Source organism: Streptomyces pallidus (ex Mingjun et al. 2026), from assembly GCF_051550185.1.
In the GTDB taxonomy this organism is placed as follows: Bacteria; Actinomycetota; Actinomycetes; order Streptomycetales; family Streptomycetaceae; genus Streptomyces.
In genome coordinates this window covers 2034816-2091582 of record NZ_CP196181.1, presented here as the reverse complement: position 1 = coordinate 2091582, position 56767 = coordinate 2034816, and the positions used below count along the sequence as shown (strand labels likewise).

Here is a 56767-nt window from a genome sequence, read left to right as displayed (position 1 = left end):
CTCGGCGAGATCGAGAACCGGCTGCTCGGCGTCCCCGGGATCCGGGACACCGCCGTGGTCGTCGTCGGCGAGAGCCTGGTGGCCTTCTACGCCGCCGCCGCCGACGTGCCCGTCGACGAGCTGCGGACGCGGCTGGCGGCCGCGCTGCCGGAGTACATGGTGCCGAGCCGCTTCCACCGCCTCGACGCCCTGCCGCTCACCGCCAACAGCAAGATCGACAAGAAGCGGCTGGCGGAGCTCGCGGAGGCGGACGACGACGGCCCGGAACCGCCGGTCACCCCGACGGAGCGGCGGATCGCCGCCGCCTGGGCGGCCGTGCTCGGCATGGACCCCGAACGGGTCGGCCGCAGCAGCCACTTCTTCGACTCCGGCGGCACCTCCCTGTCCGCCGTACGCCTCGTCGTCAAGCTCGAGCGGGCCGTGTCGCTGAAGGACCTCACCCGCCACCCGCGCCTGAGCGACCTGGCCGCATTCGTCGACGGAACCGGCGGGCCCGAAGGGGCGGACACCGGGACCGGTCTCCTGAACCCCCTCCTCACGCCGCCCTCCCCGGCCGCCACCCTCGTCTGCTTCCCGTACGCGGGCGGCAACGCCGTCAACTTCCGGCCCCTTGCGGCCGAGCTGGCGGACAGCGGGCTCGCCGTCCAGGGAGTGGAGCTGCCCGGCCATGACCTCACGGCCGAGAACGAGCCGTTCGCCTCCCCCGAAACGGTCGCGAAGACCGTGGCGGACGAGATCGCCCGGCGCGTCACCGGACCGGTCCTGCTCTGGGGGCACTCCTCCGGCGCCGCCCTGGCCGTCCTGACCGCGCGGCTGCTGGAGGAACAGGGCCACGACCTGCGGGCCGTCCTGATCGGCGGCCAACTGGTCGGCACCCCGGCCGCACGGCGCGCGTTCAGCGCCGAGCTCACGGCCATGACCCCCCTGGAGATCGCCGCCCGTATCGGCGGCGACAACGGCTACACCGAGCTCTCCGGGACGGACACGGACCGGGCGGCGCTCGTCGGGGCGGCCTACCGGCACGACGTCCTGGCGGCGAACGCGTTCTTCGCCGACGCCGTGGAGAACCCGCCGACCACCCTGATCGCGGCGCCGCTGACCCTCGTGGCCGCCGCCGACGACCCCGCCACCCGCGGCCACGAGGACGGCCTCGACGCCTGGCGCCTCCTCGCCCGCACCGTCCGGGTCAGTGAACTGCCCGACGGAGGCCACCACTTCTTCCGCACCAGGCCGGCGCAGACCGCCGGCGTGGTGCGGGCTGTCCACGCCATGCACGAACGAGAGCGAGTGTAAAAGTGCCGTCGAACGACACGGACCCCTTCGCCGGATTCGACGGGCGGCGTGACGAGGGCCGCCCGGCCGTCGTCACCGTCGCCGACGCTGCGGACCCGGCGGCCTGGGCCGCCGAGCACCGCGAGGCGCTGTACCGGATCGTCGCCTCACAGGGCGCCGTACTGGTACGGGGCCTGGGGCTGAACGACGCCGCCGCAGCGGCCGCCGTCCTCAAGACCCTCGGGGGCGACCTGATGCCCGAGCGCGAGGCGTTCGCGCCCCGCTGGACGTACGACGACCGCATCTACTCGTCCTCCAAGTGGCCGCCGAACCAGCCGATGTGCATGCACCACGAGCTGAGCTACGCCCTGGAGTTCCCGGCCACCATGGCCTTCGCCTGCCTGAGCGCGCCCAGCAGCGGCGGAGCCACCGCCCTGGCCGATGCCGGCCGCGTCCTGCAGGGCCTGCCCACCGACCTCGTGGAGCGCTTCGAGCGCGAGGGATGGCTGCTCACCCGCAGCTACACCGAGGACATCGGCGTTCCGTGGACGGAGGCGTTCGGCACCACCGACCGCGCCGAGGTCGAACGCTACTGCGCGGCCAACGACATCACCTTCGAGTGGACCGGCGACGGGCTGCGCACCAGCCAGCGCCGTCCCGCGGTGCTGCGCCACCCCGCCGACGGCGAGCGGCTCTGGTTCAACCAGATCGCCTTCCTCAACGAGTGGACGATGGCGCCCGAGGTCCGTGAGTACCTGGTCGACGTCTACGGCCCGCAGGGCCTGCCGTTCAACACGAGCTTCGGCGACGGCGGCGAGATCACCGAGGACATCGTCACGCTGATCAACAAGGTGTACGACTCCGTCACCGTCGCCGAGCCGTGGCGCCCGGGTGACCTGATGCTCGTCGACAACCTCCGCACGGCGCACAGCCGGCTGCCGTACGACGGGGCCCGCGAGGTGCTCGTCGCGATGGCGAACCCCACCACCCGATCCGTCTAGAGGTTCGAGAAACCAGATGACGAAGCACAGCCCAACTTTCGCAGTGATCTCCGGCCAGCAGGTGCAGCGTGCGCTGAGCGGGCAGGAGAAGCTGGTCACGGAGATCGTCGAGGCGGCGTACCTCGCGCACGGCACGGGGAAGACGGTCAACCCGCCCTCGTACTTCCTCCAGTTCCCCGACCGTCCCACCGCCCGCATCATCGCCCTGCCCGCCTCGCTCGGCGGGGACGACGGGGTGGACGGCATCAAGTGGATCTCCAGCTTCCCGGAGAACGTGAGCTCCGGGCTGCCGCGCGCCTCCGCGGTCCTGATCCTCAACGATCCGCGCACCGGCTACCCGTACGCCTGCCTGGAGAGCTCGATCATCAGCGCGAGCAGGACGGCCGCGTCGGCCGCGCTGGCCGCCGACCGACTCACCCGCGGCCGGACCCGCCCGACCAGGGTGGGCTTCGTCGGCACCGGTCTGATCGCCCGCTACCTGCACACCTACCTGGCGGGCACCGGCTGGACCTTCGACGAGGTCGGCGTGCACGACCTGTCCGGCGCGCACGCGGCCGGCTTCGCCGACTACCTGGACCGCTCGGGCGAGAGCGGCCGGGTCACCGTCCACGACTCCGTGGACGACCTGATCCGCAGCAGCGACCTGGTGGTCTTCGCCACCGTCGCGGGCACGCCGCACGTCACCGACCCGGCCCTGTTCGCCCACCACCCGCTGGTGCTCCACGTCTCCCTGCGGGACCTGGCACCCGAGATCATCCTCGACTCCGTCAACTACGTCGACGACGTCGAGCACTGCCTGAAGGCCAACACCTCGCCGCACCTGGCCGAACAACTCACGGGCAACCGGGACTTCCTCGACGGAACCCTCTACGACGTCATGACGGGCCGTGCCACGGTGCCGACCGACCGCACGGTGGTGTTCTCCCCGTTCGGCCTCGGCGTGCTCGACCTGGCGGTCAGCGCCCACGTGTACGACCAGGTGTCGCGCGGCGGCGACCTGCACGTGGTCGAGGACTTCTTCCACGAGATGAACCGGTACGGCGGCTAGGGGCAACTGCCCCAGAACGGGAGGTAGCTGTGCCGATCATCTCAGAGGCGCAGGAGTACCACGAGGAGGACTTGTTCGTCGACCTCCGCCGCACCTTCGGGCGCAGGCTCTACCTGAAGTGCGAAGGATTCAACTTCGCCGGTTCGATCAAGCTCAAGGCCGCACGGGCGATGGTCGAGGCCGCGGAGTCCAGCGGGGCGCTGCGCCCCGGCTCCATCCTGGTGGAGTCGTCGTCGGGCAACCTCGGCGTCGCACTGAGCATCCTTGCCGCCAGCAAGGGCTACGACTTCGTCTGCGTCACCGACAACCGGTGCAACCTGGCGACGAAGCAGCTCATCGAGGCCATGGGCGGCACGGTCTACACCGTTACCGAACCCGCGACCGAGGGCGGCTTCCTCGGCGCGCGGCTGCGCCTGGTGCGGGAACTGTGCGAGTTGGACGACCGCTACGTCTGGCTCAACCAGTACGCGAACCCGAACAACGCGCTGGCGCACTACAGGTCGACGGCCCCGGCGATCGCCAGGCGGTTCCCCGATCTGAAGGTGGCCTTCGTCGGCGCCGGTACGACCGGCACGCTCATGGGCTGCGCCCGCTACTTCAAGGAGAACCGGCCCGAGGTCACCGTCGTCGCCGTCGACGCCGTCGGCTCGGTGACCTTCGGCGGCCCGTCCCTGCCGCGGATGATCCCCGGCCTGGGCACCGGAGTGCGGCCGCCGCTGCTCGACCGGTCCTACGTGGACGACGTGGTCATGGTCAGCGAGGTGGAGACCGTCCGCGCCTGCCACCGGCTGGCCGGGCGCGGTTTCCTCCTCGGCGGCTCGACCGGGACGGTGATCAGCGGCGCCATGCGCTGGCTCGACGAACACGCTCCGGGCGAGGACCTCACCGCGGTGGCGATCGCCCCCGACATGGGCGAGCGCTACCTGGACTCGGTCTACCACAGGGGCTGGGTCGAGGAGATATACGGCAGTTCCGCGCTCGTCGACGAACTCGAGAAAGCCGAGGAAGTACCGATGATGTCCAGTACGGGTGTAGTGCGATGAGCGATCTGCTGCAGACGGACGTCGCCGAGGAGACGGCCTTCGCGCTCGGCGGTGAGGCCGCCCTGGTGGAAGCCGTCGCGCGGGAGATACTCGACGTCGCCGGCGGCCGGGTGGACTCGCCCGAGTTCGTGGCGGCGGCCCGGGACGCCTGGGAGAACCTGCCCGGCCCGCTGCGGCAGGCGATCCGCCGGTTCCGCCGGCACTCCGGCCCCCGCGGCCGGCTGCTGCTGCGGGGCCTGCCGGTGGGCGACGTCGCGCAGGAGGACACCCCCTCGGTCGCCGACTCGGTCCAGCGGGAGGCCTCCGTGGCCGCCGCGGTCCTCCTGATGGTGGCATGCGGGCTGGGCGACCCCGCCGCGTTCCGGCGGGAGAAGTCCGGCGCCCTGGTGCAGGACGTCGTACCGGTGCCGGGCCGCGAGGAGTTCCAGGGCAACGCCGGCTCCGTGCTGCTCTCGTTCCACACGGAGAACGCGTTCCACGAGTACCGCCCGGACTACGTGATGCTGCTCTGCCTGCGCGCCGACCACGAGGGGGTCGCGGGCACCCGTACCGCCTGCGTCCGCGAGGTCCTGGACCTGCTGAGCCAGTCCTCCCGCGAGGCGCTGGCCCGACCCGAGTTCGTCACCGAGGCGCCGCCCTCCTTCGGTCCCGGCGCGGGGGGCGCTTGCGGCCATCCGGTGCTGGGCGGCGCGTGGGAGGACCCGGACCTGCGGGTGGACTTCTCCGCCACCCGGGCGACCACGACGGACGGCGCCGAGGCCCTCGCCGAGCTGGGGACGCTGTTCGAGCAGGTCTCGGCGACGTCCCAACTGCTCCCGGGCGACCTGGTCGTCGTCGACAACCACGTCACCGTGCACGGCCGCACCGCGTTCACCCCGCGCTACGACGGCAGGGACCGCTGGCTGCAGCGCACCTTCGCCCTGACCAGCCTGCGCCGTTCGCGAGGGTGGCGCCCGGACGACGGCTACGTTCTGGTTGAATGAAAGCCCAGTTGACGGCGACCAGGGGAGCGTGCTGTGCGAGTGGTCATCGCCGAGGACTCGGTGATTCTCCGTGAAGGCATGGTGGAACTGCTGACCGCCCGCGGTTGTGAGGTCGTTGCCACCGCGGGCGATGCGGACGAGCTGCTGGCGGCGGTGGCCGAGCACGTCCCCGACGTCGCCGTCGTCGACATCCGGATGCCCCCGACCCACACCGACGAGGGCATCCGTGCCGCCGTCCGGCTGCGGGCGGACCACCCGGGCGTGGGCATCCTCGTCTTCTCCCAGCACGCCGAGCCGTCCTGGGCGGCCCGCCTGCTGGCCGGCGAGGCGTCCGGCATCGGCTACCTGCTCAAGGAGCGGGTCTCCGCCACCGCCGACTTCATCGAAGCGCTGCGCCGGGTCGCGGCCGGCGGCGTCGCCCTCGACCCGGAGATCGTCAGCCGCATGCTGAACAGCGGCACGCGCCGACTCGACCGGCTGACCGAACGGGAGCGGGAGGTCCTGGACCTCATGGCGCAGGGCCACTCGAACCGTTCCATCGCCGGACTGCTCGTCATCTCCGAGCGTGCGGTGGAGAAGCACGCCGCCTCCGTGTTCGGGAAGTTCGACCTGCAGCCGACCGACGCCGACAACCGCCGCGTCAAGGCCGTCGTCGCCTACCTGCAAGAGGTCAGGACGTAAGGGGGGCGGATATCCGAACCCCGAAGACGGGAGGTAGCACGGTGTTCCGCACAGGCCGTGCGACCAAGAATGGAAACATGTCACTGAGCACCGGGAGTCCTGTCCGGCCCACCGTGGGTTCGGAATCGGGGCTGGAAGTCCGCACCGAGAACCTGCACCGCACGTACGGCCGCGGCCGCGACGCGGTCAAGGCGCTGCGCGGCGTGGACGTCAGCTTCGCGGCCGGCACCTTCACCGCGGTGATGGGACCTTCCGGGTCGGGCAAGTCGACCCTGCTGCACTGCATGGCCGGGATGGACCGGCAGACGGCCGGCACCGTCCACTGGGGCGCGACGGAGATCACCGCTCTGCCCGAGCGGCGTCTCGCGCAGCTCAGGCGCGTCGAGGCCGGGTTCATCTTCCAGTCGTACAACCTGATGCCGTCCATGACGGTGGAACAGAACGTCGCCCTTCCGGCCCGGCTCGCGGGCACCCGGGTGGACTGGGACGCGGTGACCGAGTCCCTCGCGCAGGTGGGCCTGGCGGACCGCAGGAAGGAACGGCCCGGCCGCCTCTCCGGCGGTCAGCAGCAGAGGGTGGCCGTGGCCCGTGCGCTGTTCAGCCGGCCCCGGATCCTCTTCGCCGACGAACCCACCGGCGCGCTCGACCGCTCCACCAGCCGGGAAGTGCTGTGGCTGCTGCGCGAGCGGGTGGACACCGAGGGCCGTACCTGCGTGATGGTGACGCACGATCCGGTCGCGGCGAGCTTCGCGGACCGGGTCGTCGTCCTCGCCGACGGCGTGCTCGTCGACGACCTCGTACGCCCGTCGGCCGCGGTGATCGCCGAGAAGCTGAGCGGGCTGGCATGCTGAGGCTCGCTCTGGGGGCCCTGCGGGCCCGGCCCGCCACCTTTGCGGGGCTCGCCGCGGCGCTCCTGCTGGCCGTCGCCGTGATCACGCTGTTCGGCTCCCTCATCGCCACGGCGATCGCGGGCGGCGGAGGCTCGCGGCTCGGGATGATCGGCGGGGCGTTCGGCGAGATCGCGATGGTCATGGCCCTGTTCGTGGTCGCGAACACCCTCGGCTTCTCCGTGCGCCAGCAGGCCCGCGACATGGCGCTGCTGCGCACGACCGGCGCGACGCCGGTCCAGGTCAAGCGGCTCATCAGGTGCCAGCTCCTGCTGGTGGCCCTGCTCGTGTCACCGCCGGCGTGGGTGCTCGGCTCCTGGGGTGCCAGGGAGTTCCTGGCCGAGCTCGTCGCGCGCGGCCTGTCCCCGGCCGCCGCCGAGGTCCCCTCCTCGCCGCTGCCCATGCTGATCGGCACCGCGGCGACCCTGCTGGTCGGCCTCGGCGCGACGAAGCTCGCCGCGCGCCGCACGGTCCGCGGCAGGCCCTCCGCGGCGATGGAGCAGACGGCTGCCGAACAGGGCCGGCTCGGCTGGGTGCGGGGCATCGCGGGTCTGCTCGTCCTCACGGGCGCCGGCTTCTGGTGCGGCTTCACGGCACGGCAGCCGATGGACAAGGCCGCTCAGGCCGCCCTCCTCGGCTCGCTGTTCCTCATGATCGCGGTCGGCCTGCTCGGACCCCTGCTCGCGCGGCTCGCGATGGTGCTGCTCGGCCTGCCGTTCCGGCTGGCCGGCGTCCGGCACCTCGGTGACGCCGGTGGCTGGCTCGCCGCCGACAACCTCCGGGGGCACGCCCACCGGCTGGCTTCCGCGGTCGTGCCGATCGCGCTGCTGGTCGGGCTCTCCACGACGTTCGCCGCGGTCACCGGCACGTTCCGGGAGGTCGCCCCGCCCGGCGCGTACGCCGAGAGCGACGTCTGGCTGCGCGGAGTGGAACTCGCCATGCTGGCCGGCTTCGGCGCGGTGGCCACCGTCAACACGCTCGTGTCGCTGACCGCGTCGAGGCGGCGCGAGTACGCGCTGCTCACCCTGATCGGTGCGACCCGGCGCCAGCTGCTGCGGATGCTGGGCGTGGAGGCGGTGCTGACCGCCGCGGCGGGAGTACTGCTCGGACTGCTGGTCGCGGCGCCCACGACCATCGCGTTCGCGGTGGCCGCCACGGACGGTGTGCTCCCCTCGGTCCCGCTGGAGACGCACGGCCCCCTGGTGCTGGGCGTGGTGGCGCTGACCGTCACGACGATCCTGTGCACCGGCGCGAAGGCCACGTCGGCACCAGCCGTGGAGGCCGCGGCATGACGGCGACCACGGCCGTGGAAACGGCCCGCACACACGGACGGAGGATACGGCCGGCGGCGATCGGCTACGCCTGCGCCGGACTGCCGCTCTCGCTGGTCGGCATCGTCTACGTCCTGGCCGTCCTCTACGTCGGCGGTCTGCTGTCCCTGACCCTGCTCGGACTGCCGTTGCTCGCCGCCGGCCTGAGGGGCGCCCGGTTCCTCGGCCGGGCCCACGCCCGGATGGTCCGGGCGCTGCTCGGCGAGCCGGTCGAAGCGCCCGCGCCGCCGCAGCCCGTCCCCGGCGTGATGCGCTGGATCCGCAGCGGCCTGTCCGACGCGACGGCCTGGCGCTGCATGCTGTACCTGATGCTCCGGCTCCCGGTCGACGTCCTCGGCTTCGCCGCGACGGTCGGCGTCCCGGTGCTCGGTGTGTGGTCCGTCGTGTGGGCGCTGATCAGCCGGCCGGGACTGCTGCCGGGCGGCGCCGCAGTGCTCGGCGGTCTGCTCGTCCTGGCGGTCGTCCCGGCGGCGGTCCGCGGGCTGCTGAACGTGCACCGGCTGCTCGCCCGGACCCTGCTCGGCCCCAGCGCCGCCCAGCAGCGGGTCCGGACCCTCGAATGGGCGCGCAGCACGGCCCTCACCGAGGGCGCCCGCACCCTGCGACAGGTCGAGCGGGACCTGCACGACGGGACGCAGGCACAGCTCGTCGCGATCGCCATCACGCTGTCGCTGACCGCGGACGCCCTGGACGACGAGGACCGCTCCGCCGACCGGACGCGCACGCTGGTCGCACGGGCCCGTACCCAGACCGACGCGGCCATCGCGGAACTGCGACGCCTCATCGACGGCATCAGCCCCGCCGCGCTCGACCTGGGACTCGTCGACGCCCTGCCGCAGTTGACGGCACAGGCCGGCGTGCCGGTCACCCTGAGGACGAACGTGCCCGAGCGGCCCGACCCGGTGATCGAGAGAGTGGCGTACTTCTGCGTCGCCGAGCTGCTGACGAACATCGCCAAGCACAGCGGGGCGAACCGGGCCTCGCTCGACGCGGACCTCGTCGGGGACCTGCTGCGGATCCGGGTCCGCGACGACGGCAAGGGCGGTGCCCGGATCGGAGCGGGCAGCGGCCTGCTGGGTCTGCGCGAACGGCTGGCCGCGGTCGACGGCACCCTCGCACTCGACAGCCCCCCGTCGGGCCCGACCACCGCTGTGATCGAACTGCCCGTCCGGATCTGACGGACCACGGCCCGACGCGGCCGGACCACCCACGCCCACGGACATGGCCGCGCTGGCGCTGCCCGGCCTGCCCCGACAGGCCCCGGGCGGCCCTCGACGCCCCCCACCATCGGAAGGAAAGCTCTCCATGCGCGCTGCGCGGACCAGACACGCGTTATTGACCGTGGCCCTTGCCGGATGCATCGTCGCGTCCGTCGCGGCCGCCGCTGCGTCGGCCGTGCCCGGCCTGCCGGCCGCTCCCCGGCCCGCCCCGGTGACCGCGGAGAACCTGCCCGACCGCTACGCGGTGAACCACCGGTACCTCACCGAAGCCGCGGACGCGGCGCGGCGGATGGGCGACGAGAGCCGCGCAGAGGCGCTGGACCACCTCGCCGACGGCGACCGGACCTTCCTGGAGGTCAGCGCCGAAGGCGACGGCCAGGCCGTGGAGGTGATCGGAGACCTGGTGCACGCGCAGCGGATCGCCCTCCTGGTGCCGGGCTCGGACACCACCGTCGACACCTTCGACCACCTCGGTTCCCCCCACAGCTCGATGGGCGGCGGAGCCCGTGCGCTGTACGGCGAGATGCGCGCCCTCGCCCCGGACTCACGGGTCGCCGTCATCGCCTGGTACGGCTACCGGGCTCCCCGGACGAAGAGCCGCGACACCGTGACCCGTACCCGGGCGGTGGAGGGCGGCAGCCTGCTCCGTGAGCAGCTCCGTCAGCTGCGGGGGCTCAACCCCGCGGCCCCCACCGCCCTGTTGTGCCACTCGTACGGCAGTGTGGTGTGCGCGGAAGCGCTGCGCGGGACCGACCAGCAGGCCCAGTCGGGCCTGACCGGGGTCGTCGTCTTCGGCAGCCCCGGCACGGGCGCCCGATCCGCCTCCGAGCTCGGCATACGCGTCCCGCTATGGGCCGGCCGGGGCAGCCGGGACTGGATCGCGAACGTACCGCACACGCAACTCCCGCTCCCCAGCGGGAACGTGGGCTTCGGCGCCGACCCGACCTCCGCGGACTTCGGTGCGCGGACCCTCCCCACCGGCGACAGCCGGCACGGCGACTACCTGCAACCCGGCAGTCTCGCCCTGCGGAACATCGCCCTGATCAGCCTCGGGCGGGATGCGGCGGTGGCCCGTGGCTGACCTCCGCGTCCGACCCGAAACCAGGCCCGCACCCGCCGCCCCCGCACCACGCCCCTCCCGGGAACGGCCCGCCCGGCCGACCGCGGTGGACCGGCTGCACCGGGCGGTGCTGCGGATCCACGCGGCCACCCCGTCCTCCAGGGACCGCGCGGTCGACACCCTGCGCGCCCTGTCCATCCTCGGGGTGGTGCTCGGCCACTGGCTGGTGACCGCCGTGGCGCTGCGGGCGGGCGGCCACCTCGGGGGCGACAGCCCGCTGCGCCACATGCCGGGCCTCACCCCGGTGACCTGGCTGCTCCAGCCGCTCGCGGTGTTCTTCTTCGTCGGCGGCCGCGTCGGATCCCAGAGCTATGCCTCCGCGATGGCGCGTCACATCGGCTACCGCGCCTGGCTGGCCCAGCGCCTGCGGCAGTTGTTCCGCCCGGCGACGGCCCTGCTGGCCGTGTGGGCGCTGGTCCTGCTGGGACTGGCCGCCGCGGGTGTCGCGTACGAGACGATCCGCACCCTCGTCCAGCTCGCCCTGTCCCCGCTGTGGTTCCTCTGCGTGTACGTGGTGATCACAGCGGCCACTCCGCTGATCCGGCGGTGCGCGGGCCGGCTGGCGGTGTCGGCCTTCCTGGTGGTCGCCGCTCTGGACCTGGTCCGCGCACTGGCGGATGACGCGGGATGGGTCGCCGCGATCCGGTCGCTGAACGTGCCGGCGGGCTGGCTGGTGCCGTACGCGCTGGGCGTGCTCTGGGCGGCGGGCGGTCTCACCCGTCGCAGGTACGCCGTCGCCATGCTGGTCGGCGGCGTGGCCGCGGTGGCGGTGCTGGTGTTGTGGTGCGACTACCCGGCGAGCATGGTCGGCGTTCCCGGGGCCGCGCTGTCCAATCTCAGCCCGCCGAGTCTGGCAGCAGTCTGTTTCGGGGTGGCCCAGTGCGGCCTGGGGCTGCTGCTGTGCGGTCCGATCCGGCGGGTCACCGGGCAGACGGCGGAGCCGATTCCCGTTCTGCCGCCCGGCCGGGTGGGGGAGCCGGCCCGAGCCACCGCCGGACTCTTCCTCTGGGCGGCCGTGGCGCTGCTGAACCTCTCGGCCATGACGGTCTTCCTCTGGCACCAGACGGCCCTGCTCGTCACCACCGTGGTGTCGGTCGGCTCCGGACAGCACTTCCCCGGCCTCCACACCGTGCCGGACAGCCCGCACTGGGTGCTGTGCCGCCTCGCCTGGCTACCCGTGTTCGCGGGCGTACTCGCCGTCTGCTGGCTGGCGTTCCGCGATCTGGAGAGGACCTCCCGACGGCCCCGCCGATAGGAGGAATATCCGGACGATTTCGGAACGATATCGGGCCGGTGTACGGTGTTCGCCATTTGACCTTCCCGTGGACCTGACAAAAAAAGGGAGAAGCTTCGTGACCGTTTCAAAGGGTGTCGAGAATTCGATGTCGCACGGTGCCGGGAATTCCGCACCCAAGGGCGCCGACAACGCACTTCGGAATCTCACCGTGGAAGTCGTGGGAGCGCTGTACGCGAAGTACCAGGACGATCTGCGCGCCGTCAGGGACCAGCAGCGCACCTTCCTGGAGCAGCGCGGCAAGTCGATGAAAGCGCAGCTCGACGACTACGAAGCCGAGATCACCTATCTGCTGCTGCGCGAACACCGCCCCGAGACCGTGGTCGAAATAGGAACGTTCTACGGCTGGTCCACGATGTGGATCCTGAGCGCGCTGCGGGACAACGGCGTGGGCCACCTCTATTCGTACGACATCGTCGACCACGTGGTGAGCAACGTGCCGGCAGAGCTTTCTGCGGACCGCTGGACGTTCACCAAGGGAGACGTCCGCGAGCAGCTCGGAGAGAACATCACCCTGACCGATTACCTGTTCATCGACGCCGACCACGGTGCCCGGTTCGCCCACTGGTACATCGACAACGTGTTTCCGAAGGTCCCCTCCGGGACTCCGACCAGCGTGCACGACGTCTTCCACGGACGCCGGCCGAAGCCGCTGAGCGAGGGATCGGTCCTCATGAAGTGGCTCAACGAGCGGCGCATCCCGTACTTCACCCCGTCGGCCGCCCACGCTCCGGAGGTCATCGAGCAGCTCCGCCAGGTGAAGGGCGACCTGGGGCTCGACGTGCCGGTTCGCAACAGCCGACACAACCCGATGGTCTTCTTCACCCTCGCCTGACGCCGCCGCCTTGCGGCGCCCCCACCCGCTCGTCGGTCCACGGCCACCCTTGACGAGGGCCGCCGCGCCCCGGCCGCGCGGCTCCGTCAACCCGGCCGGGCCGGCGGCCGGGCCGGCTGCTTTCGGGGGTTCCGCTCAGCGGCACGGATCACCGGCCGAAGACCGCGAGGGGGGTGCCGATCTCGGGCGGCACGCCGAGCACGTACTTGCGCAGGTCGCGGCGGATCTCCGCGGAGGTCCACAGCGGTTCGAACCAGGCGTTCATCACCTCGTGCGGGACCGGCCGCTTGCTCATCCAGCCCCAGGTCACGGGCAGTCGGCGTATCGGCTTCCACTTCAGCAGCCTGAAGGCGAAGTTGATGCCGCCCGGCAGCCTCGCCGAGGTGAAGAGGTTCCTTCCGGGTGCGCCCGGCGGGAAATTGTCGAAGGCCTCGCACGAGGTGATGACGAGGCGCCCGATCCGCTCGTCCCTGCCTTCGGAGACCAGGGCCTGCGCGCCGCCCCAGTCGTTCATCACCAGCGTGACGTCCCGCAGGTCGAGCCGGTCGAGGAACTCCGCGACGAGCCGGGCCACCCCCACGATCGACAGGTCCGCGTCCGGTTCCATCGGCCGACGGTGCCCACCCAGCGGCAACGTCGGCACCACGCAGCGGAACCGTGGGCGCAGCGACGCCACCACGTTCCGCCACAGGGAGCCGTCCATCGCGACACCGTGCAGCAGGACCACGACCGGGCCCTCGCCGCCGGTGTCCTGGTACTCCACGGTGCCAGCCGAAAGGTCCACCTCAGCCATTCACATCTCCTGGGAGCCGTACGGGTTCGGGCCGTCGCGAAGGGTCGTCCGCCCGGACGCGGCGCTCCAAGCGCGGTCGGGGCGGCACGGCAGCCGCCGGGCGGATGAGCCGGGGCAAGCGAAGCACCTCGGACTCGTTTTCCGCCAGCAACAACCAGGCCGGGAAGGATCACTGTGCGCACGGGCGGCGCCGGGGCGGGCGGGTGTGCGGCGTTGACAAGATCTTGAGGCGGTCGTTCTAATGGGCGGCGTGGCGCGTGGCGCCGGCCAAAGAGAACTGGGCCGGCCGGCGATCGGGCGACCACCTGTCACGCCGGGAGCCTTCCCATGCGTTCTCTCTTCACAGGCACCGCCTGATCCGGGCGCTTCCGCGCGCCCTCCCCGGCTTCCTCCGGGCTGTTCCCCGCCGTCCCGTCGTACGGGCCGGGCCGGGCCGCGCGCGCAAGCGTCCTTCCTTCCCCTTCCGCACCGCCGTGCGCACGCCTGCATGCCCGCCCGCCATCAAGGGAGACCCAGCCCGTATGTCCTCGCACTTCAACCAGTCCGTCATCGACGAGTTCCGCGCCAACGGAGGGAAAGTCGGCGGCTACTTCGAGGGCGGCAACCTGTTGCTGCTCACCACCACCGGCGCCCGGTCGGGCCGGCAGCGGACCGTTCCGCTCGGCTACGTGCCCCACGAGGGCCGGCTGCTGGTCATCGGCTCGAACATGGGCGGCCCCCGGCACCCGGACTGGTACCACAACCTCATGGCACACCCCCTGGTCCGGGTGGAGGTCGGCGCCGAGAGCTTCGAGGCGGTCGCCGTGCCGGCCGAGGGCGAGCGCCGGGACCGTCTGTTCGCGCACGTGGTGGGCGTGGAGCCCGGCTACGGCACGTACCAGGAGAACACCCCGCGGATCCTGCCCGTGGTGGTGCTGGAGCGCAACGACCCCGCACCCGGCGAGGGTCCGGCCGAGGTGCGCAGCCTCGCGGACAAGCTCGTCGAGGTGCACGTGTGGCTGCGCGGGCAGCTGCGGCACGTCGCCGCCGAGGTGGAGGCGTACTTCGAGGCCCTGCCCGCCCGCGCGAACGGGGGCGGGGCCGCCCCGCCGGCTCCCGGTCTGGGACTGCAGATCCGCCAGCACTGCCTGGCGTTCTGCCAGGCGCTGGAGTTCCACCACGTCGGGGAGGAGTCCCATCTGTTCCCGGCGGTGGAGGCCGCGAACCCGCACCTGGAGGACGTCTTCGCGCGGCTGCGCGCCGAACACGTCGCGGTAGCGCGGCTGCAGCAGCAGATCGGCGGGCTGCTCGCCGACATCTCTGGCGCGGACCCGGAGCGCTTCCGCCGGGAACTGGCCCGGATGGCGCAGGAACTGAACGCCCACCTCGACCACGAGGAGGAGGCGCTGCTGCCGCTGCTCGCCGGGATCCCGTTCCCGCCCGGTCCGCCGGCCGCCTGACCCGCCCGACCGCCTGACAGCCTGCCCCGCAGCCGACCCGGCCGTGGGTCGGTCAGCCGTTGCTGTTGAGGAAGCCGATCACGACGGCTCCCCACCAGCACACCTGGGAGACGAGCGCGGTCACCCCGCCCCACACCAGCGCGCGGCGGCGGACCGAGCCGCCCGCGGCCTCCAGGCGTCGGCCGAGCAGTCCGGCCTGGAGGCCGTTGAGGGTGAGGACGAGGACGAGGCCCAGCTTGGCCAGGGTCAGCGGGGAGCCGAGGTCGGGCCGGAGCATCATGCCGCTCAGGACGAGCCCGGCCAGGCCGGCCCAGATCGGGACGTGCAGCCGAGCCGTGGCGCCGATGGCCTCCGCGAAGGAGCAGCGCCGGGTCGCCCAGAGCAGGCCGTGGTAGTCCGCGGACAGCGTGGAGGGGGCTGCGTTCCCACGCCACGCTCCCGGGCCGCGGGGGGTACGGATCGCTCCCCGCCCCGGGAGGCAAGGCCCGCACCGCCCTGGAACGGCTGCCCGGGCGACCACCCGGGGAAGCGGGACCGGCCACCGGCCCGGCACGGGCGCGGGACCGGGCCGGGCACCGTCGGGAGTGTGTCATCCGGCGGGTTCCCGGCGCGGCGTGCGGCCGGTCGACAACCCGTCGACGAGGCCCTCCCCTAGCGTCATCGCAGACGAGAAAACCGCCGAGTTGTGGAGTCCGCGATGTCACGTACGGTCGGCGCGCCTTCTTTCGCCGTCATCCCCGGCGCCCAGGTGCACGAAGTCCTCGACGGCCGTGCGCCCGAAGTGGTGGGGTTGATCGAATCCGCGTACCGGGTGCACGGAGAGGGCGACACCGTCAATCCGCCCTCCTATTTCCTGCGCTTCCCCGACCGGCCGAGAGCGCGCATCATCGCGCTGCCCGCTTCCCTCGGGGGAGCGGCCCCCGTCGACGGGCTGAAGTGGATTTCCAGCTTCCCGGACAACGTGGCCGCGGGGATCCCGCGTGCCTCCGCGGTGCTGATCCTCAACGACCCCGCGACCGGATATCCGCTCGCCTGCCTGGAGTCCTCGATCATCAGCGCGGCCCGCACCGCCGCCTCCGCCGCGCTCGCCGCCGACCGGCTCAGCCCGGCCGGCCGCCGCCCCCGCCGGATCGGCTTCGTCGGCGTCGGCCTGATCGCCCGCTACATCCACCAGTACCTGGCCGGCACCGGCTGGGAGTTCGACGGGATCGGCGTGCACGACCTGTCCGCCGAGCACGCCGCGGGCTTCGCCGGCTACCTGGACCGGACGGGCGAGCCGGCCCAGGTCACCGTCCACGACAGCGCCGAGAAGCTGATCCGCTCCAGCGACCTCGTCGTCTTCGCGACCGTCGCGGCCACCCCGCACGTCACCGACCCCGGCTGGTTCACCCACAACCCGCTGGTCCTCCACGTCTCCCTGCGCGACCTGTCCCCGGAGGTGATCCTCACCGGCTTCAACGTCGTCGACGACATCGAGCACTGCCTCAAGGCCGACACCTCGCCCCACCTCGCCGAGCAGCTCACCGGCGGCCGCGACTTCCTCGCCGGGACCCTGTACGACGTCCTCGACGGCAGCCTCGCCGTGCCCACGGACCGGCCGGTGTTCTTCTCCCCGTTCGGCCTGGGCGTCCTCGACCTCGCCGTCGGCCGGCACGTCTACGACACCCTCCGCGCCCAGGGCCGGCTGCCCGTCGTCGAGGACTTCTTCCACGACATGCGCCGCTACGGCTGACCCCGCACCCGCCCCCGGTACGTCTCCGCCCGGCCCGCGCCACCCACGGTCCGGCAGCGCTACCGCGAACCGGCCCCGCTGCGGGCCGTCGCCGCCACCCCCCCGGCAGGTGCGGCAGCTCATCGGCCGCGAGGCGCTGATCGCCGGCCTCCTCGCCGGGGTGCTCGGCTCGGTCACCGGTCTGCCCGTCGCCTACTGGCCGCACGGCGAGTTCGCCGGCTTCGAGGCCATCCGGACACCCCGGAGGTGACGTTCAGCGTCTTCCCGTTCTTCGCTGCCCTCGGCTCCCGCCAGTAACCGGCCCTCCGTGCGTGCGGCCACCGGAGCGGGAGGTGAAGGAGGCCCGGCCGTGCACCGCCGGCCGGTTGTCGACCACCGTGAGGTCGCCGGCGCGCAAGGCCACCGCGGACATCGTCCGCAGGAACCGCGGCGCGGCGAGCACCGAGACCGTCCTCCCGGACAGCAGCGGAGGGGCCCGGCGTGTCGAGGAGGTGCACGGTTTCGCCCGGCCCGCCGCGTCCTCGCGGACGCAGAGCAGGCCCACGTGCCCGGCACGCGTTCCACGGAGCCGGGCACGGTCGGCGGCATCGGAAGCGGCTCGTCCCCACCACCGGCATGTTGCGCAGCAGCAGCAGCAGCACCGCGCCGGGCCCGGCGTCGTGCCGGAACCGCACGACGGGGTGGGCACCGGGCGCGGCAGCAGCGCTGAGGCGTCCCGGGCCTGCGGGGAAAAGGGGCAGGGCCTTCGGGCCCCGTCGACGGGTATAGCGGAACGATAGGTGCCCCGACCATTCTCATGGGGCGGCTTTGTCTCCGGATCGTCCCGCCGAGGACGGGGGGCCGTAGGTCCGCACCGCGTCCGACGGGGGAGAAGGGAGGGGGATCCCATGGCATCACGCGAGGAAGGCGCCGCCGGCCCGGCGATGTCCGTGGCCGGCGCGACGGCCGCCCGGGGCGAGGCGCATGTCTGGTGCTGGCGCCCGCCGGAGCGCACCGACCCGGCCGGCCTGCCGCCGCTGGACACCGAGGAGTTACGGCGCGCACTGTCCCTGCCCGCCGAAGGGGACGCCGCCGCCTTCGTCCCCCACCGCGCCGGCGCCCGCCGGGCCCTGGCCGGCCCGTTCCGCCTCGAACCAACTCCGCCCCAGCGAAAGGCCGTCCAGCCATGACCATCGAGTCCTACTTCCCCGTGGAGCAGTTGACCGCCGAACGGGCCGCCGGCGCCGCCCCCGCGGCGCAGGCAGCCGCCGGCCCCGTGACGCCCGGCGCATCCGGTGCGCCCGCACGGCTGCTCGGCCTGACCCCCGAGGACATCACCGCGTACTTCGCCCGGATCGCCGAGGCCGTCGAGCGCGACGACCCCGGTCCGGCGGCCCGCGGCGGCTGGGAGGAGCGGGAGCGGCTGCGCGTCTCCACCTGGGTCCGGCAGGTGTACGCCCACCCGCTCTCGCCGGCCGTGTTCGCGCTGCCCGCGGACCGGGTCATCCGTGGGGTCCAGCTGCGCGAGGCCGCCGAACTGGCCTTCCGGATCGACGCGGGCCGGGCCCGGGCGAAGGCCGCCAAGCCGTCCGCCGAGGTGCGGGCGACGGCCGCCGTCGCGTCGGCCTGGGCGATCACCGCCGACGCGCTGTCCCGGTCCCCGCGGCCGCCGCGCGAGCGGGTCGTCGGCGACGTGTGGACCATCGTCCGGGAGACCATCGAGCCCGCCCTGCGGCCGACGGGCGCGGCGTTCTCCCGCTCGCACGGCTCCTGGTGAGCCCGCCGGAGCCGGTCACCGCACCGCGGACGGCAGGACCGGCAGGACCGGCAGGACCGGCAGGACCGGTAGGGCAGGCACAGCCCGGCCGGCGTCCAGCTCACGGGTCGTCAGCGTGGCGGCCAGGAGCCTGACCAGGTCGTGACAGCGGTACGGCGGCCGGCCCTGGGCGTCCCTCCCGGACAGCTCCGGCAGGGCGCCGTCGACCAGGGCGTCCAGCGCTGCCCCGGCGTCCTCCTGCGCGGTGCCGAGGACGAGGCCGCGAACTGCGCGGAGCACGGCTCGCGGTCCCCGCCGGAGGGTCCCGTCAGCGCGGCCAGCTCCGGCCCGCCGAGCCGGCGCACCGAGTCCGCGAGGGCCTCCCGCACGCCCACGTCACCGAACGCCGGCTCGCCAGCCGGGTGTCCGGTCGGCGAGCCGGGCCACCAGCCGCGACACCGGCCAGTGCGCCCGGGCGGCGAGCCGGGCGCCGGCGACCGTCAGCGCCAGCGGCAGCCCGGCGCAGTACGCCTCCACGCGTCGGCTGCGTCCGGCTCGGCCTCCGGCCGGTCCCGGCCGGCGAGCGAGGCCGGCAGTTCCAGCGCCTCGTCGTCCTCGACGGCGGCGCGCGCCGTGGTGTCCGCCCCGGCCACCCGGGGCTCAGCGCGCGCAGCGGCCGGGCCAGCACCTCGGCGGGCTCCTTCGGGGGGCGGTCGGGGTGGCGGAGCTCCGCGTACAGCTGCCCGTCGGGCAACCGCGCGGCGCCGCAGCCGTCCGCACAGCTCGACCGGGCCCGCAGGGCGGCTCGGCGCCCGGTGAACTCCCCGTACAGCGAGGGCGTCAGACGGGCAGACCGGTGGGCCCCTTGATCCTCTTCATGATGATCTGCGAGTTGACCTCGGTGACCCCGGACAGCGCGGTCAGCTTCTCGATCCACAGGCGCTCGTACGCCCGCAGGTCCGCGACCGCGATGCGCAGCAGGCAGCCCGGGCTGCCGAACAGCCGGTACGCCTCGATGACGTCGGGGATGTCCTGCAGGGCCGCCTCGAAGGCCTCCACGGCCTCGCGGTCCCGGCGCACCTCCACCGAGACGAGCACCTCGAAGCCCCGGCCGACCGCTTCCGGATCGATCACGGCCCGGTAGCCGCGGATCACCCCGTCCTGCTCCAGCTGGCGCACGCGGCGCATGCAGGGGGAGGGGGTCAGGCCCACGCGCAGGGCCAGCTCCTGGTTGCTGAGCCGGCCGTCGGCCTGGAGCTCGCGCAAGATTTCGCGGTCGATCGCATCCATCACGCAATTATCACCCGCGTGGTATCCCGGGCCGGGCGAAACCGGCAATCGAATTGCGGGCCGGAGTCACTATCATTGCTCTCTACAGCACATCTGTACGAGATGTCACCCGTACGTGAGGAAGGGCGGCCATGGGGCGGATCGTCGTCATCAGCACCGGCGGCACGATAGCCAGCCGCTGGCAGGGCTCCGGCTTCGCCGCGGACGCCGACGGACGCGAGGTCATGGCCACCGCGCCGCTGCCCGAGGACGTCACCGTCGAGGTCGTGGACCTGTTCAGCGTGAACAGCCCCCGGCTGACCACCGCCCACCAGCTGACCCTGCTGCGCACCGTGCACGAGGTCCTCGCCGACCCCGGCGTCGACGGCATCGTCGTCACCCACGGCACCGACACCCTCGAAGAGTCGGCCTTCCTCGTCGACCTGCACCACCACGACCCGCGCAGCGTCGTCTTCACCGGCGCCCAGCTGCCGATGGGCACCGCGGAGGGCGACGGCCCGGGCAACCTGTACGACGCCCTGCTCACCGCCGCCACGACCCGTGGCCTCGGCGTCCTGATCGGCTTCGCGGGCCGTGTGCACGCCGCCCGCGGCACGGTCAAGACCCAGGCCGTCGCACTGGACGCCTTCGCCGACCCCTCGCGCGCCCTGCTCGGGAAGATCGGCTTCGGCAAGGTCACCGTGCTGCGCGAACCCGTACGGCCGCAGGCGCTGCCGCTGCCCGCCATGCCGGAGCTGCCCCCGCGGGTGGACATGGTGATGCACCACGCGGACGGCGACCGGGCGCTCTTCGACGCCGCCGTCGCGGCCGGGGCGCGGGGCATCGTCCTCATCGGCACGGGCGCGGGCAACGCCACCCCGGAGATCGTGGAGGCCGTCGAGGCCGCCGTCGCGCGCGGCATCCTCGTCGCCCTGACCACGCGCGTCGCGGCCGGCCCGGTCACCGAGATCTACACCCACGGCGGAGCGGTCGACCTGGTCGCCGCGGGCGCCGTCCCGACGGGCACGCTGCGCGCCGGACAGGCCCGCATCGCGGTCCTCTCGGCGCTCCTCGCCTCCGAGGACCCGGCGTCCCGCACCCGCATCCTCCGCGAGGCCCTCTCCCCGTCGGGCCCGGTCCTCGTCGACGCCTAGCGCTGTGGCCGGAACGGTTCCGGTCACCGCACCGGGCCGTCCCTTTCGGATCTCGTCCAACGGCGCCGGCCGGAATCCGACCTGCCGCACCCTGGCCGCGGAACTGGTCCGCCAGGCCCTGCGCACGGGCGGCGAGCGGCCCGTCGCCGCCGACGAGCAGCAGGCGGTCGCCGACGCCCTCGCCACCACCCTCCACGCCCTCGGCGACCCGACGCTGACCGACCTGGACGCGGTACGGCTGGGCGCCGCGGACTTCGCCAGGGAGCCGCGACGCGCGGCCGGCCGGCCCGAGAGGCACCTCGGCGCCGACGCCACCCACTTCTACGAGCGCCTGCTCGACGCCGCGTGCCCGCACGTCCTGCACTTCTCCACTCAGCGCTCCGCGTTCGTCGCGGGCGCGCTGGTCCGGCAGACGCGCGGCGTCGCGGAACTGACGGCCAAGGCCTGACGGCAGGGAAGGGGGAGAAGGGGCTCCAGGCGGTCGCGCGGCGGCTGCCCGCGGCCTTCCCCGGCCTCGAGGACGTCCGCCTCGCCGGGGACGACGGCGCGGAAGGGGAGCTCGACGTCGGCCCGCTCGCCGCGCTGCCCGGCCTCCGGGTGGTCCGTGTGGAGACGGGCTCCGACCGCATCCGCGGCGCCGACGTCCTGCCGCCGCACGTGCACCTGGACTGCGACCCGCCCGGCACCCGGTCCGGTCCCGCCCGAGGGGGGACCGGACGGGAGGAGGGGGAGGTCAGGCCGGCCCGAACGCCGACAGGATGCGGTCCGCCGCCAGGGTCGGGGTCAGGGAGCCCTCCCTGACGCGGGCCTCCAGGGCCGGGGCGAGTTCCCGTACGGCCGGGTCGGCCTGGAGGCGTCGCAGCAGCTCCTCACGGACCATCGACCAGGTCCACTCCACCTGCTGCGCAGCCCGCTTCGCCGCCAGCCGCCCCCCGGCGTCCAGCAGCCGCCGGTGCTGTTCGAGCCGGTTCCACACCTCGTCCAGCCCGCTGGACTCCCGCGCGCTGCACGTCAGCACCGGCGGCGTCCACGCCGCATCGGCGGGGTGCATCAGCCGCAGCGCGCCGGACAGTTCGCGGGCGGCGGCCCGCGCGTCCCGCTCGTGCGGGCCGTCGGCCTTGTTCACGGCCAGGACGTCGGCGAGTTCGAGGACGCCCTTCTTGATGCCCTGAAGCTGGTCGCCCGTACGGGCCAGGGACAGCAGGAGGAAGGAGTCGACCATGCCCGCCACCGTCGTCTCCGACTGGCCGACCCCGACGGTCTCGACGAGGACGACGTCGTAGCCCGCCGCCTCCATCACGATCATCGACTCGCGGGTGGCCTTGGCGACCCCGCCGAGCGTTCCGGCCGAGGGGGAGGGGCGGACGAAGGCGGCCGGGTCCACCGACAGCCGTTCCATCCGCGTCTTGTCGCCGAGGATGGACCCGCCCGTACGGGTGGAGGAGGGGTCCACGGCGAGGACGGCCACCCGGTGGCCCAGCCCCGTCAGCATCGTGCCGAACGCGTCGATGAACGTGGACTTGCCGACGCCCGGCACGCCGCTGATGCCGATGCGCCGGGCCCGCCCCGCGTGCGGCAGGAGCTGCGTCAGCAGCGTCTGCGCCAGCACGCGGTGCGCGGGCAGGGTGGACTCGACGAGCGTGATCGCGCGTGCGATGAACGCGCGCCTGCCGTCGAGCACCCCCTTCGCGTAGGCCTCGATGTCGATCTTCGGCACCGGCCGCCGCCTACAGCTCGTGGCCCAGATCCGCGGCGAGCCGCGTCACCAGGTCGTGGGCCGCGTCCGGGATGACCGTGCCGGGCGGGAAGACCGCCGCGGCGCCCATCTCCAGCAGGGTCGGCACGTCGGCCGGCGGGATGACCCCGCCCACCACGATCATGATGTCCTCGCGCCCCTCCTCCGCGAGCTGCTCGCGCAGCGCCGGGACGAGGGTCAGGTGGCCGGCCGCCAGCGACGACACGCCCACCACGTGGACGTCCGCCTCGACGGCCTGGCGGGCCACCTCCGCCGGGGTCTGGAACAGGGGGCCGACGTCGACGTCGAAGCCCAGGTCGGCGAAGGCGGTCGCGATCACCTTCTGGCCGCGGTCGTGCCCGTCCTGGCCCATCTTGGCGACCAGCACGCGCGGACGACGGCCTTCCGCCTCCTCGAACCGGTCGACGAGGGCCCGGGTGCGCTCCACGTTCGGGGACTCCCCTGCTTCGCTGCGGTACACCCCGGAGATCGTACGGATCTGGCTGGCGTGCCGTCCGTACACCTTCTCCAGGGCGTCCGAGATCTCGCCCACGGTGGCCTTGGCCCGGGCCGCGTCGACGGCCAGGGCGAGCAGGTTGCCCTCCAGGCCCTGCCCGGCGCCCCGCTCGGCGGCGTTGGTCAGGGCCCGCAGCGCGTCCTGGGTGCGGGCCTCGTCGCGCTCCTCGCGCAGTCGCCGCAGCTTGTCGATCTGCTGGGCGCGCACCGACGAGTTGTCGACCTTGAGGACGTCGATCTGCTCGTCGTTCTCGACGCGGTACTTGTTGACGCCGATCACCGGCTGCCGGCCGGAGTCGATGCGCGCCTGGGTGCGGGCCGCGGCCTCCTCCACGCGCAGCTTCGGGATGCCCGCGTCGATGGCCTGGGCCATGCCGCCGGCCGCCTCGACCTCCTGGATGTGCTGCCAGGCCCGGCGCGCCAGGTCGTACGTGAGCTTCTCGACGTACGCGCTGCCGCCCCACGGGTCGATGGACCGGCAGGTCCCGGACTCCTGCTGGAGCAGCAGCTGGGTGTTGCGGGCGATGCGCGCGGAGAAGTCCGTCGGCAGGGCGAGCGCCTCGTCGAGGGCGTTGGTGTGCAGCGACTGGGTGTGCCCCTGGGTCGCGGCCATCGCCTCGATGCAGGTCCGCGTCACGTTGTTGAAGACGTCCTGCGCGGTCAGCGACCAGCCGGAGGTCTGCGAATGCGTGCGCAGGGACAGCGACTTGGAGTTCTTCGGGTCGAACTGCTTGACCAGCTTCGCCCACAGCAGGCGGGCGGCCCGCAGCTTGGCGACCTCCATGAAGAAGTTCATGCCGATCGCCCAGAAGAAGGACAGGCGCGGCGCGAACGCGTCCACGTCCAGGCCCGCCTCCCGGCCGGCCCGCAGGTACTCCACACCGTCCGCGAGCGTGTACGCCAGCTCCAGGTCCGCCGTCGCCCCGGCCTCCTGGATGTGGTACCCGGAGATCGAGATCGAGTTGTACCGCGGCATCTTCTGCGAGGTGAACGAGAAGATGTCCGAGATGATCCGCATCGACGGCTTCGGCGGATAGATGTAGGTGTTGCGGACCATGAACTCCTTGAGGATGTCGTTCTGGATGGTCCCGGCGAGCTTGTCGGGGGAGACGCCCTGCTCCTCGGCCGCCACGATGTAGAGGGCGAGGACGGGCAGCACCGCGCCGTTCATCGTCATCGACACCGACATCCGGTCCAGCGGGATCCCGTCGAACAGCTGCCGCATGTCGTAGATCGAGTCGATCGCCACGCCCGCCATGCCGACGTCGCCCGTCACGCGCGGGTGGTCGCTGTCGTAACCGCGGTGCGTCGGCAGGTCGAAGGCCACCGACAGGCCCTTCTGGCCGGCCGCGAGGTTGCGGCGGTAGAAGGCGTTCGACTCCTCGGCCGTGGAGAAGCCCGCGTACTGGCGGATCGTCCAGGGCTGGTTGACGTACATGGTCGGGTACGGGCCGCGCAGGTACGGGGCCACGCCCGGGTAGGTCCGGAGGAAGTCCACGCCCTCCAGGTCCCGCCCGGTGTACAGCGGTTGCACGCCGATGCCCTCGGGCGTCTCCCACACCAGGTCGCCCGGGGCGGTGCCGGTGGACTCCTTGACGGCGCTGCGCCACTGGTCCTCGGAGGCCGGGGCGGCCCCGGCGCCGCCCGTGCCGCGCAGCGGGAGGTCGGAGAAGTCGGGGATGCCGCTGCCGGTCGTGATGCCGCTCACGGGGCCACTCCCATCCGGTCGAGAACGGAGGACAGCACCGCGACGGCGTCGCAGCCGGCGTAGACGTACTCGTCGACGGCGCCGGCCGCCGTGCCGGGCCTGCCCGCGAGGAAGACGGTCGTCGCGCCCGCCGAGCGCAGGGCCGCGGCCACGGCCTCGGCCTGCTCCTCGTACAGCGCGTCGCTGGAGCACAGTACGGCCATGCCGTCGGCGCCGCTCGCCGCGTACGCCCCGGCGGCCGTCGCCGCGTCCACCGACACCGGGTCGTGGACCGGCTGGATGCCGCCCGCCTGGAACAGGTTCGAGGCGAACGTGGCGCGCGCGGTGTGCGCGGCCGCCGTGCCGAGCGCCGCGAGGAAGATCCGCGGCCGGGCGCCGGTCGCCGCCAGGTGGGCGTCGCTGCGGGCGCGCAGCGCCTCGTACGCCTCGTCGCGCCGGACCCGGGGCAGCCCGCCGGACGGGGCCTCGGGGGCGCTCTCGCGCTCGGGCAGCTGCTCGGTCAGCAGCGGGAACTCGCTGACGCCGGTGACGGGCTCGCGGCGCTTGGCCAGGCGTGCGGAGCGCTGCGCCCAGGTCGCGGCCAGGCGGTCGGCGACCAGGCCCGAGCGCAGGGCGGCGGGCAGGCCGCCGGCCTTCTCGACGGTCTGGAAGAACTCCCAGGCCGCCTCGGCGAGTTCGTCGGTGAGCCGCTCGACGTAGTAGGAGCCGCCGGCCGGGTCTATGACACGGGCCAGGTGCGACTCCTCCAGCAGGATGGAGGAGGTGTTGCGGGCGATGCGGCGCGCGAACGCGTCCGGCAGGCCCAGCTCGTGGTCGAAGGGGAGGACGGTGACCGCGTCCGCGCCGCCCACGCCCGCCGCCATGCAGGCGACGGTGGTGCGCAGCATGTTCACCCACGGGTCGCGGCGGGTCATCATCACCGGCGACGTCACGGCGTGCTGGCGCTGGGCGCCCGCCTGCGGGGCCCCGCAGGCCTCGGCGACGCGGGCCCACAGCCGGCGCGCGGCCCGGAACTTGGCGATGGTCAGGAACTGGTCGGCGGTCGCCGCGTAGCGGAACTCCAGCTGGCCGAGAGCGTCCTCGACGCCGAGTCCGGCGCCGTCGAGGGCGCGCAGGTAGGCGACACCGGTGGCCAGCGACAGGCCCAGCTCCTCGGCGGCCGAGCCGCCGGCCTCGTGGTACGGCAGGGCGTCCACGGACAGGGCGCGCACGCCCGGCCAGTGCGCGGCCGCCTCCTGGGCGAGGGCGACGGCCGGGGCGAGGTCGGACTCCTCGCCGGTACGGGCCTCGTGGCCCAGCGGGTCGGCGCCCAGGACGGCGCGGGCGGCCCCGGGGGCCACCCCGCGCTCGGCGTACAGGGCGAACAGGGCGCGGGCGGCCGCGGCGTACGCGGCGCCGGCGTCGAGGGAGACGGGCGCCAGGTCCAGGTACACCCCGTCCAGGGCCCGCCCCAGGGACTCCACGGGCAGGCCGTTTCGGCCCAGGCTCAGCCAGAGGGAGGTGACGCCGTTCTCCAGGTCCGCGAGGACGGCCTCGTTGACCCGGGCGGGGTCGGTGCCGAGGTGCCGCTGCCGCACGTCCCAGCCGGAGGCGGACGTACCGGCGGGGCGGCCGCCGCGCACGAAGGGGGCGAATCCGGGAAAGCCGGTGTCGTGGGGCGTCTCGGGCGTTCGGGGCGCGGTGTACAGCGGGCGGGTGGTGAGCCCGTCCTCGAGCTTGGTGGACAACGCGTCTTCCGCGGCCTCGCCGGATACGTCCTTGCCGGACTTGCGCAGTACGCCTTCTACCAGGCGCTGCCACTGCTCATGTGTCGCGTCAGGGAACTCGGCGGCCAGGGAGAGCCCGTCGTCAGGCAGGACCGTCATGGCCCGAATGCTAGGGGGGTCACCTAGAGAACGACCATAACCACCGGATGTGATCTCCCCCTCTCAGGTGAGGGGGAGGGGGCACGGGCGAGCGACTGCGCCCGTGCGGGGAGGCGGGGGCCGCCGACCCGGCTGCCCGGCATCGCACCGGTCGTCGGTTCCACCGAAGCCGAAGCCGAAGCCGAAGCCGAAGCCGAGGCCAAGGCGCTCGAGCGCCGGCTCGCCGAGCTCCAGGTCCCGGAGTGCGGACTCGCTCAGCTCTCCGGGATGCTCGGTACCGACCTCACCGGGCTGCCGCTGGACGGCCCGTTGCCCGAACCGCCCGACGAGCGGGACGTCAACGGCAACAAGAGCCGCTTCGCCGTCGTCTCCGAACTCGCCCACCGCGAAGGCCTGACGCTACGCGGGCCGATCGCCCGGCTGGAGGCCGGGCGCGGCCACCGCGTGTACGCCGGGACGCCCGAGCAGGTCGCCGACCAGTTGGAGGAATGGTTCGTCGGCGGTGCCGCCGACGGGTTCACCGTCATGCCCCCGGTCCTGACGGCCGGGCTCACCGACTTCGTCGACCAGGTCGTCCCCGTCCTCCAGCGGCGCGGGCTGTTCCGGACCGAGTGCACCGGTGGCACGCTGCGCGAGCACTACGGCCTGCCGCGGCCGGTCGACCGCCACCGGGCCTTCCGCGGGTAGGGGCCGGTGGCCGCGGGGGCCCTCAGGCGGGGAGGGTGTTGCGGTGGGAGCGGCGGCGGGCCGCGCTGAACAGGGCCTGCAGTTGTACGCCGGACTGTTCCACGTCGTCGAGCGGCGAGGGGAAGGGCAGGGCGACGTCGCGGTGGCCGCGGACCTCCTCCAGGCGCAGGGTGATGCCGTAGCGGTCCATGGCGAGCGGCAGCGCGCGGACGAGGGCGGCGGTCGGCGCCGGTCGGACCAGGCGGAGCAGGAGGGTGACGAGTTCGGCGTGGTCGTCGAGGAGGTGCGTGAGCATGCCGGCTTCGTAGGTCGCGAGCGGGTCGGGGGAGGCGGCCTCCAACTCGTGCAGGCCGACGTGGGCGCGGTGGCCGTCGGCGGTTTCGAGTACGGCCCGGTCGAACTCGATGCAGCTGGAGGCGTCGGGGGAGGTGCTCGCGTCCGCGTACGGGGTGAGGAGGCGGCCCAGGAGGGTGACGCGGGCGCGCACCCGGTCCCGTACGGGGGTGGGTGCGACGTCGGTGAACTCCAGCCGGACGGACGGCCGGTGCCCGGCGTGGCCGCCGGGCTCGGCGGGGTGGAGGTGGAGCCGGCCGAGGGGGTCCGTGCCGTCGAGGTGGCGGACCTCGGTGGCCAGCCCGTCGACGGTCACGGTCATGGAATGGGCGGCGGCCAGGATCGACCGGACCCGCTCGGCGTCGGTGGACATGCGCATCTCTCCCTCGGTTACTTAGGTATGCCTAACCTAATTCACCCCCGGGGTGGGTGAACCCCGGACCGCACCACTCCGTGTCGCTGTTGGGCTGAACGGGTGAAAGGCGAGAGGATGGGGGGATGCACATGAAGCGCACGGTCGAGGCGGCCCGGTGAGCAGGTACGACGTCACGGACGAACAGTGGGAGGGGCTCGCGCAGGTGGTCCCCCTGCGCAGCCGCAACGAGTGGCCCTCCCGGGTGGACCACCGCACGATCCCCGCGACCCCCAAGGCGTCCGCGGCGGAGCAGCGCCGCTTCGTCGTGATCCGGGTCCAGATCTTCGCCGACGCCCGCGAGGTGGCCGAGTACCTGATCGCGCAGATCCCGGTGCTGCTCGACCTCACCGGCGCGGACACCGAGGTCGCCAAGCGCATCCTGGACTTCAGCAGCGGCGTCGTCTTCGGGCTCGGCAGCGGGATGCACCGCGTCGACCGGAACGTCTTCCTGCTGGCCCCCGTCGGCACCGAGGTCGAGGGGATCGCGGCCGCGGCCGTCCCCCGATCGTAGGAACGTCACCACGGCGGAACGGTTCGCCGGACCCGCAGGGGGTCCGGCGGCCCGTACCGTCCGGCGCATGGACGCCACCCCGGACACCGCCCGGGCGGCCCCGCCGCACCCCCGGCCCGCGGCGGAGGACCTGCCCGGCGCCGTGCCGCACCAGCGGCCGGCCGTCACCGAGCTGCGGCTCTCCGCCTTCGGCGCGCACCGCGCCGCCGTCTTCCCGCTCGGCCCCGTCGTCCTCTTCGCCGGACCGAGCGGCAGCGGCAAGTCCCAGGCCCTGGCCGCCCTGGAGGCGCTGGCCCGCCTCGGCTCCGGAGCCCCCCTGGACCGGGCCTTCCCCGACCCGCGGTCCCGGATCCCCGACCGGGCCCGCGCCGACGGGCAGGGCCGGCGCGGCTTCCGCATCGGCTGCACCGTGGACGGGCCCCTCGGCCCGGTCCGCCTCGACCTCGCCGTGCAGGCCGAGCCCGAGCTGCGGATCGCCGGCGAGCGGCTCTCCGCCGGCGGCCGGATCCTGCTCGGCACCGCACTGCGCGACCCGGGCCGGCGCACCGTCCAGGCCGCCTGGCTGACCGGCGGCAGCACCGGGTTCACCCGCGCCCCGCTCCCCGACGACCGGCTCGGTACCGCCCTGCTCCCCCTCCGGGTCGCCGGTGCCACCGCCGGCCAGCGGCAGGTCCTCGCCGCCGCCGAGCAGGTCGTGGTGGCGCTGCGCTCGGTGTTCCCGTGCGATCCGCAGCCCGAGCGGATGCGGGCCCCCGTCCCGCAGGGCGAGGGGCGGCTGCTGGAGGACTGCGCCAACCTGGCCGACGTACTGCGCCGGACCCGCCTGGAGTGCGGCACCCGGCACGCGCTGCTGACCGGGGCGGCGCGGACCGCGTGCGCGGGGCCGGTGGAGGGCCTCGGCGTCCGGGCCGCCGCGGACGGCCTCGTGTCCGCGCTGCTGGAACGCGGGCCCGGGCGGCCGGCCACCGAGCTGGGGCGGCTCGGCTCGGGCGAACTCCGGTTCCTCGCCATGGCCCTGGTCCTGCTCACCGGGCCCGGGGTGCTCGCCATGGACCCGGCCGCCGAACTGCTCTCCGCCCGACAGGCGCTGACCGTCCTCGCCGACGGCCTCGACCGCTGCCTCGACCCGCGGCAGAGCGCCGAGCTGCTGCGGCTGGCCCTGTTGTCCTGCGCGCGCGGCCACGTCCGCCTCGTCGCGGCGGTGGGCCCGCAGACCGCGGCGGCCGCCCGCCGGGTCCCGGGGGTCGCGGTGGTAGATCTGGAGGTATGAGCGAGACGAACGAACGGCGGCCGGACGAGGGTCGCCCCGAGGAGCGGCTGCACCGACTCCAGCGGCGGCTGGCCGACTTCGCCGCCGCACGCGGCTGGGAGCCGTACCACACCCCCAAGAACCTGGCCGTCGCGCTGAGTGTCGAGGCGGCGGAACTGGTCGAAATCTTCCAGTGGCTGACGCCGGAACAGTCGGCGAAGGTCATGGAGAAGCCCGAAACCGCACACCGTGTGACCGACGAGGTGGCCGATGTGCTCGCGTATCTGCTGCAATTCTGCGAGGTTCTCGGGGTGGATGTGCTGGATGCGCTCGCCGCGAAGATCGAGAGGAACGAACTCCGCTTCCCTGTGGAGGGCACCTCGACACCGAATCGTCACTCTTCGGAGTGATGGTGTTGTTCACAACCATGTTTGTGTCCTTAGATTTCCTAATACCCCTGGCTTTACTGGCTCATTGCCCTCACTCTGGGTAGTGGTGAGAACGGCGGATGTCGTGCGGACGGGGGACGGCATATGGATGCGGTACGGCTCATCGCGGCCGGCCGGCACGCGCTGACGCGGAGCGGGGCGGCCCTGGACATCGTGGGAGAGGCCTGGCAGGCCCAGGCACTGGCCCAGGGCATGGGTAACTGGCTCGCGGTCAGCGGACCGCGCGAGCTGAGATCGGAGGCGCGCGGGCTGGGGGAAGCGGGAGGCAGAGGCTGCGGGGTGTTCGACAGAGCCGCCCTGCGCGGTGAGGGCAGAGTGCCCGACCACCCGCCGAGAGCGGCGCAGCTGAGCGGGGTGGCCGATGTCCGGCAGGCCCTGCTCGGACTCCAGGAGCTGCTGGGCGAGGTGGGGATAGCCCTGGTCGGCGTGGCCTGCGCGACGGACGACGAGGGCCTGTACTGGCAGTGCATAGAGTCCATCGACGCGGCCGACGAGTCGAGCGACCGGGTACGGGCGATCCTGCGCCTGCTGCTGGTCCGCGGGCCGGGCTCGGCCACGGCCTGACCGGGGAACGTCCCGGAGGCCGGGCGGCCCGGCGGCGGGACCGCCCGGGCCGGGCCGCCGTAGCGGCCGCCCGGGTCAGGACATGCGGTACGAGGGGCGGTCGCCCTCCGCGGTGTGCGGGTCCCCGGGGGACGGCGTGCCCGGGGCCCGGTCCGCGGAGGTCTGCAGCTCGGCGTCGAGCTGCGACAGGTCGGCGTTCAGGGCCGCCACCAGCTCCTCCATCTGCTGCAGCAGGCCCTTCGGCGCGTCGTCCGAAGCGGCCCCGCCGGGCTCCCGGCGCGCGTCGTCGTGCCCGGACTCGTGGGACATGGCGGCCTCCTCGGCCCTGGCCCTTCCAGGGGGAAGGGGCGGTGTGCGCACCGGCGGGCGCCGCCGGGGCGGGCCGGGCGGTCCGGCTCCGTCCGAGCCAACGATCCCCGTCCGGGCCGGTCACTGGCCGGGCCCGGCGCGGACCTGCCGCTCGGCGAGATTCACCCGGCAGGGGTGGGATGGGGGCAGGATGGAGGTCATGGATCTCCGTATCTTCACCGAGCCCCAGCAGGGCGCGAGCTACGACACCCTCCTGACCGTGGCGAAGGCCACCGAGGACCTCGGCTTCGACGCGTTCTTCCGCTCCGACCACTACCTGAGGATGGGGTCGGCCGACGGGCTGCCCGGACCCACCGACGCCTGGATCACCCTCGCCGGCCTGGCACGGGAGACCCGCCGGATCCGGCTGGGCACGCTGATGACCGCCGGCACCTTCCGGCTGCCCGGCGTGCTCGCCATCCAGGTCGCGCAGGTCGACCAGATGTCCGGCGGCCGGATCGAACTCGGTCTGGGAGCCGGCTGGTTCGAGGAGGAGCACAAGGCGTACGGGATCCCCTTCCCCGCCGAGCGGATGTCCCGGCTGGAGGAGCAGCTGGCCATCGTCACCGGCCTGTGGGCCACCGAGCCCGGGGCCGCGTTCGACTTCGCCGGCACCCACTACCGGGTGGAGAACTCCCCGGCGCTGCTCAAGCCGGCCCAGGCCAAGGTGCCCGTCCTCATCGGCGGCCACGGTGCCAAGCGCACCCCGCGCCTCGCCGCCCGCTACGCCGACGAGTTCAACATGCCCTTCGCCTCGATCGCGGACAGCGAGCGGCAGTTCGACCGGGTGCGCAGCGCCGCGGAGGCCGCCGGGCGCAAGCCCGACGACCTCGTCTACTCCAACGCCCTGGTGGTCTGCGTGGGCCGGGACGACGCCGAGGTCGCCCGCCGGGCCGCCGCCATCGGCCGGGAGGTCGACGAGCTCAAGGCGAACGGCCTGGCGGGCTCGCCCGCCGAGGTCGTCCACAAGATCGGCACCTACGAGGCCATCGGCGCCTCCCGCATCTACCTCCAGATGCTCGACCTCGACGACCTGGACCACCTGGAGCTGATCTCGGCCCAGGTCCTGTCCCAGCTCCACTGAACCGGGCGCAGCAACCGTGCCCCGCGCGTCCGGCCCGCTCGCCGAAGCCCTGTCCCGCCGGGCCGTCGTCCTCGACGGCGGCCTGAGCAACCAGCTCGCCGACCAGGGCTGCGACCTCTCCGGCGGCCTCTGGACGGGCCGGGTGCTCGCCGAGGCGCCCGCCCAGGTCGAAGCCGCCCACACCGCGTACGCGCGGGCCGGCGCCGAGGTCCTGATCACCGCCAGCTACCAGGTGGGGTACGGGGCCTTCGCGGCCCGCGGCCACGACCGCGCGGAGACCACCGCCCTGCTGCACCACAGCGTCGCCCTGGCGGCCCGGGCCGCGGAGGCCGCCGACCACGAGGTGTGGGTCGCCGCCTCCGTCGGCCCGTACGGGGCGGTCCTGGCGGACGGCTCCGAGTACCGCGGCCGGTACGGTCTGACCGTCCGCGAGCTCGCCGCCTTCCACCGCCCGCGCATCGAGGCCCTGCTGGCGGCCGGCCCCGACGTGCTGGCGGTGGAGACCGTGCCCGACGCGGCCGAGGCGGAGGCCCTGGTCACCGTCCTCGCCGAGACGGGCGCCCCCGCCTGGATCTCCTACACCGTCGCCGCCGGGCGGACCCGGGCCGGCGGCCCGATGGCCGAGGCCTTCGCCCTCGCCGCGGCCTCCCCGCAGGTCATCGCGACCGGGGTCAACTGCTGCGACCCGCAGGACGTCCTGCCCGCCCTCGAAGCCGCCGCCTCCGTCACGGACCTGCCGCTCCTGGCCTACCCCAACGACGGCTCCGTCTGGGACGCGGCCACCGGCACCTGGGCCCGCCCCGCCGATCCGCAGTCCCCCTGGCCCACGGCCGCCTGGCGGCGGGCCGGCGCCCGCCTCCTCGGGGGCTGCTGCCGCATCGGCCCCGCCCGCATCGCCCGGCTGGCCGCCGAGGTCGCGGGGGGCGCAACCGGCACCGCCTGAAGAAGCGGAAGTCCGCGCCCCGAAGCGGCCGACGCCACGGCGGGCGCCGCGGGCGCCGCGGGCGGCGGGAAAACAGGAGGCGGCGGCAGCGGGCGAAGGTCGAGAATCGGGCGTGTGTTCCTGACGATCTCCACCACCGGTACCCCCGAACGACCCGCCACGGACCTGGGCTTCCTGCTGCACAAGCATCCCGGCAAGGCGCAGGCGTTCCCCACCTCCCACGGCACGGCCCACGTCTTCTACCCCGAGGCCGCGCCCGAGCGCTGCACGGCGGCCCTGCTGCTGGAAGTGGACCCCGTCGCGCTCGTGCGCCGGGGGCAGGGCAAGGGCCGGGGCGGAGCGCCCGACGCGGCACTGGCGCAGTACGTCAACGACCGCCCGTACGCCGCCTCCTCGCTGCTCGCCGTCGCCCTGCGCGGGGTGTTCGGCAGCGCGCTGAACGGCCGCTGCACCGCACGCCCGGAGCTCGTCGAGCAGGTCCGCCCGCTGCGGATCGAGATCCCGGCGCTGCCCGCCCGCGGCGGGGCGGAACTGGTGCACCGGCTGTTCGACCCGCTGGGCTGGGACCTCGTACGCCCCGAGCCGCTGCCGCTGGACGAACGGTTTCCCGAGTGGGGGGACTCCCGGTACGTACGGCTCGTCCTGGAGGGCGAGCTGCGGCTCACCGACGCGCTGCGCCAGCTGTACGTCCTGCTGCCGGTGCTCGACGACGCCAAGCACTACTGGGTCGCCCCCGACGAGGTGGACAAGCTGCTGCGGGCCGGCGACGGCTGGCTCGCCGCGCACCCCGAGCACGGCCTGATCGCCTCCCGCTACCTGGCCCGGCACCAGCGGTTCACCCGGGACGCCCTGGAGCGCCTGGAACTGGCCCGCCTCGCCGAGGCCGACGGCAGCGAGCCCGAGGACCTCGACAACGCCGTCGACGAGGACACCGACACCGCCGAGCGGCCCGTGCCGCTGGCCGTGCGGCGCCGCGGGGCGATCGTCGCCGCACTGCGCGCCGCCGGCGCCGCCCGGGTCCTCGACCTCGGCTGCGGCCAGGGCCAGCTGGTGCAGGAGCTGCTGCGGGACGCGTCGTTCACCGAGATCACCGGTGTCGACGTGTCCATGCGCGCCCTGGGCACCGCGGCCCGGCGGCTGCGGCTGGACCGGATGGGGGAGAAGCAGAGCGGGCGCGTACGGCTGCTGCAGGGCTCGCTCGCGTACACCGACAAGCGGCTGGCCGGCTACGACGCGGCCGTGCTCAGCGAGGTCGTCGAGCACCTGGACCCGCCGCGGCTGCCCGCACTGGAGTACGCGGTGTTCGGCGCGGCCCGCCCCCGCACCGTCCTCGTCACCACGCCCAACGCCGAGTACAACGTCCGCTGGGAGACCCTGCCCGCCGGCCGGTTCCGGCACGCGGACCACCGCTTCGAGTGGACCCGCGCGGAGTTCCGGGAGTGGGCCGCGACGGTCGCCGGACGGCACGGCTACGCCGTGGAGTTCACGCCGGTCGGCGAGGACGACCCCGAGGTCGGCCCGCCCACCCAGATGGCCGTCTTCACCCGCGCCGGCGACCCCGCCGAGACGACCCGCACCACCGGCACCCCGAAGGAGGGAGAGGCGGCATGACCACCGACACCACGACCACCGACACCACGACCACCGACACCACGACCACCGGTTCCCCGGCCGGCAGCACCGACCGCCGCGTGCTCCCCGTCCCCGACCTGTCCCTCGTCGTCCTGATCGGAGCCACCGGCTCGGGCAAGTCCACCTTCGCCCGCCGGCACTTCAAGCCCACCGAGGTCATCTCCTCCGACCACTGCCGCGGGCTCGTCAGCGACGACGAGAACGACCAGAGCGCCAGCAAGGACGCCTTCGACGTCCTGCACCACATCGCCGGCAAGCGGCTGGCGGCCGGCCGCCTCACCGTCGTGGACGCCACCAACGTCCAGCAGGAGGCCCGCCGGCAGTTGGTGAGGCTCGCCCGCGAGTACGACGTGCTGCCGGTCGCCGTCGTCCTCGACCTGCCCGAGCAGGTCTGCGCCGAGCGCAACGCCGCCCGCCCCGACCGGGCCCACCTGCCCCGCCACGTCATCCAGCGGCACCGCCGCGAGCTGCGCCGCTCGCTGCGAGGCCTGGAGCGCGAGGGCTTCCGCACAGTGCACGTGCTGCGCTCCGTCGAGGAGGTGGAGAAGGCCGAGGTCGTCCGCGAGAAGCGGTTCAACGACCTCACCCACCTCACCGGCCCCTTCGACATCATCGGCGATGTCCACGGCTGCTCCTCCGAGCTGGAGACCCTGCTCACCAAGCTCGGCTACGCGGACGGCGTCCACCCCGAGGGCCGCACCGCCGTGTTCGTCGGCGACCTCGTGGACCGCGGCCCGGACAGCCCCGGCGTCCTGCGCCGCGTGATGGGCATGGTCCGCTCCGGCAACGCCCTGTGCGTGCCCGGCAACCACGAGAACAAGCTCGGCCGCCACCTCAAGGGCTCCAGGGTCCGGCTGACCCACGGCCTCGCCGAGACCGTCGAGCAGCTGGCCCGCGAGCCCGAGGAGTTCGTGCGGGAGGTCCGCGCGTTCATCGCCGGCCTGGTCAGCCACTACGTCCTCGACGGGGGCCGGCTGGTGGTCTGCCACGCAGGCCTGCCCGAGAAGTACCACGGCCGGACCTCCGGCCGGGTCCGCTCGCACGCCCTGTACGGGGAGACCACCGGCGAGACGGACGAGTTCGGGCTGCCGGTGCGCTACCCGTGGGCCGAGGAGTACCGGGGCAGGGCGGCCGTGGTCTACGGCCACACCCCGGTCCCGGACACGTCCTGGATCAACAACACCATCTGCCTGGACACCGGCGCGGTGTTCGGCGGCCGGATGACCGCCCTGCGCTGGCCGGAGCGGGAACTGGTCGACGTACCGGCGGAGCGGGTCTGGTATGAGCCGGTCAAGCCGCTCGCGGCCGAGGCCCCCGGGGGCCGCGAGGGCCGCCCGCTCGACCTGGCCGACGTGCACGGGCGGCGGACCGTGGAGACCCGGCACCTGGGCAACGTCGCCGTGCGCGAGGAGAACGCGGCGGCCGCCCTGGAGGTCATGAGCCGCTTCGCGGTGGACCCCCGGCTGGTGCCGTACCTCCCGCCGACGATGGCGCCCGCGGCGACCTCGAAGGAGGGCCGCCACCTGGAGCACCCGGCGGAGGCCTTCGCCCAGTACCGTGCCGACGGGATCGCCCAGGTCGTCTGCGAGGAGAAGCACATGGGCTCCCGCGCCACCGTCCTGCTGTGCCGGGACGCCGACGCCGCCCGGGAGCGGTTCGGTACCGACGGCACCGCCACGGGCTCCGTCTACACCCGTACCGGCCGGCCCTTCTTCCCCGATCCGGCGGTCACCGAGCAGGTCCTCGCCCGGATCCGGACCGCCGTCACCGACGCGGGCCTGTGGGAGGAGCTGGACACGGACTGGCTGCTCCTCGACGGGGAGCTGCTGCCCTGGTCGCTGAAGTCCGCCGGGCTGCTGCGCAACCAGTACGCGGCCGTCGGGGCGGCCTCCCGCGCCGCCTTCCCCGACGCGGTAGCCGCCCTGGCCGCGGCCGCCGGGCGGGGCGTGGACACCGGCGGCCTGCTGGAGCGCCAGCAGGAGCGGGCCGCGGACGCCGCCCGGTTCACCGACGCCTACCGCCGCTACTGCTGGACCACCGACGGGTTGGACGGCGTACGGTTCGCGCCGTTCCAGCTGCTGGCCGCGGCCGGGCGGTCGCTGGCCGCCGTGCCCCACGACGAGCAGCTGTTCTGGCTGGACCGCCTCGTCGCCGCCGACGAGGCGGCCGGCACCGGGCTGCTGCGCCGCACCGCCCGGATCCTGGTGGACACCGCCGACCCGGACTCCGTACGGGCGGGGACCGAGTGGTGGCTGGAGCTCACGGCCGCCGGCGGCGAGGGCATGGTCGTCAAGCCGCTCCAGGCGTACGCCCGGGACGGGCGGGGACGCCTGGTCCAGCCCGGCATCAAGGTCCGCGGCCGGGAGTACCTGCGGATCATCTACGGGCCGGAGTACACGCGCCCGGAGCAGATGGAGCGGCTGCGGGCGCGGCACCTGGGCCACAAGCGGTCGCTCGCGCTGCGAGAGTACGCCCTCGGGCTGGAGGCCCTGGACCGGCTGGCGGACGGCGAGCCGCTGTGGCGGGTCCACGAGGCGGTCTTCGCGGTGCTCGCCCTGGAGTCGGAGCCGGTCGACCCCCGGCTGTGACGGCCTGACGGCCTGACGGCCGGCCCGGCCGCGCCCGCCACCGCGTGGGCGCGGCCGGCGCGAGGGGGTGTGCGCCGGGGGCGCGCAAATCCCGTGCCCCGGCAGGGCCCCGAATTAGGTCGCATGGGGGAACTTTCCGGGGCCGCCGGCGCGGCCGGCCCGGCGGCGGCCGACGCGGTGCCGGTCGACGTCCCGCTGGAAGCGGTGAAGACCACGCTGGGCGTGGAGACGCCGCGCGTGGGCACCGGTGTTCCGCTGCCCGTCGTCGGCGCCCCGGAGGTCCGCCACCAGTCCGGCGACCTGCTGCCGACCCCAACCTGCTCGGCGACCCCGCGACCGACGGGGAGGGCGCGCTGGAGGCCCCGGCCACCGACCTGGTCGCCCGCACCCCCGGTGAGGTCCTCGGGGCCCCGCTGACGATGCCCGACGGCAGCAACCACGGCATCCCGAACGCGACCCTCCCCAAGCTGGGTCTGACCGGTCCGGAGCTGGTCGGGGCGTCGGCCGCGCTGCTCGGTCTGCAGTGAACCGGAGCGACCCGGGGTCCGCCGGGGCCTCCTGAGCCAACGCCACGTCAAAAAGCCGTCCGGTCTGCGAACGTGTACGCCATGGGATTCCATGTCGACTCCGAGGCCGGACGGCTTCGCCGCGTCATCCTCCACCGGCCCGACCTGGAGCTGAAGCGGCTCACACCGAGCAACAAGGACGCACTGCTCTTCGACGACGTGCTGTGGGTGCGCCGGGCCCGCCAGGAGCACGACGGATTCGCCGACGTGCTCCGGGACCGGGGCGTGGAGGTGCACCTCTTCGGCGACCTGCTGCGCGAGGCCCTGGACATCCCCGAGGCGAGGCACCTCGTCCTCGACCGGGTCTTCGACGAGAAGGAGTACGGGCCGCTCGCCACCGACCACCTGCGCGCGGTGTTCGACGGGCTGGCGTCGGCCGACCTCGCCGAGGCGCTGGTCGGCGGCATGACCAAGCGCGAGTACCTGGAGCGGCACGCGGAACCGGTCTCGGTCCGCTTCCACGCCATGGAGCTGGACGACTTCCTGCTGGGGCCGCTGCCCAACCACCTGTTCACCAGGGACACCTCGGCCTGGATCTACGACGGGGTGTCGATCAACGCGATGCGCTGGCCGGCCCGGCAGCGCGAGACGGTGCACTTCGAGGCGATCTACCGGCACCACCCGCTGTTCACCGCCTCGGGCGCCTTCCACTACTGGTCGCAGGGGCAGGCCGACTACCCCTCGACCATCGAGGGCGGGGACGTGCTCGTCATCGGCAACGGGGCGGTCCTGATCGGGATGAGCGAGCGGACCACCCCGCAGGCGGTGGAGATGCTCGCCCGCGGCCTGTTCGCCGCCGGGTCGGCGACCGCCATCGTCGCGCTCGACATGCCCAAGCGCCGGGCGCTGATGCACCTGGACACCGTGATGACGATGGTCGACGGAGATACGTTCATCCAGTACGCGGGGTTGGGCATGCTGCGCTCGTACACCATCGAGCCGGGTGCCGGCGCGCACGATTTGAAGGTGAGCGACCACCCGCCGGAGCACATGCACCGGGCCATCGCCGAGGCGCTCGGGCTGGACGCGATCCGCGTGCTGACCGCCCGGCAGGACGTCCACGCGGCAGAGCGCGAGCAATGGGACGACGGCTGCAACGTGCTGGCGGTGGAGCCGGGGGTGGTCGTCGCGTACGAGCGGAACGTGACGACCAACACGCACCTGCGCAAGGAGGGCATCGAGGTCATCGAGATCCCGGGCAGCGAACTCGGGCGGGGCCGGGGCGGTCCGCGGTGCATGAGCTGCCCGGTGGAGCGGGATCCCGTATGACCCGTACGGCGGCCCGCAGTGCGCCCGGAGGCGTCTGACGAGGCACGATGGTGCGGAGGCGGGGAAAACAGGGGCTGTATATGAATGCATGCTGTCGTATAGACTTCCAGCATTCCCCGTCACGTGACCCTGGAGTGCCGCCATGCCCACCGACCTCGTCGGCCGTAGTTTCCTCAAGGAGCTCGACTTCACCGCCGCCGAGTTCCGCGGCCTGGTCGAGCTCGCCGCCGAGCTGAAGGCGGCCAAGAAGGCGGGGGTCGAACAGCGCCGCCTCGCGGGCCGGAACATCGCCCTGGTCTTCGAGAAGACCTCGACCCGCACCCGCTGCGCGTTCGAGGTCGCCGCCGCCGACCAGGGCGCCCACACCACCTACCTCGACCCCGCGGGCTCCCAGATCGGCCACAAGGAGTCGGTCAAGGACACCGCCCGCGTGCTGGGCCGGATGTTCGACGCGATCCAGTACCGGGGCGACGGCCAGGAGGTCGTCGAGGCGCTCGCCGAGCACTCCGGAGTGCCCGTCTACAACGGCCTCACCGACGACTGGCACCCCACCCAGATGCTGGCCGACGTCCTCACCATGACCGAGCACTGCGCCAAGCCGCTGGACCGCACCGCCTTCGCCTACCTCGGCGACGCCCGCTTCAACATGGGCAACTCCTACCTGGTCACCGGCGCCCTGCTCGGCATGGACGTCCGCATCGTCGCCCCGAAGGCCTACTGGCCCGCCGAGGACGTCGTCGCCCGGGCCCGCGAGCTCGCTGCCGACAGCGGCGCCCGGATCACGCTGACCGAGGAGGTGGCCGAGGGCGTCGCCGAGGCCGACTTCGTCGCCACCGACGTCTGGGTCTCGATGGGTGAGCCCAAGGAGGTCTGGGACGAGCGGATCGCGGCCCTGGCCCCGTACGCCGTCACGATGGACGTGCTGCGCGCCACCGGCAACCCGGACGTGAAGTTCCTGCACTGCCTGCCGGCCTTCCACGACCTGGGCACCGGCGTCGGCCGCGAGATCCACGCCCGGCACGGGCTGGACTCGCTGGAGGTCACGGACGAGGTGTTCGAGTCCGCGCACTCCGTCGTCTTCGACGAGGCCGAGAACCGGCTGCACACCATCAAGGCCGTCCTCGTCGCGACCCTCGCCCGGCCGGCCGTCTGACGGCCGCCCGGGTGGCCGCCTCCACCCGTATATCGCGCTTCTGTGACGGAAGTCAGGATACGGTGATACCGTCGTTCCCGTGAGCCCCTTCATCGGTTCCACCCCGGCAACCCAGCGGTGGCGCCACCTGCGGGTGACCCGGCAGGACGGCGTGGCCACCGTCACCCTCACCCGCCCCGAGAAGCTCAACGCCCTCACCTTCGGTGCCTACGCCGACCTGCGCGACCTCCTCGCCGAACTCTCCCGGGAACGCTCCGTGCGCGCCCTCGTGCTCGGCGGCGAGGGGCGCGGCTTCTGCTCCGGCGGCGACGTGGACGAGATCATCGGCGCCACCCTCGCCATGGACACCGCCCAGCTCCTCGACTTCAACCGGATGACCGGCCAGGTCGTGCGCGCCGTCCGGGAGTGCCCCTTCCCCGTGATCGCCGCCGTCCACGGGGTCGCCGCCGGCGCCGGCGCGGTCCTCGCCCTCGCCGCGGACTTCCGCATCGCCGACCCCACCGCCCGCTTCGCGTTCCTCTTCACCCGCGTCGGCCTCTCCGGCGGCGACATGGGCGCCGCCTACCTGCTGCCCCGCGTCGTCGGCCTCGGCCACGCCACCCGGCTGCTGATGCTCGGAGAGCCCGTCCACGCCGTCGAGGCCGAGCGCATCGGCCTGCTCAGCGAACTCACCGAGGAGGGCGGGGCCGACGCGCGGGCCGCCGAGCTCGCCGCCCGCCTCGCCGCCGGCCCCGCCCTCGCCTACGCCCAGACCAAGGCACTGCTCACCGCCGAGCTCGACATGCCGCTGGCGGCCGCGGTCGAACTCGACGCCAACACCCAGGCCCTGCTGATGAACGGGCGGGACTACGCCGAGTTCCACGCCGCCTTCACCCAGAAGCGGCCGCCGGAGTGGAAGGGCAGGTAGCGCCATGCCCGTCGCGCAGCGCGGTACGGACCCGCTCCGGGTCGCGGTGATCGGCGGGGGACCGGGCGGACTGTACGCCGCCGCGCTCCTGGCCCGGCAGGGCCACGGGGTGGAGGTGTGGGAGCGCAGCGCCCCCGACCGGACCTTCGGCTTCGGCGTGGTGCTGTCCGACGAGACCCTCGGCGGCATCGAACGCGCCGACGCCGCCGTCCACGCCGCCCTCAGCGCCGAGTTCGTCCGCTGGGACGACATCGACATCGTCCACCGCGGCCGGATGCTGACCTCCGGCGGCCACGGCTTCGCCGCCCTCGGCCGGCGCCGGCTCCTCCAGATCCTGCACGAGCGCTGCACCGCCCTCGGCGTCACCCTCCGCTTCCGCACCCCGGCACCACCCGTCGAAACCCTGGCGGCCTCGTACGACCTGGTCGTCGCCGCCGACGGGGTGCACAGCCCCACCCGGCAGAGCGGGGCCGAGCACTTCCGGCCCACGCTGACGAGCGGGCGCTGCCGGTACATCTGGCTGGCCGCCGACTTCGCCTTCGACGCGTTCCGCTTCGAGATCACCCAGACCGAGCACGGAATCATGCAGCTGCACGCCTACCCGTTCTCGGCGGACGCCTCCACGGTGATCGTCGAGATGCGGGAGGAGGTCTGGCGGGCCGCCGCCTTCGACCTGTGCGACGAGACGGAATCGGCCGCCCGCTGCGCCAAGCTCTTCGGCGAGGCCCTGCGAGGCCGGCCGCTGCGCGGCAACCGCTCCACCTGGACGGCGTTCCGCACCGTCGTCAACGAGCACTGGTCGCACGGCAACGTGGTGCTCCTCGGCGACGCCGCGCACACCGCGCACTTCTCCATCGGCTCCGGCACCAAACTCGCCGTCGAGGACGCCCTCGCCCTCGCCGAGGCCGTGGCCGCCGAGCCGGACGTCCCCTCAGCCCTGGCCGCGTACGAGGCCGAGCGGCGGCCCGCGGTCGCCTCCACCCAGCGCGCGGCCGCCGCCAGCATGCGCTGGTTCGAGGAACTCGCCGGCTACGTCGACCAGCCCGACCGGCAGTTCGCCTTCAACCTGCTCACCCGCAGCCGCCGGGTGACCCACGGCAACCTGCGGCTGCGCGACGAACGGTTCACCCGCGCCGTCGAACGCGACTTCGGCTGCCCCGACGACGCCACCCCGCCCATGTTCACCCCGCTGCGGCTGCGCGGCCTGACCCTGCGCAACCGGGTCGTGGTCTCCCCGATGGACATGTACTCGGCCGCCGACGGGGACGGCACCCCCGGCGACTTCCACCTCGTCCACCTCGGCTCCCGGGCCCTCGGCGGGGCCGGCCTGGTGATGACCGAGATGGTCTGCGTGTCCCCCCAGGGCCGGATCACCCCCGGCTGCACCGGCCTGTACACCGAAGGGCAGGCCGCCGCCTGGAAGCGGATCGTCGACTTCGTGCACGGCTCGGCGCCCGGCACGGCCTTCGGCGTCCAGCTCGGACACTCGGGCCGCAAGGGCTCCACCCGGCTGATGTGGGAGGGGATGGACGACCCCCTCCCGGAGGGCAACTGGCCGGTGGTCGCCGCCTCCGCACTGCCGTACCGGCCGGGCGTCTCACCCGTGCCGCGCGCCCTGACCCGCCGAGACCTCACCGCGATCCGCGGCGAGTTCACCGCGGCCGCCGCCCGGGCCGCCGACTGCGGCTTCGACCTAATGGAACTGCACTGCGCCCACGGCTACCTGCTGTCCGGGTTCCTGTCCCCGCTGACCAACCACCGCGACGACGCCTACGGCGGGCCGCTGGAGAACCGGCTGCGCTTCCCGCTGGAGGTCTTCGACGCCGTCCGCGAGGTCTGGCCCGAGGACCGGCCCATGACCGTCCGCTTCTCCGCCGCCGACTGGGCACCGGGCGGCACCACGCCCGAGGAGGCCGTGGACATCGCGGCCGCCTTCGCCGCCCGCGGCGCCGACGCCGTCGACGTGTCCACCGGCCAGGTCGTCGCCGACGAGGCCCCCGAGTTCGGGCGCTCGTACCAGACCCCGTACGCCGACCGGATCCGCAACGCGCTCGGCGTCCCCGTGATCGCCGTCGGCGCCATCTCCTCCTGGGACGACGTCAACTCCCTGCTGCTGGCCGGCCGCGCCGACCTGTGCGCGATCGGCCGCCCCCACCTCTACGACCCGCACTGGACCCTGCACGCGGCCGCCGACCAGGACTACCGCGGCCCCGCCGCGCCCTGGCCGGCCCCCTACCGGGCGGGCAGCCGCAAACCCCCGACCGGCAAGGGCTGAACCACCGCACCGCCGGCCCCGACCGGACCGCCCCGGCCGGTCATCCGGCCAGTACCAGGACCCGGTCCTCGACCGGCCGGAAGCCGAGCCTCAGGTACACGCCGGTGCTGGTCGGGTTCGCCGTGTCCGCGAAGAGCAGCACCTCCGCCGCCCCGGCCGCGAGGGCCGCCCCCACCGCGGCGTGCGTCACCCCGGCCGCGTACCCCCGGCGCCGGTCCTGCGGCGGCGTGTACACCGGGCCGATCCGGGAGGCCCCGCCCTCCGCCGGGCTGAACGCGGCCAGCGCCACCGGCCGGCCCGTGCCGTCCTCCCACAGCAGGACGCCGTTGCCGGCGACCCGGTCACGCACGACCGCGTCGGCGGCCACCGGGTCGCCGATCTCGTGCGCGAACGCCGTGAACCACTCCCGCACCAGCGGCCAGTCCGCCTCGCCGGCCGGCCTGGCCCGCCCGGCGGGGGCGGGGTCCGGGTCCGCCAGCTCGCCGAGCCGGTACAGCCGCATCACCTCCGGCTCGGCGACCGGCCGTCCCCAGGCCGCCGCCAGCCGCCGTCCGTGCGCGAGCCGCGCGTTGAACCCGCCGATGCCGCTCAGCAGCGGCTCCCGGTGCAGCGCCTCGCAGAGGGCCGTCACCGCCTCGTCCGGTACGGTGCCCAGCACCAGCGGGTACGGCGGCGTCCACAGCAGCCCGCCGGCCACGGCGCCGTCCGCGCCGGTCCACCAGCCGAACACCGGCTCGTCGGCGGAGTACGCCTGCGGGCCCCGGCGGTGCAGCCCGCCGGCCACCGTCAGCAGCAGGGTGTTGGACACCGGGTCGGCGGCCACGGCCGGGCCCGCCGCGGCCCGCCAGGCCGCCAGGTCGTGCGTGAAGGTCCACGTCATGCCCCGCATGATGCAGCCCGACCCGGGCCGCCCGCATCCGGTTTCAGCGGCCCCCGGCCGGTCTCAGGAGGGCAGCCAGCCCGGCCACCACGGCGGCACGTTGTCCGGCCCGCACGACCCCGAATCCCCGCGGTAGCCGTCGAGGGTGCCCTGCGTGGCGAAGTACCAGACGACCACTGTCCCCAGCACCAGCAGCACGGCCGCCACCCCCACCGTCGGGTGCACCCGCCGGGCCAGCAGCCACACCAGTACCGCGAGCACCGCACACCCCGGGACGAGCCCCACCATCTGGAAGAACATCTCGAACTTCCCACCCGCCTCCCAGCCCGCGTCGCAGTAGGCGCGGGCGTTGGCGGCGAGCACGTGGGCGAGGTAGCCGGCGCCGGCGCCGAGCAGCGCCACGGCGATTACGGACCGGATGCGCGGCCACTTCCCCGACCGTGCCGCCGCGGCGGGCGGGAGCAGGGGCGGCGGGGGGACCGGCGGCCCGAAGCCGGCTGGTGGGGCCTGCGGCGGCCGGGCCTGCGGCGGCCGGGCCTGGGGTGCTGAGCCGGAAGCTTCCGGAGGAAGATCGTTTGTGGTCACGTCCCGTCGGGACGCCGGCTCCGCCCGTCACGGTTCCACGAAGCGGGCCCCCGCGTCCCGCAGCCGGGAGTGGAGCTCGGCGAAGACCGCCGCCGCCCGGTCGCCCGGCCAGTCCGACGGCAGCAGGTCGTGCGGCAGCCCCGGATCGGCGTACGGGAGCCGGCGCCAGCTGTCCAGGGCGAGCAGGTAGTCGCGGTAGGCCTTCTCCGGACGGGGGGAGCCGCCCTGCTGGAGGGCGCGCAGCACCGGCTCGTGCCGGTCGAGGAACTCCTCGTGCTCCTTGGCCAGGGCCGTCAGGTCCCACCAGCGGGCCACCGCCTCGGCGGTCGGCGCGAAGCCGAGGTGCTCGCCGCGGAACAGCTCCACGTACCCCGTCAGCTGCAGCCGGTCCAGGGTGTGCGCGGTCTCCTCGTACAGGTGGGCCGGGGCGATCCACACCCCGGGCGCGACCGAGCCGTAGCCGAGCCGGGCCAGCCGGGAGCGGAGCAGGTGCCGCTTGGCCCGCTCCTGTTCGGGCACGGAGAACACCGCGACCAGCCATTCGCCGGTGCCGCGGGCGACGCGGTCGCCGTAGATCCGCCGGTCGCCGTCGTCCAGCAGCTGCCGGGCCTCCGCGGAGAGCTCGTACCCGGCGGAGCCGTCCGCCGCCCGCGCGGGCAGCAGGAAGCCGCGCCGCTTGAGCCGGGACACCGACGAGCGGACCGACGGGGCGTCGACTCCGGCCGCGCCCAGCAGGCGGACCAGCGCGGACACCGGCACCGGGCCCTCGAAGGACCGCCCGTAGGCGCCGTAGAAGGTGACGATCAGGGATCGCGGGGTGTGCTGCTCGGCCACGAGTTCACTGTAGATCGCGCAGCCGGAACCGCTGCAGTTTCCCCGTCGCCGTGCGGGGCAGCGAGGACAGGAAGACGAACGCCCGCGGGCATTTGTGCGGGGCCAGCTCCGCCCGCATGAAGGCCCGCAGCGCGTCCTCCGACAGGGTGGCCCCCTGCCGCGGCACCGTGTAGGCGACCACGATCTGCCCGCGTCGCTCGTCCGGGCGGCCCACCACGGCGGCCTCCGCCACGTCCGGGTGGCGCAGCAGTGCTTCCTCCACCTCCGGACCGGCGATGTTGTAGCCCGCCGAGATGATCATGTCGTCGGCTCTGGAGACGTAGCGGAAGTAGCCTTCCGGGTCCCGTACGTAGGTGTCGCCCGTCAGGTTCCAGCCGTCCCGCACGTACTCCTCCTGACGCGGATCCGCCAGGTAGCGGCAGCCCACGGGGCCGCGCACGGCGAGCAGCCCCGGCTCGTTGTCCGCGACGGGCCGCCCGGCGCCGTCCACGATCCGGGCCTGCCAGCCGGGCACCACGCGGCCCGTGGTGCCCGGGCGGATCTCGTCGTCGGCGGCGGAGATGAAGATGTGCAGCAGCTCGGTGGCGCCGATCCCGTTGATGATCCGCAGCCCGGTGCGTGCGTACCAGGCGTGCCAGGTGGCGGCCGGCAGGTTCTCGCCCGCCGACACGCAGCGGCGCAGCGCCGACAGGTCGTACGCCCCGGCGTCGTACGGTCCCAGGGTGTCCAGCATGGCCCGGTAGGCGGTGGGGGCGGTGAACAGGACGGTGACCCGGTGCCGGGCCAGCGCGGGCAGCAGGGTGCGCGGCCCGGCCTGCTCCAGCAGCAGCGCCGAGGCGCCGGCGCGCAGCGGGAAGACGACCAGGCCGCCGAGGCCGAAGGTGAAGCCGAGCGGCGGGCTGCCCGCGAAGACGTCGTCGGGCCGGGGGCGCAGCACGCTGCGGGAGAAGGTGTCGGCCACGGCGAGCAGGTCGCGGTGGAAGTGCATGCAGCCCTTGGGGCGGCCGGTGGTGCCGGAGGTGAAGGCGATCAGGGCCACGTCGTCGGCGGAGGTCCGCACCGCGGGGTAAGGCGCCCCGTGCCGCTCGGCGAGCCGGAGCAGGTCGCGGGGGTCGGCACTGCCGTACGGGGTGATCCGCAGGTCGGGCACCCCGGCCTTGGCCAGGTCGTCCGTGACGTCCGCGTGGCACAGCGCGTGCCGTACCCGGGCCATCGCGCAGACGGTGGCCAGCTCGTGCGCCCGCTGCTGCGCCAGGACGGTGACGGCGACCGCGCCCGCCTTCAGCACGGCGAGCCAGCAGGCGGCGAGCCAGGGTCCGGTCGGCCCGCGCAGCAGCACCCGGTTGCCGGGGACGACGCCCAGGTCGGAGGTGAGGACGTGGGCGATCCGGTCGACCCGGTCGCGCAGCTCGCCGTACGACCAGACCTCGCCGGTGCCGGTGTGGAAGGCGGGACGGTCCGGCCCGAACCGGTCGATGGTGGCGTCGAGCAGCTCGGCCCCGCAGTTGAGCCGGTCCGGGTAGGCCAGCTCGGGCAACTCGAAGAGCAGCCGCGGCCAGGTGTGGGGCGGCGGCAGGTGGTCGCGCGCGAAGGTGTCGGCGTGGGCGGAAGGCTTGAGCTCCAAGGCGGGTGCGCCCCCTTGCGACGGCAGCGGCCCCCGGCGGGGGACCGAGGTGGGTGGAGCCGGCCGTGCGGACCCTCCCGGCCGTGGCCGGGAGGCACTGCCAGGAGCGTATCGTGATGGTGACGGCAGTCAACAGGACGCGATAGAACCGGGGATGTTCGCATGAACGGATTCGCGCTCGGAGCAGATCAAGAGGAGTGGTGCGGGCGGCTGCGCGCCCTGTCGGCCACCCGGCTGCGGCCGCTGGCCGACAAGGGGGAGCCGGGGCGGGTCAACCGGCCCCTGCTGGCGGAGCTGGGGGAGCTCGGCCTGCTGGAGCGGGTCTTCGACGCCGGCGCCCTGGAGCTGTGCCTGCTGCGCGAGTCCCTCGCGTACGGATGTACGGAAGCGGAGACGGCCCTCGCCCTGCAGGGGCTCGGCGCGCACCCCGTGCTCGGCTCGGGCACGGCGGCGCAGCGGGAGCGCTGGCTGCCGCAGGTGCGGGCCGGCCGGGCGGTGGCGGCCTTCGCGCTGAGCGAGCCGGGGGCCGGCTCGGACGCGGCGGCGCTGGCCCTGGCGGCCGAGGCCGACGGCCCGCGCCGCGGGTCCGGATCCGGTGCAGGGTCGGGGCGGGGTGCGGGGCGGGGTTGGCGGCTGAGCGGGGAGAAGTGCTGGATCTCCAACGCCCCCGAGGCGGACTTCTACACCGTCTTCGCCCGAACGGGTGAGGCGCCCGGCGCCCGCGGGGTCACCGCCTTCCTGGTGCCCGCCGACCGGCCCGGCCTGACCGGCGAACCCCTGGACATGCTCTCCCCGCACCCCATCGGCAGGCTCGTCTTCGACGGGGTCCCGGTCGGCCCCGACGACCTGCTGGGCGAGCCCGGCCGCGGCTTCGCCGTGGCGATGGCCACCCTGAACCTGTTCCGGCCGAGCGTGGGGGCCTTCGCGGTCGGCATGGCGCGGGCCGCGCTGGACGCGACCCTGGCGTACACGGCGCGCCGGCCCGCCTTCGGCGGCGTGCTCGGCGACCTGCAGGCGGTGGGGCACCGGGTGGCCGAGATGGCCACCCGGACCGAGGCCGCCCGGCTGCTGGTCTACGCGGCGGCGGGTGCGTACGACGCCGGCGCACCGGACGTGCCCCGCCGCTCGGCGATGGCGAAGCTGCTGGCGACGGAGACCGCCCAGTACGTGGTCGACCACGCGGTCCAACTGCACGGGGCGGTCGCCCTCCAGCGCGGCCACCTGCTGGAGCACCTCTACCGGGAGGTCCGGGCGCCCCGCATCTACGAGGGCGCCAGCGAGGTCCAGCGCACGATCATCGCGCGGGAGCTGTACCGGTGAGCCCGGAGCGCATCAACCCGGCGGAGCTCTCCCCGCCGGCGGGCTTCTCCCACGCCGTGGCCGCGAGCGGGTCCCGGCTGGTGTTCCTGGCCGGGCAGACCGCGCTGGACACCGCGGGCAAGGTGGTCGGGGCGACCCTGCCCGAGCAGTTCGAGCGGGCCCTGTCCGGTCTGCTGACGGCCCTGGGCGCGGCCGGCGGCACCCCCGCCGACCTGGTCCGGGTCACGGTCTACGCCGTCGACGTGGCCGCGTACCGCACCCACGCCCCCGAGTTGGGACGCATCTGGCGACGTCTGGCGGGCCGCCACTACCCGGCGATGGCGGTGGTCGGCATCGTCCGCCTCTGGGACGTGGACGCCCTGGTCGAACTGGACGGCATCGCCGTCCTCGACGACCGGCCGACCCGCCGCTAGGTGTATTGCCCTGTGAGGTTGGTGGGAAGAGCCGGTTCGCGCCGGGTTTCTCAGCTGCGCTTTTGACATGCGGCGGGGGACGAGGGAGGGTGGAAATGACCTTTGTGTCAGCTTTCGTCAATAATGCTCGGAGGTGCATGACCATGCGCCGTGGGATCATTGCGGCGGTCGTTGCAGGCGCCGCTGGCGTAACGCTCGGCCTGACACCCGTGAGCGGTGCTTTCGCCGCAGGGCTCTCCCAGACCCAGCCGGCCGTTCAGGCCCCGCAGACCAACCCGAACGGCAATTGGAACCGGTGCGACGACTGGCGCGGCAACGGTCGCTGGGGCGACTGGCGCGACTGGCGCGACTGGCGTGACTGCTGCGACCGCTGGGGCCGCGACTGGTGCTGGGACAACCACGGGCGCGGCGACCACCACCGGGGCTACTGGAACGACCGGAGCTACTGGAACGACCGGGGTTACTGGAACGACAGGGGCTACTGGAGTGACCGGGCAGGGTGGGACTGGTACTGGCGGTAAGGGTGAATGAATGACGGACTGCGGGCGGCCGCCCATGCGGCCGCCCGCAGTGCTGCGCACCCCCGAACGGCCCCCAGCGTTTGCCGCGGGCCGCTTCCCCGGCGAACGTTGCAGGTACTGCCGGACCGGAGGGACGCGTACCGATGGCGGAGAATCGAGCCCAGCGCATCGCGCGGTTCATCGAACCGCTGCGCGTCCGACCCGGGTCCACCGTGGACCTCGCCGCGGACTTCGACCCCCTCTACAAGGCCGAGATGAGCAAGGAGGAGGGTGTCGCCCTGCTGGCCGAGGGCGTGGAGGTGCTCGCCGAGTACCAGGCGCGGCTGGCCGCCCAGGACTCCCGCGGCGTGCTGCTGTGCCTCCAGGCCATGGACGCCGCGGGCAAGGACGGCACCATCCGGCACGTGATGAGCGGGGTCAACCCGCAGGGCGTGCGCGTGAGCAGCTTCAAGGTGCCCTCGGAGGAGGAGCTCGACCACGACTACCTGTGGCGCTACCAGTGCCGGCTGCCCCGGCGCGGTGAGATCGGCATCTTCAACCGCTCGCACTACGAGGAGGTCCTCGTGGTCCGCGTGCACCCCGAGTACCTCCGGCGCCAGCGGCTGCCGGGGGAGGGCCGCGACCCGGGCGTCTGGGAGCGCCGCTACCGGGAGATCAACGACTGGGAGCGGCACCTCGCCGACAACGGCTTCGCCGTGGTGAAGGTCTTCCTCAACCTCTCCAAGGAGGAGCAGCGCCGGCGCTTCCTCGGTCGGATCGACCTGCCCGAGAAGAACTGGAAGTTCTCCACCGCCGACGTCCGCGAACGCCGCTACTGGGACGCGTACCAGCGGGCGTACTCCGACGTGCTGTCCGCCACCAGCACCGAGTGGGCGCCCTGGTACGTCGTCCCCGCCGACCGCAAGTGGTTCGCCCGCATCTGCGCCGCGGCCGTCCTCGGGCACGCGCTGATGGAGATCGACCCGCAGTACCCGACGGTCGGAGAGCGGGCCCACGAGGACCTGATGGCCGCCCGGCGAGAACTGGAGCTGGAGGCCCCCGTCATTCGGTCGCGGGACGACGACAGCAAGCATCGGAAGTAGCCCGGTTCCGGATCGGAGGTACGAGGATGACGGCCCAGCCGGAACCGGCAGGCGGGGAGGACACCCCAGGAGCCTGGTACGCGCGGTCCCCGCAGGACGTCGCGGCCCGCTGCGGGGTCGATCCCGCGGTCGGGCTGCCCGCGGCCCGGGCGGCCGAACGGCTCGCCTCCGACGGACCGAACGCCCTGCCCGAGGAGAAGCCGAAGCCGGGCCTCCTGCGCTTCCTCGACCAGTACCGCAGCTACATGCAGATCATCCTGGTGGCCGCGGCGGTGGTGTCCGCGCTGATCCGGGAGTGGAACACCGCGATCCTGCTCGTCCTGCTCACCCTGCTGAACGCGGTCGTCGGCCTGCGCCAGGAGGGCAAGGCCGAGAGCGCCATGAACTCGCTGAAGTCGATGATGAAGGCGACGGCCCGGGTGCGGCGCGACGGCACGGAATCGGAGATCCCCGCCGAACAGCTGGTCGTCGGGGACGTGGTGCTGATCGCGGCGGGCGACCAGGTCCCGGCGGACGGCCGGATCGTCGAGGCCAGCGCCCTGCAGATCGACGAGTCGGCCCTGACCGGCGAGAGCACCCCGGCGGCCAAGGACGCGGCCACCCTCCCCGCCGAACGGCTCGGGCCGGGCGACCAGTCGAACATGGCGTTCATGAACACGCCGGTCACCCACGGCAGCGGGCTCGTCATCGTCACCGGCACGGGCAGTGGCACCGAGCTCGGGAAGATCTCCGGTCTGCTCTCGGCGACCAAGCGGGAGCAGTCGCCGCTCACCCGGGAACTCAACACGCTCACCCTGTGGATCGCCGGGGCCGCCGGCCTCACCATGATCGTCATGTTCGTGCTCGGCCGCAGCCGCGGCCAGGCCTGGGACGTGCTCTTCGTCAGCGCCGTCTCGCTCGCCATCGCCGCGATCCCCGAGGCGCTCCCCACCGTCAGCCAGGTGATCCTCTCGGTCGGCAGCCTCAACCTGGCCCGGCGCAACGCGATCGTCAAGGAGCTGGCGTCCGTCGAGACCCTCGGCTTCACCTCGGCCATCAACTCCGACAAGACGGGCACCCTGACGATGAACCAGGTGACCGTCGTCGAGGTGATCAGCCCCACCGACCGGTACACCGTGTCCGGCACGGGCTACCGCCTCGACGGCAAGGTCCACCACGCGGCCGGGACCTCCGCCGGCATCGAGGACGCCGTGCTGCCCTACCTGGTCGCGAGCGACGCCAAACTGGTGGGCGGCGAGGTCGTCGGAGACCCCACCGAGGGAGCCCTGCTCGTCCTCGGGCACAAGGCCGGACTGGACGTCGAGGAGACCCGGGAGCGGCTGCCCCGCCTCGCCACCCTCCCCTTCGACCCCACCTACAAGCTGATGGCCACCTTCCACGCGGCCAAGGACGCCTCGGGGCGCAAGGTGGTCCGCTGCTTCGTCAAGGGCGCCGCCCCCGCGGTCATGGGCCGCGCCACCACCGCGCTCGCCGCGGGCACCGTCATCCCCTGGGACGAGGACATGAACCGCCGGGCCCAGGAGCAGATCAACCGGCTGGCCGCCGATGGGTACCGGGTGATGGCCGCCGCCGTCCGCGACCTCGACCCGGCGGACCACGATCCTGCGGACTTCGACCCGGACGCGGACCTGCTCGCCCTCGTCACCGACCTGCACATGGTCAGCCTGGTCGGCATGGTGGACCCGCCGCGCGAGGAGTCCAAGGCGGCCGTCGCCGACGCCCAGGCCGCCCACATCCGGGTCCGCATGGTGACCGGCGACGACGTCACCACCGGCGCCGCCATCGCCCGCCAGCTCGGCATCCCCGGCGAGGCCGTCCTCGGGGCCGACTTCGCCGCCCTCCCCGAGCAGGAGCAGCTGGACCGGATCGACGGGATCGGCGTCGTCGGCCGCGTGGCGCCCGAGCACAAGGTGCTCCTCGCGGACGTCCTCAAGAAGAAGGGCGAGGTCGTCGCCATGACCGGCGACGGCGTCAACGACGCGCCGGCCATCAAGGCCGCCGACATGGGCATCGCCATGGGCAGCGGCACGAGCGTCGCCAAGAACGCCAGCCGGATGATCCTCTCCGACGACAACTTCGCCACGATCATCCACGCCGTGGCCGAGGGCCGGAAGCTCTACGACAACCTCACCAAGTACATCCGCTTCGTCCTGGTCCTGCTGGTCACCTTCGTCCTGACCTTCCTCGGCGCCGCCCTGTTCGACATCGCCGCAGGCGAGCCCTTCACGCCCCCGCAGGTCCTGTGGATCCACTTCGTCGTGAACGCGCCCTTCGGCTTCGCCCTCGGCTTCGACCGGGAGACCCCGGGCCTCATGCGGCGGATCCCCCGCCCGCGCGGGCAGACGGTGCTGACGGGCCGCCTGATGCTCACCGTCGGGCTCGCCGGGCTGGCCCTCACCCTCGCCCTGCTCACGCTGATCCGGCTGGGGCAGGAGCGCTACGGTAGCGCCCAGGTGGGCAACTCCGTCGCGTTCACGGCCTTCGCGCTCTGCCTGATCGTGGCCGCCTACGAGTGCCGCAGCGAGACGGACTCGGCGCTGACCACCAGCGCCTTCGACAGCAAGCAGATGAACTGGGCGGCCCTCGGGGAGCTGGCCCTGGCGGTCATGGCCACCCAGATGGACGGCTTCCGGCGCCTGCTCGGCACCACCGAGCTCACCCTCCGGCAGTTCGGGTGGGCCGTGCTGGCCGCCCTCGCCCTGCTGGTCCTGTGGGAGCTCGGCAAGGCGGTCCGGCGCGCCCGCGCCCGCGGCGGGCCGGCCGCCGGGTGAGGGGGCGGCACACGGTTCGCGCCGCCGCCCGCACCCACCCCGCACGCACCCCCCGCCCGCACCCACCCCGCACGCGCAGCCCGCCGTGGCGGGCGTCAGCCCTCCAGCAGGTTCCCCATCCACTCCTCGATGCCCGCCACCGTGCGCGGCAGGGCGCCCGACATCAGGCGGGCGCCCGTCGCCGTGACGACCAGGTCGTCCTCGATGCGGACCCCGATGCCGCGCAGCTCCGGCGGGAGCGTCTCGTCGTCGGGCTGGAGGTAGAGGCCCGGCTCGACCGTGAGCACCTGTCCCTCCTCCAGGACCCCGTCCAGGTAGGTCTCGGCCCGCGCCTTCGCGCAGTCGTGTACGTCCAGCCCCAGCATGTGGCCGCTGCTGCACAGGGTGTACCGCCTGTGCAGGTCGCCCGCCGCGTTCTTGAGCACGCCCCATTCGGCGAGCCCCTCCGCGATCACGCGCATGCCGGCCCGGTGGAAGTCCCGGAAGCTGGCGCCCGGGCGGAGCGCGGCGATGCCGGCCTCCTGGGCGGCGAGGACGAGTTCGTACACCTGCCGCTGGACGGGGGAGAAGCGCCCGGACAGCGGCAGGGTGCGGGTGATGTCCGCCGTGTAGAGGGTGTCGGTCTCCACGCCCGCGTCGAGCAGCAGCAGTTCGTCCCGGTCCAGCCGGCCGTCGTTGCGGATCCAGTGCAGGACGCAGGCGTGGGCGCCGGACGCGGCGATGGTGTCGTAGCCGGTGCCGTTGCCCTCGGCCCGGGCGCGCAGGTCGAAGACGCCCTCGATCCACCGCTCGCCGCGCGGGTGCGCGAGGGCGCGCGGCAGGGCCCGTACGACGTCCTCGAAGCCGGCGGCGGTGTGGTCGACGGCGAGCTGGAGCTGGCCGACCTCCCAGGCGTCCTTCACCAGCCGCAGTTCGGAGAGGGCGGTGGCCAGTTCGGGGTCGGTGGCGGCGTTGCGGCCCTCGGGGCTGCCGAGGGTGTCCAGGTGGGCGCAGCGCAGGCCGGTCAGGCGCTCGGCCTCGGCCAGGTCGGGGCGGCGGCCGACCCAGAACTCCCCGTAGCGGCGGTCGCGGTAGAACTCCTCGTTGCCGCCGGTGCGGGGGGAGCGGGGGCGCAGGTACAGCACCGCCTCGTGGCCGTGCGGGCCCGAGGGTTCCAGGACCAGGACGTGGCCGACCTGGTCCTCCCTGGTCAGGCCCGTGAGCCAGGCGTACGCGCTGTGGGGGCGGAAGCGGTGGTCGCAGTCGTTGGAGCGGACCTTGAGCTCGCCGGCCGGGACCATCAGACGTTCCCCGGGGAAGCGCGCCGAGAGTCGCGCGCGGCGGGCGGGGGTGGCGTCGTGGGCGGGGACGCGCACCGAGTCGGGCAGGGGTGAGGCGGCCCAGTCCCCGGCCATGAAGCGGGACAACTCAGGGGATACCGGTAGGTCGTGGCTGCCGGTGTGGAGGCGGGGGGATGCGTCGGACACGTCGGGCTCCCTCGGGAAGACGCGAACTGGTGGGCGCACAGGTCTTGTCAGTGCAATTTCACATTACTATGTTACAGCTCACACTGCGGCGCGTTAATCCCCGTCAAACGCCGTGTGGCACAGCGCAGTTCACGAAGCACGCGCGGTTTCCGCCTGTCCGCACCACGCACCCCCTTGCGCGCCATGTCCCCCACCTCCCCTCCCCACAGGAGTCCTTGGTGTCACAGCACAGAGTTGTGCGTACGTCCCTCCTCTCGGCCGCCGTCGCGGTCACCCTCCTCGCGACGGCGGGCCAGGCCGTCACGCAGGCCGCCGATCGGGCCGCAGCCGTTCCCGCCAAGGCGCCGGCCGCCGCCCCGGCCGCCTTCACCGGTGGGGCGCCGGGCGCGAACCCGTTCGACGAGGTCGACCGCGTGGCCTCCCCGAAGGAGTCCGTCCCCGCGCCCGACCGGGCCCCCGGCGCCGACCGGGCCGCCGCGACCGGCTCCGCAGCCGCCACTGCCGCCGACGGCCGGACCCCCGGAGCCGCCACTGCCGCCGCCGCGCCCGCCGAGCGCACCGAGAAGAGCCGCAAGGCCGCCGCCCAGGCCGCCCCCACCGGCCGGACCCTCGCCGCCGGCGTGCCCTGCACCCTCGACGGGATCACGGGCCTGTCCCCCGAGCAGTTCGCCGACTTCCTCGGCGACCAGGCCGTCCTCGCCGACGGCTGCCTGCGCGGGCTGATCTGGACCTGGGACGCCCGGCTGGCCCCGGTCATGTCCGATGCGCACGTCCAGGCCGTGTCGCGGCGGATATCCTCGCTGGCCTCCTCCCACGACGGCCGCAACTCCTCGCACCTGGAGGAGATGTTCACGTACCTCCACGCGGTCGTGTACCACGACTACTCCCGCTCCGAGATCGACGTCACCGACGCCCCTACCGTGGACGCCATGCGCCGGGCCATCGCCGACTTCGGTGCCGCGGCCCGCACCTTCGACGTCACCGCCTCCAACGCCCGCACCCTGCGCGAGGCCCTCTACGCCGGCAGCGCGCCCGGCCTGCGCCAGCACCAACTCGGCCTGATCAAGCAGGTCCTGGCCACCATGGACCCGTCCCACCCCGCCACCCACAAGGACGCGGCCTGGGCGGGCGCGGCCCTGGCCGCCCTCTCCGTGAACTACCTCGGCGTGTACCCGGGCAACCAGGACGCCGCCTTCCACGCGGCGGTCGCGGCGGACCCCGCGTACCGCGCCGTCTTCAAGGCCTTCGCCTCGTACGGCCACCTCAAGGACACCGCCAACGCCTGGGTGGCGCGCGACGCCCTGGGCGAGTACGGCCGCTTCGGCCAGGTCCCGGCCCTGAAGGAGCAGACCGTCGCGGACCTCGGGGCGCTGCTCCCGACGGCCCGGTCCACGTTCGGCGACGGCAGCGAGCAGTGGGCGAAGGTCGTCTCCTGGCTCAACTTCTACGAGGCGTGCAAGCCGTACGGGGTGTGCAAGGAGGACATCGAGCGGCAACTCTTCCCGAACACCTACACGTACGACAACGGCGCCATCAAGGTCCGCACCGCCCTCGACCGGGCCACCGTCGACCAGCTGTACTACGCCAGCAAGCAGGTCAAGACGCAGTTCCACCGGGTGCTCGGCACCGACCAGCCG

Annotated in this window: 53 protein-coding genes and 1 pseudogene (2 of these 54 only partly in view); 39 read left to right on the top strand and 15 right to left on the bottom strand. The window is 73.7% G+C overall.

All coding sequences use genetic code 11. The features are described 5' to 3' along the window. From ACSHWO_RS09025 to ACSHWO_RS08970, 12 genes are all read left to right on the top strand, one after another. Positions 1 to 1293, top strand: the final stretch of a protein-coding gene (locus ACSHWO_RS09025) for a non-ribosomal peptide synthetase (RefSeq protein WP_438311030.1). Its footprint begins 1764 nt before the window's first position; only the last 1293 of its 3057 coding nucleotides appear in the window; its start codon lies off the left edge, out of view; it ends in the stop codon at positions 1291 to 1293. A gap of 2 nt (positions 1294 to 1295) precedes the next feature. Beyond that, positions 1296 to 2273 carry a TauD/TfdA family dioxygenase gene (locus ACSHWO_RS09020; RefSeq protein ID WP_438311027.1) on the top strand — a complete coding sequence of 326 codons (978 nt, stop codon included), beginning with the start codon at positions 1296 to 1298 and terminating at the stop codon, positions 2271 to 2273. A 16-nt stretch (positions 2274 to 2289) separates the two neighbouring features. Next, entirely contained in the window at positions 2290 to 3321 is a 1032-nt protein-coding gene (gene sbnB / locus ACSHWO_RS09015; RefSeq protein WP_438311024.1) for a 2,3-diaminopropionate biosynthesis protein SbnB, read from the top strand. 29 nt (positions 3322 to 3350) lie between these two features. Continuing rightward, positions 3351 to 4364: a 2,3-diaminopropionate biosynthesis protein SbnA gene (gene sbnA / locus ACSHWO_RS09010; RefSeq protein ID WP_361089360.1), complete on the top strand. Its 1014-nt coding sequence runs from the start codon at positions 3351 to 3353 to the stop codon at positions 4362 to 4364. After that, the gene (locus tag ACSHWO_RS09005; protein WP_361089362.1) at positions 4361 to 5347 is read left to right on the top strand and encodes a clavaminate synthase family protein; all 987 of its coding nucleotides are present in this window, start codon (positions 4361 to 4363) and stop codon (positions 5345 to 5347) included. The genes sbnA and ACSHWO_RS09005 overlap by 4 nt, the downstream gene beginning before the upstream one ends. A 39-nt stretch (positions 5348 to 5386) precedes the next feature. Continuing rightward, on the top strand, positions 5387 to 6028 hold the full coding sequence (locus tag ACSHWO_RS09000; protein WP_361089776.1) for a response regulator transcription factor: 642 nt from the start codon (positions 5387 to 5389) through the stop codon (positions 6026 to 6028). Between the two features lie 77 nt (positions 6029 to 6105). Continuing rightward, positions 6106 to 6879 carry an ABC transporter ATP-binding protein gene (locus ACSHWO_RS08995; RefSeq protein WP_361089364.1) on the top strand — a complete coding sequence of 258 codons (774 nt, stop codon included), beginning with the start codon at positions 6106 to 6108 and terminating at the stop codon, positions 6877 to 6879. Next, complete coding sequence (locus ACSHWO_RS08990; RefSeq protein WP_438311021.1) at positions 6873 to 8207, top strand: FtsX-like permease family protein; 1335 nt, start codon at positions 6873 to 6875, stop codon at positions 8205 to 8207. The genes ACSHWO_RS08995 and ACSHWO_RS08990 overlap by 7 nt, the downstream gene beginning before the upstream one ends. Further along, complete coding sequence (locus tag ACSHWO_RS08985; protein ID WP_438311018.1) at positions 8204 to 9424, top strand: sensor histidine kinase; 1221 nt, start codon at positions 8204 to 8206, stop codon at positions 9422 to 9424. Before ACSHWO_RS08990 ends, ACSHWO_RS08985 begins: the two co-directional genes overlap by 4 nt. Positions 9425 to 9551: 127 nt before the next feature. Then, on the top strand, positions 9552 to 10547 hold the full coding sequence (locus tag ACSHWO_RS08980; RefSeq protein WP_438311016.1) for an alpha/beta hydrolase: 996 nt from the start codon (positions 9552 to 9554) through the stop codon (positions 10545 to 10547). Further along, positions 10540 to 11841, top strand: a complete 1302-nt coding sequence (locus ACSHWO_RS08975; RefSeq protein WP_438311013.1) for an acyltransferase family protein — start codon at positions 10540 to 10542, stop codon at positions 11839 to 11841. Before ACSHWO_RS08980 ends, ACSHWO_RS08975 begins: the two co-directional genes overlap by 8 nt. A 97-nt stretch (positions 11842 to 11938) precedes the next feature. Next, complete coding sequence (locus ACSHWO_RS08970; protein WP_361089374.1) at positions 11939 to 12715, top strand: class I SAM-dependent methyltransferase; 777 nt, start codon at positions 11939 to 11941, stop codon at positions 12713 to 12715. Between the two features lie 184 nt (positions 12716 to 12899). Here the strand turns inward: ACSHWO_RS08970 and ACSHWO_RS08965 are convergent. Continuing rightward, positions 12900 to 13508, bottom strand: a pseudogene (locus ACSHWO_RS08965) (alpha/beta fold hydrolase); the annotation flags it as partial. A gap of 521 nt (positions 13509 to 14029) precedes the next feature. Here ACSHWO_RS08965 and ACSHWO_RS08960 point away from each other — a divergent pair. Beyond that, positions 14030 to 14947, top strand: coding sequence for a nitroreductase/quinone reductase family protein (locus ACSHWO_RS08960; RefSeq protein ID WP_438311010.1), 918 nt, complete (start codon positions 14030 to 14032; stop codon positions 14945 to 14947). 52 nt (positions 14948 to 14999) lie between these two features. On the opposite strand, the gene ACSHWO_RS08955 is transcribed toward ACSHWO_RS08960, so the two are convergent. Continuing rightward, a complete protein-coding gene (locus ACSHWO_RS08955; RefSeq protein WP_438311008.1) occupies positions 15000 to 15227 on the bottom strand; it encodes a hypothetical protein in 228 nt (75 codons plus the stop codon). A gap of 417 nt (positions 15228 to 15644) precedes the next feature. Here ACSHWO_RS08955 and sbnB (ACSHWO_RS08950) point away from each other — a divergent pair, with 417 nt between their 5' ends. The 4 genes from sbnB (ACSHWO_RS08950) (at position 15645) to ACSHWO_RS08935 (ending at position 18435) form a co-directional block, all read left to right on the top strand. Then, on the top strand, positions 15645 to 16679 hold the full coding sequence (sbnB, locus tag ACSHWO_RS08950) for a 2,3-diaminopropionate biosynthesis protein SbnB (protein ID WP_361089382.1): 1035 nt from the start codon (positions 15645 to 15647) through the stop codon (positions 16677 to 16679). 109 nt (positions 16680 to 16788) lie between these two features. After that, the gene (locus tag ACSHWO_RS08945) at positions 16789 to 16929 is read left to right on the top strand and encodes a hypothetical protein (protein WP_361089384.1); all 141 of its coding nucleotides are present in this window, start codon (positions 16789 to 16791) and stop codon (positions 16927 to 16929) included. A 637-nt stretch (positions 16930 to 17566) separates the two neighbouring features. Beyond that, positions 17567 to 17848: a hypothetical protein gene (locus tag ACSHWO_RS08940; RefSeq protein WP_438311005.1), complete on the top strand. Its 282-nt coding sequence runs from the start codon at positions 17567 to 17569 to the stop codon at positions 17846 to 17848. Beyond that, on the top strand, positions 17845 to 18435 hold the full coding sequence (locus ACSHWO_RS08935; RefSeq protein ID WP_438311002.1) for a hypothetical protein: 591 nt from the start codon (positions 17845 to 17847) through the stop codon (positions 18433 to 18435). Before ACSHWO_RS08940 ends, ACSHWO_RS08935 begins: the two co-directional genes overlap by 4 nt. 15 nt (positions 18436 to 18450) lie before the next feature. Here the strand turns inward: ACSHWO_RS08935 and ACSHWO_RS08930 are convergent, their stop codons facing one another. The 3 genes from ACSHWO_RS08930 to ACSHWO_RS08920 form a co-directional block, all read right to left on the bottom strand. Next, complete coding sequence (locus ACSHWO_RS08930; protein WP_438310999.1) at positions 18451 to 18714, bottom strand: hypothetical protein; 264 nt, start codon at positions 18712 to 18714, stop codon at positions 18451 to 18453. A gap of 200 nt (positions 18715 to 18914) precedes the next feature. Further along, positions 18915 to 19067, bottom strand: coding sequence for a hypothetical protein (locus tag ACSHWO_RS08925; RefSeq protein WP_438310997.1), 153 nt, complete (start codon positions 19065 to 19067; stop codon positions 18915 to 18917). A 187-nt stretch (positions 19068 to 19254) separates the two neighbouring features. Then, positions 19255 to 19704: an Lrp/AsnC family transcriptional regulator gene (locus ACSHWO_RS08920; protein WP_361089395.1), complete on the bottom strand. Its 450-nt coding sequence runs from the start codon at positions 19702 to 19704 to the stop codon at positions 19255 to 19257. Between the two features lie 131 nt (positions 19705 to 19835). Between ACSHWO_RS08920 and ACSHWO_RS08915 the strand changes: the two genes are divergently transcribed. Together ACSHWO_RS08915 and ACSHWO_RS08910 are read left to right on the top strand one after the other, a co-directional pair. Then, positions 19836 to 20837, top strand: coding sequence for an asparaginase (locus ACSHWO_RS08915; protein WP_385805434.1), 1002 nt, complete (start codon positions 19836 to 19838; stop codon positions 20835 to 20837). A gap of 4 nt (positions 20838 to 20841) precedes the next feature. Continuing rightward, a complete protein-coding gene (locus ACSHWO_RS08910) occupies positions 20842 to 21285 on the top strand; it encodes an NACHT N-terminal Helical domain 1-containing protein (protein ID WP_438310993.1) in 444 nt (147 codons plus the stop codon). Positions 21286 to 21570: 285 nt separating this feature from the next. On the opposite strand, the gene meaB is transcribed toward ACSHWO_RS08910, so the two are convergent. From meaB to ACSHWO_RS08895, 3 genes are read right to left on the bottom strand one after another with little or no spacing between them, the layout of a single operon-like run. Further along, a complete protein-coding gene (meaB, locus tag ACSHWO_RS08905; RefSeq protein WP_385805433.1) occupies positions 21571 to 22554 on the bottom strand; it encodes a methylmalonyl Co-A mutase-associated GTPase MeaB in 984 nt (327 codons plus the stop codon). A 10-nt stretch (positions 22555 to 22564) separates the two neighbouring features. Then, positions 22565 to 24787, bottom strand: coding sequence for a methylmalonyl-CoA mutase (gene scpA / locus ACSHWO_RS08900; protein WP_385805511.1), 2223 nt, complete (start codon positions 24785 to 24787; stop codon positions 22565 to 22567). A gap of 5 nt (positions 24788 to 24792) precedes the next feature. Continuing rightward, a complete protein-coding gene (locus tag ACSHWO_RS08895; RefSeq protein ID WP_385805432.1) occupies positions 24793 to 26661 on the bottom strand; it encodes a methylmalonyl-CoA mutase subunit beta in 1869 nt (622 codons plus the stop codon). Positions 26662 to 26928: 267 nt separating this feature from the next. On the opposite strand from ACSHWO_RS08895, the gene ACSHWO_RS08890 reads away from it, so the two are divergent. Next, positions 26929 to 27348 carry a hypothetical protein gene (locus tag ACSHWO_RS08890; RefSeq protein ID WP_438310990.1) on the top strand — a complete coding sequence of 140 codons (420 nt, stop codon included), beginning with the start codon at positions 26929 to 26931 and terminating at the stop codon, positions 27346 to 27348. A 22-nt stretch (positions 27349 to 27370) separates the two neighbouring features. Here ACSHWO_RS08890 and ACSHWO_RS08885 read toward each other — a convergent pair whose 3' ends face one another. Next, the gene (locus ACSHWO_RS08885) at positions 27371 to 28054 is read right to left on the bottom strand and encodes a DUF2470 domain-containing protein (protein ID WP_438310988.1); all 684 of its coding nucleotides are present in this window, start codon (positions 28052 to 28054) and stop codon (positions 27371 to 27373) included. A 157-nt stretch (positions 28055 to 28211) separates the two neighbouring features. Between ACSHWO_RS08885 and ACSHWO_RS08880 the strand changes: the two genes are divergently transcribed. The 4 genes from ACSHWO_RS08880 (at position 28212) to ACSHWO_RS08865 (ending at position 30869) form a co-directional block, all read left to right on the top strand. Then, positions 28212 to 28607, top strand: coding sequence for a cell division protein SepF (locus ACSHWO_RS08880; RefSeq protein ID WP_361089409.1), 396 nt, complete (start codon positions 28212 to 28214; stop codon positions 28605 to 28607). A gap of 67 nt (positions 28608 to 28674) precedes the next feature. Continuing rightward, a complete protein-coding gene (locus tag ACSHWO_RS08875) occupies positions 28675 to 29877 on the top strand; it encodes an ATP-binding protein (RefSeq protein ID WP_385805429.1) in 1203 nt (400 codons plus the stop codon). Next, positions 29874 to 30266 (top strand): nucleotide pyrophosphohydrolase, encoded by a 393-nt coding sequence (locus ACSHWO_RS08870; protein ID WP_361089413.1) that lies wholly within the window; start codon positions 29874 to 29876, stop codon positions 30264 to 30266. Before ACSHWO_RS08875 ends, ACSHWO_RS08870 begins: the two co-directional genes overlap by 4 nt. A gap of 123 nt (positions 30267 to 30389) precedes the next feature. Beyond that, entirely contained in the window at positions 30390 to 30869 is a 480-nt protein-coding gene (locus ACSHWO_RS08865) for a DUF6099 family protein (RefSeq protein ID WP_404239765.1), read from the top strand. 75 nt (positions 30870 to 30944) lie between these two features. Here the strand turns inward: ACSHWO_RS08865 and ACSHWO_RS08860 are convergent, their stop codons facing one another. Then, the gene (locus ACSHWO_RS08860; protein ID WP_438310984.1) at positions 30945 to 31178 is read right to left on the bottom strand and encodes a hypothetical protein; all 234 of its coding nucleotides are present in this window, start codon (positions 31176 to 31178) and stop codon (positions 30945 to 30947) included. A 199-nt stretch (positions 31179 to 31377) separates the two neighbouring features. Between ACSHWO_RS08860 and ACSHWO_RS08855 the strand changes: the two genes are divergently transcribed. The 9 genes from ACSHWO_RS08855 to ACSHWO_RS08815 all read left to right on the top strand — a co-directional run bounded on the left by ACSHWO_RS08855 (position 31378) and on the right by ACSHWO_RS08815 (position 43634). Next, positions 31378 to 32301, top strand: coding sequence for an LLM class F420-dependent oxidoreductase (locus tag ACSHWO_RS08855; RefSeq protein WP_438310982.1), 924 nt, complete (start codon positions 31378 to 31380; stop codon positions 32299 to 32301). 16 nt (positions 32302 to 32317) lie between these two features. After that, entirely contained in the window at positions 32318 to 33244 is a 927-nt protein-coding gene (gene mmuM / locus ACSHWO_RS08850) for a homocysteine S-methyltransferase (RefSeq protein ID WP_385805425.1), read from the top strand. 114 nt (positions 33245 to 33358) lie between these two features. Next, complete coding sequence (locus ACSHWO_RS08845) at positions 33359 to 34855, top strand: 3' terminal RNA ribose 2'-O-methyltransferase Hen1 (RefSeq protein WP_438310980.1); 1497 nt, start codon at positions 33359 to 33361, stop codon at positions 34853 to 34855. Beyond that, entirely contained in the window at positions 34852 to 37464 is a 2613-nt protein-coding gene (locus tag ACSHWO_RS08840) for a polynucleotide kinase-phosphatase (protein ID WP_438310978.1), read from the top strand. Before ACSHWO_RS08845 ends, ACSHWO_RS08840 begins: the two co-directional genes overlap by 4 nt. Before the next feature lie 123 nt (positions 37465 to 37587). Next, complete coding sequence (locus tag ACSHWO_RS08835) at positions 37588 to 37881, top strand: hypothetical protein (protein WP_438310976.1); 294 nt, start codon at positions 37588 to 37590, stop codon at positions 37879 to 37881. A 191-nt stretch (positions 37882 to 38072) separates the two neighbouring features. Continuing rightward, on the top strand, positions 38073 to 39299 hold the full coding sequence (locus tag ACSHWO_RS08830) for an arginine deiminase (protein WP_361089429.1): 1227 nt from the start codon (positions 38073 to 38075) through the stop codon (positions 39297 to 39299). 142 nt (positions 39300 to 39441) lie between these two features. Continuing rightward, entirely contained in the window at positions 39442 to 40452 is a 1011-nt protein-coding gene (argF, locus tag ACSHWO_RS08825; protein ID WP_438310974.1) for an ornithine carbamoyltransferase, read from the top strand. A gap of 79 nt (positions 40453 to 40531) precedes the next feature. After that, positions 40532 to 41359 (top strand): enoyl-CoA hydratase family protein, encoded by an 828-nt coding sequence (locus ACSHWO_RS08820; protein WP_385805420.1) that lies wholly within the window; start codon positions 40532 to 40534, stop codon positions 41357 to 41359. A 4-nt stretch (positions 41360 to 41363) separates the two neighbouring features. Continuing rightward, positions 41364 to 43634 (top strand): bifunctional salicylyl-CoA 5-hydroxylase/oxidoreductase, encoded by a 2271-nt coding sequence (locus ACSHWO_RS08815; protein ID WP_438310972.1) that lies wholly within the window; start codon positions 41364 to 41366, stop codon positions 43632 to 43634. A gap of 40 nt (positions 43635 to 43674) precedes the next feature. On the opposite strand, the gene ACSHWO_RS08810 is transcribed toward ACSHWO_RS08815, so the two are convergent. The 4 genes from ACSHWO_RS08810 to ACSHWO_RS08795 all read right to left on the bottom strand — a co-directional run bounded on the left by ACSHWO_RS08810 (position 43675) and on the right by ACSHWO_RS08795 (position 47557). Then, on the bottom strand, positions 43675 to 44514 hold the full coding sequence (locus ACSHWO_RS08810; RefSeq protein WP_438310969.1) for a GNAT family N-acetyltransferase: 840 nt from the start codon (positions 44512 to 44514) through the stop codon (positions 43675 to 43677). A 63-nt stretch (positions 44515 to 44577) separates the two neighbouring features. Beyond that, entirely contained in the window at positions 44578 to 44916 is a 339-nt protein-coding gene (locus ACSHWO_RS08805) for a hypothetical protein (RefSeq protein ID WP_438310967.1), read from the bottom strand. 210 nt (positions 44917 to 45126) lie between these two features. Next, complete coding sequence (locus tag ACSHWO_RS08800; RefSeq protein ID WP_438310965.1) at positions 45127 to 45933, bottom strand: PaaX family transcriptional regulator; 807 nt, start codon at positions 45931 to 45933, stop codon at positions 45127 to 45129. 4 nt (positions 45934 to 45937) lie between these two features. Continuing rightward, on the bottom strand, positions 45938 to 47557 hold the full coding sequence (locus tag ACSHWO_RS08795; protein WP_385805415.1) for an AMP-binding protein: 1620 nt from the start codon (positions 47555 to 47557) through the stop codon (positions 45938 to 45940). Between the two features lie 162 nt (positions 47558 to 47719). Here ACSHWO_RS08795 and ACSHWO_RS08790 point away from each other — a divergent pair, with 162 nt between their 5' ends. From ACSHWO_RS08790 to ACSHWO_RS08770, 5 genes are all read left to right on the top strand, one after another. Further along, positions 47720 to 48877: an acyl-CoA dehydrogenase family protein gene (locus ACSHWO_RS08790; RefSeq protein ID WP_438310962.1), complete on the top strand. Its 1158-nt coding sequence runs from the start codon at positions 47720 to 47722 to the stop codon at positions 48875 to 48877. After that, a complete protein-coding gene (locus tag ACSHWO_RS08785) occupies positions 48874 to 49290 on the top strand; it encodes a RidA family protein (protein WP_385805413.1) in 417 nt (138 codons plus the stop codon). Before ACSHWO_RS08790 ends, ACSHWO_RS08785 begins: the two co-directional genes overlap by 4 nt. Positions 49291 to 49499: 209 nt before the next feature. Beyond that, entirely contained in the window at positions 49500 to 49811 is a 312-nt protein-coding gene (locus ACSHWO_RS08780; protein ID WP_385805412.1) for a hypothetical protein, read from the top strand. Positions 49812 to 49954: 143 nt separating this feature from the next. Continuing rightward, the gene (locus tag ACSHWO_RS08775; RefSeq protein ID WP_438310958.1) at positions 49955 to 50893 is read left to right on the top strand and encodes a polyphosphate kinase 2 family protein; all 939 of its coding nucleotides are present in this window, start codon (positions 49955 to 49957) and stop codon (positions 50891 to 50893) included. 26 nt (positions 50894 to 50919) lie between these two features. Continuing rightward, complete coding sequence (locus ACSHWO_RS08770; RefSeq protein ID WP_438310956.1) at positions 50920 to 53664, top strand: cation-translocating P-type ATPase; 2745 nt, start codon at positions 50920 to 50922, stop codon at positions 53662 to 53664. A 95-nt stretch (positions 53665 to 53759) separates the two neighbouring features. On the opposite strand, the gene ACSHWO_RS08765 is transcribed toward ACSHWO_RS08770, so the two are convergent. Beyond that, complete coding sequence (locus tag ACSHWO_RS08765; protein ID WP_438310954.1) at positions 53760 to 55130, bottom strand: aminopeptidase P family protein; 1371 nt, start codon at positions 55128 to 55130, stop codon at positions 53760 to 53762. A 218-nt stretch (positions 55131 to 55348) separates the two neighbouring features. Between ACSHWO_RS08765 and ACSHWO_RS08760 the strand changes: the two genes are divergently transcribed. Then, positions 55349 to 56767, top strand: partial view of a collagenase gene (locus ACSHWO_RS08760; protein WP_438310951.1) — the 5' portion only. 1008 nt of this gene lie beyond the right edge of the window; only the first 1419 of its 2427 coding nucleotides appear in the window; the start codon lies at positions 55349 to 55351; the stop codon falls past the right edge of the window.

Coding starts and splice junctions, on each gene's coding strand:
- sbnB (WP_438311024.1), top strand. CDS start 2,290: ATGACGAAGCACAGCCCAACTTTCGCAGTGATCTCCGGCCAGCAGGTG.
- ACSHWO_RS09005 (WP_361089362.1), top strand. CDS start 4,361: ATGAGCGATCTGCTGCAGACGGACGTCGCCGAGGAGACGGCCTTCGCG.
- ACSHWO_RS08995 (WP_361089364.1), top strand. CDS start 6,106: ATGTCACTGAGCACCGGGAGTCCTGTCCGGCCCACCGTGGGTTCGGAA.
- ACSHWO_RS08990 (WP_438311021.1), top strand. CDS start 6,873: ATGCTGAGGCTCGCTCTGGGGGCCCTGCGGGCCCGGCCCGCCACCTTT.
- ACSHWO_RS08985 (WP_438311018.1), top strand. CDS start 8,204: ATGACGGCGACCACGGCCGTGGAAACGGCCCGCACACACGGACGGAGG.
- ACSHWO_RS08980 (WP_438311016.1), top strand. CDS start 9,552: ATGCGCGCTGCGCGGACCAGACACGCGTTATTGACCGTGGCCCTTGCC.
- ACSHWO_RS08960 (WP_438311010.1), top strand. CDS start 14,030: ATGTCCTCGCACTTCAACCAGTCCGTCATCGACGAGTTCCGCGCCAAC.
- ACSHWO_RS08955 (WP_438311008.1), bottom strand. CDS start 15,227: ATGATGCTCCGGCCCGACCTCGGCTCCCCGCTGACCCTGGCCAAGCTG.
- sbnB (WP_361089382.1), top strand. CDS start 15,645: ATGTCACGTACGGTCGGCGCGCCTTCTTTCGCCGTCATCCCCGGCGCC.
- ACSHWO_RS08940 (WP_438311005.1), top strand. CDS start 17,567: ATGGCATCACGCGAGGAAGGCGCCGCCGGCCCGGCGATGTCCGTGGCC.
- ACSHWO_RS08935 (WP_438311002.1), top strand. CDS start 17,845: ATGACCATCGAGTCCTACTTCCCCGTGGAGCAGTTGACCGCCGAACGG.
- ACSHWO_RS08920 (WP_361089395.1), bottom strand. CDS start 19,704: ATGGATGCGATCGACCGCGAAATCTTGCGCGAGCTCCAGGCCGACGGC.
- ACSHWO_RS08915 (WP_385805434.1), top strand. CDS start 19,836: ATGGGGCGGATCGTCGTCATCAGCACCGGCGGCACGATAGCCAGCCGC.
- ACSHWO_RS08895 (WP_385805432.1), bottom strand. CDS start 26,661: ATGACGGTCCTGCCTGACGACGGGCTCTCCCTGGCCGCCGAGTTCCCT.
- ACSHWO_RS08890 (WP_438310990.1), top strand. CDS start 26,929: ATGCTCGGTACCGACCTCACCGGGCTGCCGCTGGACGGCCCGTTGCCC.
- ACSHWO_RS08885 (WP_438310988.1), bottom strand. CDS start 28,054: ATGTCCACCGACGCCGAGCGGGTCCGGTCGATCCTGGCCGCCGCCCAT.
- ACSHWO_RS08875 (WP_385805429.1), top strand. CDS start 28,675: ATGGACGCCACCCCGGACACCGCCCGGGCGGCCCCGCCGCACCCCCGG.
- ACSHWO_RS08870 (WP_361089413.1), top strand. CDS start 29,874: ATGAGCGAGACGAACGAACGGCGGCCGGACGAGGGTCGCCCCGAGGAG.
- ACSHWO_RS08865 (WP_404239765.1), top strand. CDS start 30,390: ATGGATGCGGTACGGCTCATCGCGGCCGGCCGGCACGCGCTGACGCGG.
- ACSHWO_RS08860 (WP_438310984.1), bottom strand. CDS start 31,178: ATGTCCCACGAGTCCGGGCACGACGACGCGCGCCGGGAGCCCGGCGGG.
- ACSHWO_RS08855 (WP_438310982.1), top strand. CDS start 31,378: ATGGATCTCCGTATCTTCACCGAGCCCCAGCAGGGCGCGAGCTACGAC.
- ACSHWO_RS08840 (WP_438310978.1), top strand. CDS start 34,852: ATGACCACCGACACCACGACCACCGACACCACGACCACCGACACCACG.
- ACSHWO_RS08835 (WP_438310976.1), top strand. CDS start 37,588: ATGGGGGAACTTTCCGGGGCCGCCGGCGCGGCCGGCCCGGCGGCGGCC.
- ACSHWO_RS08830 (WP_361089429.1), top strand. CDS start 38,073: ATGGGATTCCATGTCGACTCCGAGGCCGGACGGCTTCGCCGCGTCATC.
- argF (WP_438310974.1), top strand. CDS start 39,442: ATGCCCACCGACCTCGTCGGCCGTAGTTTCCTCAAGGAGCTCGACTTC.
- ACSHWO_RS08815 (WP_438310972.1), top strand. CDS start 41,364: ATGCCCGTCGCGCAGCGCGGTACGGACCCGCTCCGGGTCGCGGTGATC.
- ACSHWO_RS08810 (WP_438310969.1), bottom strand. CDS start 44,514: ATGACGTGGACCTTCACGCACGACCTGGCGGCCTGGCGGGCCGCGGCG.
- ACSHWO_RS08790 (WP_438310962.1), top strand. CDS start 47,720: ATGAACGGATTCGCGCTCGGAGCAGATCAAGAGGAGTGGTGCGGGCGG.
- ACSHWO_RS08775 (WP_438310958.1), top strand. CDS start 49,955: ATGGCGGAGAATCGAGCCCAGCGCATCGCGCGGTTCATCGAACCGCTG.
- ACSHWO_RS08770 (WP_438310956.1), top strand. CDS start 50,920: ATGACGGCCCAGCCGGAACCGGCAGGCGGGGAGGACACCCCAGGAGCC.